The organism is Qaidamihabitans albus, from assembly GCF_016464705.1.
GTDB classification, from domain to species: domain Bacteria; phylum Actinomycetota; class Actinomycetes; order Mycobacteriales; family Pseudonocardiaceae; genus Qaidamihabitans; species Qaidamihabitans albus.
In genome coordinates, this window is the sequence record NZ_JAEHOB010000001.1 from 57,024 (window position 1) to 113,835 (window position 56,812).

52 protein-coding genes (2 of these 52 only partly in view) are annotated in these 56,812 nt (G+C 71.2%); 21 read left to right on the forward strand and 31 right to left on the reverse strand.

Features of this window, described 5'->3' with window-relative positions:
• On the reverse strand, positions 1-395 hold the beginning of the coding sequence (locus JAP66_RS00280) for an AI-2E family transporter (RefSeq protein ID WP_307849376.1). Its footprint begins 754 nt before the window's first position; 395 of the gene's 1,149 nt are visible here — the first part of the coding sequence; it begins with the start codon at positions 393-395; its stop codon lies beyond the left edge, outside the window.
• Between the two features lie 316 nt (positions 396-711).
• On the opposite strand from JAP66_RS00280, the gene JAP66_RS00285 reads away from it, so the two are divergent.
• Together JAP66_RS00285 and JAP66_RS00290 are read left to right on the forward strand one after the other, a co-directional pair.
• A complete protein-coding gene (locus JAP66_RS00285) occupies positions 712-1,812 on the forward strand; it encodes a hypothetical protein (protein WP_199428893.1) in 1,101 nt (366 codons plus the stop codon).
• 194 nt (positions 1,813-2,006) lie between these two features.
• A complete protein-coding gene (locus JAP66_RS00290; protein ID WP_199428894.1) occupies positions 2,007-5,186 on the forward strand; it encodes a beta strand repeat-containing protein in 3,180 nt (1,059 codons plus the stop codon).
• Between the two features lie 91 nt (positions 5,187-5,277).
• On the opposite strand, the gene JAP66_RS00295 is transcribed toward JAP66_RS00290, so the two are convergent.
• Positions 5,278-6,066: a dioxygenase family protein gene (locus JAP66_RS00295; protein ID WP_199428895.1), complete on the reverse strand. Its 789-nt coding sequence runs from the start codon at positions 6,064-6,066 to the stop codon at positions 5,278-5,280.
• Positions 6,067-6,137: 71 nt separating this feature from the next.
• Between JAP66_RS00295 and JAP66_RS00300 the strand changes: the two genes are divergently transcribed.
• Positions 6,138-6,509 carry a hypothetical protein gene (locus JAP66_RS00300; RefSeq protein ID WP_199428896.1) on the forward strand — a complete coding sequence of 124 codons (372 nt, stop codon included), beginning with the start codon at positions 6,138-6,140 and terminating at the stop codon, positions 6,507-6,509.
• A gap of 140 nt (positions 6,510-6,649) precedes the next feature.
• Here the strand turns inward: JAP66_RS00300 and JAP66_RS00305 are convergent, their stop codons facing one another.
• The 12 genes from JAP66_RS00305 to JAP66_RS00360 all read right to left on the reverse strand — a co-directional run bounded on the left by JAP66_RS00305 (position 6,650) and on the right by JAP66_RS00360 (position 17,455).
• Positions 6,650-7,270: a DUF3885 domain-containing protein gene (locus JAP66_RS00305; protein ID WP_199428897.1), complete on the reverse strand. Its 621-nt coding sequence runs from the start codon at positions 7,268-7,270 to the stop codon at positions 6,650-6,652.
• 51 nt (positions 7,271-7,321) lie between these two features.
• A complete protein-coding gene (gene dnaB / locus JAP66_RS00310) occupies positions 7,322-9,538 on the reverse strand; it encodes a replicative DNA helicase (RefSeq protein ID WP_504956228.1) in 2,217 nt (738 codons plus the stop codon).
• A gap of 545 nt (positions 9,539-10,083) precedes the next feature.
• Positions 10,084-10,869 carry an ESX secretion-associated protein EspG gene (locus tag JAP66_RS00315; RefSeq protein WP_199428899.1) on the reverse strand — a complete coding sequence of 262 codons (786 nt, stop codon included), beginning with the start codon at positions 10,867-10,869 and terminating at the stop codon, positions 10,084-10,086.
• Between the two features lie 40 nt (positions 10,870-10,909).
• A complete protein-coding gene (locus JAP66_RS00320) occupies positions 10,910-12,304 on the reverse strand; it encodes a PPE domain-containing protein (protein ID WP_199428906.1) in 1,395 nt (464 codons plus the stop codon).
• Between the two features lie 25 nt (positions 12,305-12,329).
• Positions 12,330-12,734: a hypothetical protein gene (locus tag JAP66_RS00325; RefSeq protein WP_235998641.1), complete on the reverse strand. Its 405-nt coding sequence runs from the start codon at positions 12,732-12,734 to the stop codon at positions 12,330-12,332.
• A gap of 199 nt (positions 12,735-12,933) precedes the next feature.
• A complete protein-coding gene (gene rplI / locus JAP66_RS00330; RefSeq protein WP_199428908.1) occupies positions 12,934-13,389 on the reverse strand; it encodes a 50S ribosomal protein L9 in 456 nt (151 codons plus the stop codon).
• A gap of 12 nt (positions 13,390-13,401) precedes the next feature.
• Positions 13,402-13,650: a 30S ribosomal protein S18 gene (gene rpsR, locus JAP66_RS00335; RefSeq protein WP_005168122.1), complete on the reverse strand. Its 249-nt coding sequence runs from the start codon at positions 13,648-13,650 to the stop codon at positions 13,402-13,404.
• Positions 13,651-13,700: 50 nt separating this feature from the next.
• A complete protein-coding gene (locus tag JAP66_RS00340; protein WP_199428911.1) occupies positions 13,701-14,201 on the reverse strand; it encodes a single-stranded DNA-binding protein in 501 nt (166 codons plus the stop codon).
• A 13-nt stretch (positions 14,202-14,214) separates the two neighbouring features.
• Entirely contained in the window at positions 14,215-14,535 is a 321-nt protein-coding gene (gene rpsF / locus JAP66_RS00345; protein WP_199428913.1) for a 30S ribosomal protein S6, read from the reverse strand.
• 162 nt (positions 14,536-14,697) lie between these two features.
• The gene (locus JAP66_RS00350) at positions 14,698-15,606 is read right to left on the reverse strand and encodes a hypothetical protein (protein WP_210769558.1); all 909 of its coding nucleotides are present in this window, start codon (positions 15,604-15,606) and stop codon (positions 14,698-14,700) included.
• Between the two features lie 96 nt (positions 15,607-15,702).
• On the reverse strand, positions 15,703-16,602 hold the full coding sequence (locus tag JAP66_RS00355; RefSeq protein ID WP_199428915.1) for a hypothetical protein: 900 nt from the start codon (positions 16,600-16,602) through the stop codon (positions 15,703-15,705).
• An 88-nt stretch (positions 16,603-16,690) separates the two neighbouring features.
• Positions 16,691-17,455: a prolipoprotein diacylglyceryl transferase gene (locus tag JAP66_RS00360; RefSeq protein ID WP_199428916.1), complete on the reverse strand. Its 765-nt coding sequence runs from the start codon at positions 17,453-17,455 to the stop codon at positions 16,691-16,693.
• A 154-nt stretch (positions 17,456-17,609) separates the two neighbouring features.
• On the opposite strand from JAP66_RS00360, the gene JAP66_RS00365 reads away from it, so the two are divergent.
• Both JAP66_RS00365 and JAP66_RS00370 read left to right on the forward strand, forming a co-directional pair.
• Positions 17,610-18,380: a deoxyribonuclease IV gene (locus tag JAP66_RS00365; protein ID WP_199428918.1), complete on the forward strand. Its 771-nt coding sequence runs from the start codon at positions 17,610-17,612 to the stop codon at positions 18,378-18,380.
• A 4-nt stretch (positions 18,381-18,384) separates the two neighbouring features.
• Complete coding sequence (locus tag JAP66_RS00370; protein WP_199428928.1) at positions 18,385-19,767, forward strand: glycosyltransferase family 87 protein; 1,383 nt, start codon at positions 18,385-18,387, stop codon at positions 19,765-19,767.
• Here JAP66_RS00370 and JAP66_RS00375 read toward each other — a convergent pair.
• The 3 genes from JAP66_RS00375 to JAP66_RS00385 form a co-directional block, all read right to left on the reverse strand.
• Positions 19,650-21,197, reverse strand: a complete 1,548-nt coding sequence (locus tag JAP66_RS00375; protein WP_199428936.1) for a glycosyltransferase family 87 protein — start codon at positions 21,195-21,197, stop codon at positions 19,650-19,652. The two genes, JAP66_RS00370 and JAP66_RS00375, sit on opposite strands and share 118 nt — an antisense overlap.
• Positions 21,198-21,283: 86 nt before the next feature.
• Positions 21,284-23,692, reverse strand: coding sequence for a transglycosylase domain-containing protein (locus JAP66_RS00380; RefSeq protein WP_235998677.1), 2,409 nt, complete (start codon positions 23,690-23,692; stop codon positions 21,284-21,286).
• 544 nt (positions 23,693-24,236) lie between these two features.
• The gene (locus JAP66_RS00385; RefSeq protein WP_199428940.1) at positions 24,237-24,635 is read right to left on the reverse strand and encodes a DUF5318 domain-containing protein; all 399 of its coding nucleotides are present in this window, start codon (positions 24,633-24,635) and stop codon (positions 24,237-24,239) included.
• A gap of 220 nt (positions 24,636-24,855) precedes the next feature.
• Here JAP66_RS00385 and JAP66_RS00390 point away from each other — a divergent pair, with 220 nt between their 5' ends.
• Both JAP66_RS00390 and JAP66_RS00395 read left to right on the forward strand, forming a co-directional pair.
• Complete coding sequence (locus JAP66_RS00390; protein WP_199428942.1) at positions 24,856-25,440, forward strand: PadR family transcriptional regulator; 585 nt, start codon at positions 24,856-24,858, stop codon at positions 25,438-25,440.
• A gap of 53 nt (positions 25,441-25,493) precedes the next feature.
• Complete coding sequence (locus JAP66_RS00395) at positions 25,494-26,621, forward strand: inositol-3-phosphate synthase (protein WP_199428944.1); 1,128 nt, start codon at positions 25,494-25,496, stop codon at positions 26,619-26,621.
• Positions 26,622-26,702: 81 nt separating this feature from the next.
• Here JAP66_RS00395 and JAP66_RS00400 read toward each other — a convergent pair whose 3' ends face one another.
• A complete protein-coding gene (locus JAP66_RS00400; protein WP_199428946.1) occupies positions 26,703-27,353 on the reverse strand; it encodes an HAD family hydrolase in 651 nt (216 codons plus the stop codon).
• Positions 27,354-27,556: 203 nt separating this feature from the next.
• Between JAP66_RS00400 and JAP66_RS00405 the strand changes: the two genes are divergently transcribed.
• Together JAP66_RS00405 and JAP66_RS00410 are read left to right on the forward strand one after the other, a co-directional pair.
• Entirely contained in the window at positions 27,557-29,647 is a 2,091-nt protein-coding gene (locus tag JAP66_RS00405) for a PhoX family protein (RefSeq protein ID WP_199428948.1), read from the forward strand.
• A gap of 88 nt (positions 29,648-29,735) precedes the next feature.
• Entirely contained in the window at positions 29,736-30,428 is a 693-nt protein-coding gene (locus tag JAP66_RS00410) for an SDR family oxidoreductase (RefSeq protein ID WP_199428950.1), read from the forward strand.
• An 81-nt stretch (positions 30,429-30,509) separates the two neighbouring features.
• Here JAP66_RS00410 and JAP66_RS00415 read toward each other — a convergent pair whose 3' ends face one another.
• Genes JAP66_RS00415 through JAP66_RS00425 form a run of 3 tightly spaced genes read right to left on the reverse strand, consistent with a single transcriptional unit; the run spans position 30,510 to position 34,223 of the window.
• A complete protein-coding gene (locus JAP66_RS00415) occupies positions 30,510-31,820 on the reverse strand; it encodes an amidohydrolase family protein (protein WP_199428959.1) in 1,311 nt (436 codons plus the stop codon).
• Positions 31,821-31,839: 19 nt separating this feature from the next.
• A complete protein-coding gene (locus JAP66_RS00420; protein ID WP_199428961.1) occupies positions 31,840-32,496 on the reverse strand; it encodes a response regulator in 657 nt (218 codons plus the stop codon).
• Complete coding sequence (locus JAP66_RS00425) at positions 32,493-34,223, reverse strand: sensor histidine kinase (protein WP_199428963.1); 1,731 nt, start codon at positions 34,221-34,223, stop codon at positions 32,493-32,495. Before JAP66_RS00425 ends, JAP66_RS00420 begins: the two co-directional genes overlap by 4 nt.
• 225 nt (positions 34,224-34,448) lie before the next feature.
• Between JAP66_RS00425 and JAP66_RS00430 the strand changes: the two genes are divergently transcribed.
• Both JAP66_RS00430 and JAP66_RS00435 read left to right on the forward strand, forming a co-directional pair.
• Positions 34,449-35,117 (forward strand): ABC transporter ATP-binding protein, encoded by a 669-nt coding sequence (locus JAP66_RS00430; protein ID WP_199429991.1) that lies wholly within the window; start codon positions 34,449-34,451, stop codon positions 35,115-35,117.
• Positions 35,114-37,354, forward strand: a complete 2,241-nt coding sequence (locus tag JAP66_RS00435; RefSeq protein ID WP_199428965.1) for an FtsX-like permease family protein — start codon at positions 35,114-35,116, stop codon at positions 37,352-37,354. Before JAP66_RS00430 ends, JAP66_RS00435 begins: the two co-directional genes overlap by 4 nt.
• Before the next feature lies 1 nt (position 37,355).
• Here JAP66_RS00435 and JAP66_RS00440 read toward each other — a convergent pair whose 3' ends face one another.
• The 7 genes from JAP66_RS00440 to JAP66_RS00470 all read right to left on the reverse strand — a co-directional run bounded on the left by JAP66_RS00440 (position 37,356) and on the right by JAP66_RS00470 (position 42,834).
• A complete protein-coding gene (locus tag JAP66_RS00440) occupies positions 37,356-37,814 on the reverse strand; it encodes a MarR family winged helix-turn-helix transcriptional regulator (RefSeq protein ID WP_307849377.1) in 459 nt (152 codons plus the stop codon).
• A gap of 18 nt (positions 37,815-37,832) precedes the next feature.
• Complete coding sequence (trmB, locus tag JAP66_RS00445) at positions 37,833-38,528, reverse strand: tRNA (guanosine(46)-N7)-methyltransferase TrmB (RefSeq protein WP_199428968.1); 696 nt, start codon at positions 38,526-38,528, stop codon at positions 37,833-37,835.
• A gap of 30 nt (positions 38,529-38,558) precedes the next feature.
• On the reverse strand, positions 38,559-39,053 hold the full coding sequence (locus tag JAP66_RS00450) for a hypothetical protein (RefSeq protein ID WP_199429992.1): 495 nt from the start codon (positions 39,051-39,053) through the stop codon (positions 38,559-38,561).
• Between the two features lie 216 nt (positions 39,054-39,269).
• Positions 39,270-40,019: a hypothetical protein gene (locus JAP66_RS00455; RefSeq protein WP_199428970.1), complete on the reverse strand. Its 750-nt coding sequence runs from the start codon at positions 40,017-40,019 to the stop codon at positions 39,270-39,272.
• Complete coding sequence (locus tag JAP66_RS00460; protein WP_199428977.1) at positions 40,016-40,924, reverse strand: ABC transporter ATP-binding protein; 909 nt, start codon at positions 40,922-40,924, stop codon at positions 40,016-40,018. Before JAP66_RS00460 ends, JAP66_RS00455 begins: the two co-directional genes overlap by 4 nt.
• A 165-nt stretch (positions 40,925-41,089) precedes the next feature.
• Positions 41,090-41,857, reverse strand: a complete 768-nt coding sequence (locus JAP66_RS00465; RefSeq protein ID WP_199428979.1) for a hypothetical protein — start codon at positions 41,855-41,857, stop codon at positions 41,090-41,092.
• A 35-nt stretch (positions 41,858-41,892) separates the two neighbouring features.
• Positions 41,893-42,834: an ABC transporter ATP-binding protein gene (locus JAP66_RS00470; RefSeq protein ID WP_199428981.1), complete on the reverse strand. Its 942-nt coding sequence runs from the start codon at positions 42,832-42,834 to the stop codon at positions 41,893-41,895.
• 250 nt (positions 42,835-43,084) lie between these two features.
• Here JAP66_RS00470 and JAP66_RS00475 point away from each other — a divergent pair, with 250 nt between their 5' ends.
• Positions 43,085-43,678, forward strand: a complete 594-nt coding sequence (locus tag JAP66_RS00475) for a TetR/AcrR family transcriptional regulator (RefSeq protein WP_199428983.1) — start codon at positions 43,085-43,087, stop codon at positions 43,676-43,678.
• Positions 43,675-44,607: an SDR family oxidoreductase gene (locus JAP66_RS00480; protein WP_199428992.1), complete on the forward strand. Its 933-nt coding sequence runs from the start codon at positions 43,675-43,677 to the stop codon at positions 44,605-44,607. The genes JAP66_RS00475 and JAP66_RS00480 overlap by 4 nt, the downstream gene beginning before the upstream one ends.
• A 139-nt stretch (positions 44,608-44,746) precedes the next feature.
• Here the strand turns inward: JAP66_RS00480 and JAP66_RS00485 are convergent, their stop codons facing one another.
• Entirely contained in the window at positions 44,747-45,403 is a 657-nt protein-coding gene (locus JAP66_RS00485) for a response regulator (RefSeq protein WP_199428994.1), read from the reverse strand.
• Positions 45,400-46,596, reverse strand: a complete 1,197-nt coding sequence (locus tag JAP66_RS00490) for a sensor histidine kinase (RefSeq protein ID WP_443706203.1) — start codon at positions 46,594-46,596, stop codon at positions 45,400-45,402. Before JAP66_RS00490 ends, JAP66_RS00485 begins: the two co-directional genes overlap by 4 nt.
• 138 nt (positions 46,597-46,734) lie before the next feature.
• Between JAP66_RS00490 and JAP66_RS00495 the strand changes: the two genes are divergently transcribed.
• The 8 genes from JAP66_RS00495 to JAP66_RS00530 all read left to right on the forward strand — a co-directional run bounded on the left by JAP66_RS00495 (position 46,735) and on the right by JAP66_RS00530 (position 56,429).
• Positions 46,735-48,318, forward strand: coding sequence for a dynamin family protein (locus JAP66_RS00495; protein ID WP_199428996.1), 1,584 nt, complete (start codon positions 46,735-46,737; stop codon positions 48,316-48,318).
• The gene (locus tag JAP66_RS00500) at positions 48,315-48,809 is read left to right on the forward strand and encodes a nucleotide exchange factor GrpE (RefSeq protein WP_372448921.1); all 495 of its coding nucleotides are present in this window, start codon (positions 48,315-48,317) and stop codon (positions 48,807-48,809) included. Before JAP66_RS00495 ends, JAP66_RS00500 begins: the two co-directional genes overlap by 4 nt.
• Positions 48,810-48,832: 23 nt before the next feature.
• Positions 48,833-50,686, forward strand: a complete 1,854-nt coding sequence (locus JAP66_RS00505) for a dynamin family protein (protein ID WP_199428998.1) — start codon at positions 48,833-48,835, stop codon at positions 50,684-50,686.
• Between the two features lie 133 nt (positions 50,687-50,819).
• Complete coding sequence (locus JAP66_RS00510) at positions 50,820-51,515, forward strand: DUF6802 family protein (protein ID WP_199429000.1); 696 nt, start codon at positions 50,820-50,822, stop codon at positions 51,513-51,515.
• Positions 51,516-51,836: 321 nt separating this feature from the next.
• A complete protein-coding gene (locus JAP66_RS00515; protein WP_199429002.1) occupies positions 51,837-53,660 on the forward strand; it encodes a phosphoenolpyruvate carboxykinase (GTP) in 1,824 nt (607 codons plus the stop codon).
• 74 nt (positions 53,661-53,734) lie between these two features.
• Positions 53,735-54,619 carry an LLM class F420-dependent oxidoreductase gene (locus JAP66_RS00520; protein WP_199429004.1) on the forward strand — a complete coding sequence of 295 codons (885 nt, stop codon included), beginning with the start codon at positions 53,735-53,737 and terminating at the stop codon, positions 54,617-54,619.
• A 2-nt stretch (positions 54,620-54,621) separates the two neighbouring features.
• Complete coding sequence (locus JAP66_RS00525; protein ID WP_199429006.1) at positions 54,622-55,224, forward strand: ABC transporter ATP-binding protein; 603 nt, start codon at positions 54,622-54,624, stop codon at positions 55,222-55,224.
• A complete protein-coding gene (locus JAP66_RS00530) occupies positions 55,221-56,429 on the forward strand; it encodes a DUF6297 family protein (protein WP_199429008.1) in 1,209 nt (402 codons plus the stop codon). The genes JAP66_RS00525 and JAP66_RS00530 overlap by 4 nt, the downstream gene beginning before the upstream one ends.
• A gap of 9 nt (positions 56,430-56,438) precedes the next feature.
• On the opposite strand, the gene JAP66_RS00535 is transcribed toward JAP66_RS00530, so the two are convergent.
• Positions 56,439-56,812 carry the 3' portion of a Uma2 family endonuclease gene (locus tag JAP66_RS00535; protein ID WP_199429010.1) on the reverse strand. It continues 190 nt past the right edge of the window, so only the last 374 of its 564 coding nucleotides appear in the window; its start codon lies beyond the right edge, outside the window; its stop codon occupies positions 56,439-56,441.

Here is a 56,812-nt window from a genome sequence, read left to right on the forward strand (position 1 = left end):
TTGATGAAGTCCTCGATCTGGGTCTGCCGCAGGTGCAGCGGACCGTTGATCAGCCAGTCCTCGATCTGGCTCAGGCTCTCGTTGATCTGCTGCTGCAGGGCGGGCAGCCCTTCGGTGAACTGGATGATGACGAAGGTCAGCAGGCCACCGACCGCGCCGAGGCCGCCGATCATGACCAGTCCGGTGGCGAGCGCGCGCGGCACACGGGCCCGCACCAATCGCTGTACCGCAGGCGCCAGGAGCGCGGCGAGCAACAACGCGATCGAAAGCGGGATCACGACCACCGACAGGTAGCCGATCATCCACACGATGACGTACAGCGCCGCGATCACCATGAGGAAGCGCCACGAGAGCGCCGCGCCGATGCGCAGGCCCCGGGGCACCGCTCCGGTCACGTCCTCATCTTCCGAGATAACCGGGATTCTCGACCGTTTCTCACTCACTTGCACACCTTATCGGTGCCTGCAGGCGGCAACGTGCCGAACGCGCGGGTAACCCGGACGGCAGTGCACCGATCACCTGTCGTTACAGCCGCCCACACTCTGTGTTCTTCACACGATCGTGCAGTCAAGTCGTGTTGAAGGTGCGTGCGGCCTCCCGAGTTTGCCAATCTCGGTGGCACACGAGCAGTACGTGCTTGGTTGAGCACGACGCGCAGTCATCCCCAGGCGCGACCGAATCACTCGAAACGAACGTACCGGCAGGAGATCTGTGGCCACCACGGCAGCGACGGAGCGGAGCGGCGCGGAACGCGCCCGCCGCTGGTGGTCGCGTGCTCTCGTGGTGGTCGGTGGCGCCCTGGCCGGTACCGCCGCCGCATGGGCGCTCGCCACCGCGACCGCCGCCGCGGCGCCCTCCTCCGGGCACGACACCTTCACGGGTCCTGCCGTCACCGCCGTGCAGCACGGCGAGAACGAGGGTGACCTGCTCGGCGAGACGACCGGCGTGGACGTCACCCCGGTCGCCGATGCGACCGTCGACGGGCTGGGCCGGGTCGTTTCCGGCGCGGCCGGCCTGACCGGTGACGTGAGTGCCGCCGTTCCGGCGACCGGGAACGGCGAGGGCACCGGAGGCACAGACACCGGAAAGGCCAAGGACGCCGGGGAGACCGAGGCCACCGAGGCCACCGAGGCCACCGCGCAGACCCACGGCACCGAGCCCGCCGAGGTCGACCGTGCGGTCACGCGCTTCTGCGACGAGGCGTTGCTGCGGCCCGCGCACAAGACGCTCGGCGCGGTCGAGCAGGCCGTGCGCAGCCCCCGGGACGCGAAGCAGATCATCGAACGCGGGCTCACCCCCTCGAAGCGGGTGCAGGACTTCGGCGAGAAGGTGTGGGACGCGTTCGCCCCCGGCGCCGAGGATCTCGTCGATCTTCCCGAGCTGCCCGCTCTCCCCGGTGCGGACGATTCCACGGGTCCGTTGCCCGGTGCGTTGCCGGACGCCGCGCCCGCCACCGGCGCCGCGCCGCAGACCGCGCCCGCCGCGATGCCGTCGGTCACGCAGAACGACGCGTTCGCGTTGAACGCGATGACCTCGCCCGATTCCCTCGCCGACGCCGCTGCCGACTCGCAGCGTTCCGGTGACGCGGGTAAGGATTCCACGCCGGTCTCTCCGGTGCGGCCGCTGGCTCCGCTCGCGATGCCGGCCCCCGCGGGCGGCACCGCCGGCGGTTTTCATGTCGACGGCCCGCTGTTCGGCGTTCCCGCCAACAGCCTGGCCGCTTCCTACGACGCCGTGCACGGTTCGATCCGTGCCGGTGTCCGGCACCTGCCGATCCAACCGGGTTCGCAGCCCGGCGTGACGCCCGACTGAATGTCGCCGCGGGGTCGCTGACGCCGCACCGCCGCGATTTCTCTTCGTCGGCTCGCGTCCGCTGAATCTCCCCGCGTTTCCTCCCGCGGTGCGCGCTCGCGCATCCGCAGCCCGCCGGGCTCCCGTGTGTCCCCGGACGGTGCGAAACCCCAAGAACCCCGTAAGGGAACCAAGGAAAAGGAGAACACCTCACTATGCAGACCTGGGCGAAGCGCGGAATCCAGACCGCGCTGGTCACCGGTGGTTTGCTGATGCTGGGTACCGGCATCGCTTCTGCCAACGAGAACGTGGACCCGGACGCTCCGGCCGGGCCGCTCGACCTCACTGCCAGCGTTCCGATCGACATCGCGGACAACGCCGTGGGCACCCCGGGGGGACAGGTGAACCTCCCCGGTTACCAGGGCGAGGTCAGCACGAAGCCGGTCACGGACGTGGTGAACAAGGCCGCCGCGCCGGTGAGCAAGGCCTCGACCCCGGCCGCGAAGGCCACCGCACCGGTCACCGAGCCGCTGAACAAGGCCGCCGGCATGGTCGGCCAGGCGGGCTCGACCATCAGCGGCGCCACCGGCCAGGCCACCCCGGCGCAGGAGCGTCAGGCGAGTGCTCCGTCGGTGGACGCGACGGACGACCCGTTCCAGGGCAACAAGGTCGTCGGCAACGTCGCGCTGCCGATCCAGATCACCGGTAACGCGGTGGGCGTCCTCGGCGACGCCGAGGTGGACTCGGACAACTCGCAGTCCTACGCGCACAACAGCGATGTGAGCACCAGCGGCGCGGGCGGCGGTCTTGCCGGCAACGTGGTGGCCCTCGACTGGGCGCTTCCGGTGCAGATCTCCGGTAACGCCGGTGGCCTGTTCGGCAGCGGCAAGACCTCGGGCAGCGCCGAGCAGAGCGCGGCGACCACGGGCGACATCGAGACCGACGGCACCAACGGCGGGCTCGCGGGCAACGTCGTCAGCCCGCAGTTCGCCACCCCGGTCCAGCTTTCGGGCAACGCGCTCGGCTGGTTCCTCGGCCACGCCGAGACGGACTTCGACGCTGAGAGCGAAGCCGAGTCCGGCGGCTACATCATCACCCACGGCGACAAGGGCGCCGGCGCCGGAAACGTGGTCGGCGCGCCGATCGCGCTGCCGGTGCGGGCCGCGAACAACGCCGCGGCGTGGGGCGGCGACGCCGACGCCAACGGCGCCTCCGAGGTGGAGGCCATCGCGGGCGGCACCACGCCGGGAATGAAGGACATCCCCGCGTTCATCCAGACCGACGGCGACGACTCGTTCCTCTCCGGCAACATCGCGCAGCCTCAGGGTGCGCTGCTCGGGTCGGTCACCGGCGTCGCGGGCGCCTGGATCGGCAACGCCGTCACCGGCGACTCCGACGAGCGGGCCGCTGCGGGCACCAGCTCCGAGGCCGAGATGCAGGCCGGTGGCTTCTCCAGCACCAGCGGCGAGAACGCGGGCGCCTCCGGCAACATCGCCGACCTGCCCGTCGCACTGCCCGTCGAGCTGTTCGGCATCGGTGGCACGTGGATCGGCAACGCGCACGCCAAGGGCCACGAGAACACCACCAGCGCCACCGCCGGCGAGGGCACCTACTCCAACGGTGACGGCTCGGTGCTCTCCGCCAACACCGTGACCGGTCAGGTCGCCTCCACCGTCGAGGCCTTCGGCATCGGCGGCTCCTGGATCGGCAACGCCTCGGGCACCGCGTCCGAGGAGAAGAACGTCCAGTCCGGTCAGTACAACGGCACGCGCGGCAACGACTCGGCCGGGTCGGGCAACCTGGTGCAGGTCCCGGTGGCCGGTCCCGTCGAGGTGTTCGGCGTCGGCGGCTCCTGGATCGGCCAGGGCTACGGCACCGCCGAGGAGACCAAGCGCGTCAAGGCCGGCGGCGGTGGCAACACCGACGACGACAACGGCTTCCTCGCCGCGAACCTGATCTCAACGCCGCTGTCCGCGCCCGCGCAGATCTTCGGCGTCGGCGGCACGTGGATCGGCAACGGCCACGGCGAGGCGACCGCCGACACCATCTCGGAGGCGGGCGGAGACGTCCACGCCAACGGCAAGAAGGGCACCGGTTCGGGCAACATCGGCTTCGTGCCGGTCTCCCTGCCCGCACAGGCGCACGGCATCGGCGGCTCCTGGATCGGCAACGGCAGCGGCACCAGCGAGAACCTGACCGACTCGCTCGCCGGCGGCGACGCCAGCACCACGGGTGAGGGCGGCTCGGTCGCCGGAAACGTCGTGCAGGTTCCGGCGGGCGCCGCGGCGACCCTGTTCGGCCTCGGCGCCAGCTGGGTCGGCACCGGTCACGGCGACGCCACCAACGACGTCGTTTCCGTCGCGGGCGGTGACACCGAGACCAACGGTGACGGCGGCTCCATCGCCGGGAACGTGCTGAGCGCACAGGGCCTGCCGATCGCGCAGGCCTTCGGCGACGCCGCGAGCCTCACCGCGGTGGCCACCGGCACCGGCTACAACACCACCGACGTGACCTCGGGCGGCGACATCGCCACCTCGGGTGAGGGTGGTGCGATCTCCGGCGACATCTTCGACGTTCCCGTCGCCGCGGTCGCGCAGGTCTTCGGTGTCGCGGCCTCGGTCGGCGGCGTGGCACACGCCGTCGCGGACAACAACACCGTCGGCACGGTCGGTGGCGACACCACCACCTCCGGGCCGATGGACGCGCTGTCCGGGCTGAACGAGCAGCACCCGCTGGGCGCTCTCGTGCAGGTCTACGACATCCCGCTGGGCCTGCTGGCGGTCGTGTCCTCCACGACCACCAACGTGACGGACATCTCGGTCGCCGGTGAGGAGCCGCAGATCAACCTGCCGATCACCGGGTCGGAGCTGCCCGCGACGGGGCTGCCCAGCCTGCGTGGCCTGCCCACCGCGTCGAGCCTGCCGTCGGCGTCGAGCCTGCCGAGCGCGTCGAGCCTGCCCACGGGCCTGCCGAGCGCGTCGAGCCTGCCCACGGGCCTGCCGAGCGTGTCGAGCCTGCCCCTCGGTGAGCGGTCCGCGGAGCGTGCCGACCTGCCGGGCACCCCGGAGCTGCCGGGTCTTCCCCAGGTGAACACGCTGCCGGTCGAGCTGCTTCCGGTCGACCTGCCGACGGGGCTGGCCACCGGCGAGCGTGCCGACGTGCCTGCCGTGCCCGGCGTGCCCGGCGTGCCGAGCCTGCCGGGGCTGTCCGCCCTGCCGGGTGCCGGTGACCTGGGTGCCGTTCCGGCGCTGCCCGCGCTGGACGCCGGTTCGCTGACCCCGCAGGCGGACCTGCCCGCGCTGCCGTCGCTCGACTCGACCCCGCTGGGCTCCGGCCCGATGGGTTCGTTCGCGGGCGTGCTCGACGGTGTCAGCGTGAACTCGCTCAACGTCTGATCGCACACTGATCTGACCGAGTAGCACACACGGGCCGGGCCCGGGAGCGAACGAGCTCCCGGGCCCGGCCTTCTCCGTGCCCGCGGCCGGATCAGCCGAGCTGCACGGAGCGCTTGGCGAGGCCGAACCAGTAGCCGTCGATCGCCGTGCGCGGCGGACCGCTGGCCTCGCCCGCGCCGAGGGAGACGAACAGCGGCGCGAAGTGCTCGATCCGCGGATGGGCCAGTCGCGCCGCGGGCGCCTTGCGCTCGAAGTCGAGCAGTGCGTCGATGTCTCCGCTGCCGAGCACCTGTTCTCCCCACAGGTCGAACTCGGCCGACCAGGCGGGCGGGGCTCCGGCGCTGTCGCCGACCGACTGCAGCACCTGCAGGTTGTGGGTGAAGAAACCGCTGCCGACGATCAGTACGCCCTCGTCGCGCAGCGGCGCCAGCCTGCGCCCGAGGGCGAACAGCTCACGGGGGTCGAGCGAGGGCATGGAGATCTGGAGCACCGGGATGTCGGCGTCCGGGAACATCTCCACGAGCGGTACGTAAGCGCCGTGGTCGAGGCCGCGATCGGGGGCGTCGCGCACCGGTGCCCGGCCGCCGCGCAGGAGCCCGCGCACGGTGGCGGCCAGCTCCGGTGCCCCGGGGGCCGGGTAGCGCACCTGGTAGTAGTGCTCGGGGAATCCCCAGAAGTCGTAGACCAGCGGCACGGTGGTGGTCGCGCCGATCGTCAGCGGTGCCTCCTCCCAGTGCGCGGAGACGACGAGGATCGCGGTCGGCCTGCGCAGCCCGGCCGACCACTCGGCGAGCTGGCGAGTCCAGGTCGGGTCGTCCGCGAGCGGTGGCGCGCCGTGGCTGAGGTAGAGCACCGGCATCCGGTCGGCGGTCGCGACCATCGCACCTCCAATTGAAGATTCAACTAGTATAGCCGACAGCCGCCGTCACCGCACGCGGCTTACCATGAGGCATGGTCGGGAACATCCTGATCTATCTCGCCGTGGTCATCGGGCCCACGGCGCTGTTCTGGCTCGCCTTCAGGGTGCCGCGACTCGTCGAGAACGCGCGCCGTCGCCGGGCCAGTGCGCCCGCCGGGCCGCCGGTCGAGCGTGTCGCCGCCGATCTGCGCCGGGTGCGCCGCTCGCTGGCCGGGCTCGCTCCGGACGCGCCCGTGGTTCGCCGCCGCGCCACCGGCCAGGCCTATGACGCGCTACTGATGCAGGCGTGCCAGGCGGTGGAGGTGCCGCACCGGCTGGACACCGTGCCCGACGGCATCGAACGCGAGCTGGAGCGGCTGCGGGTGGAGGAGGCGCTGCGCGGCGCGGGCCTCGCCATTCCGTGAGGGTCTCAACCTCAATGACATGTGCGCGCGGCGTTGTGCCTGGTCACCTCTCGTGAGTGCGCATGCGAGTTAGAACACTGCTACGCACTCACGACCGGTGGCCTGCGGCGTTGGTCGACGAGAGTGGCGTGCTGCGCGAGTCAGCGTTCGAACGGCAACCATGTGTAGTGGTCGGCGGCGAGACTGTCCCGTGCGCCGGTGTTGCTGGTGATCACTCTCGCGCCGCCGTCGAAAGGGTGGTAGAGCCAGCTCAGGGTACGGTCGGTGAGGATGACGCCGTCAGTGCCGTCGTTGGCCACCAGCGACAGGAGTTGGTCCAGCGCGGGATCGTTGACCGTGGTCCGGGCGACGAAGTGGTGCTGCCAGGCGTGGTAGCCCGGGTCGATGCCGAGATCGTCACTGCGCCAGTGCACGGCCTCAGGCATGACGCGGGCGACCAGCTCGTCGCGCGCCGTGGGCTCCGAGGTCGCTGACCACGAGCAGGTGATCGCGAGGAGCACGTCGTCGCCGGGGAGCGGGGTGTCATCGAGCAGCGCTTCGAGAAGCACATGGTGGCGGCGCAGGATCTCGGCGTGTTCGGTGTCCGTGCTGGCGTATCTTTTCGACTCCGGCAAGCTGTCGAACCTGACCGACTGCCGGCGGAACTGAGCGTGGAGTCGTCCTGCGACCGGTACGCATGTGCCCCAGAGCCTGCTCCACGCCCGACCCAGTGCGGAGATATTGACGCCGATGCCGTGTTGCGCGCTCGTGGGTGAGTTCATGCCTCCATAGTGTCCGATGCGTCGCCGATCCTGAGACTCTGCCGGAGCGCGCTACTCCTGGGCGAGGTCGGCGAAGCGGCTGTAGTGCAGCTGGTGGGCCACCGTGATCGTGCTGGTCGGCCCCGCGCGGTGCTTGGCGAGGATCAGGTCGGCCTCGCCCGCCCGGGGATCGTCGCGTTCCCACGCGTCCGGCCGGTTGATCAGCAGCACCATGTCGGCGTCCTGCTCCAGTGAACCGGACTCACGCAGGTCGGAAAGCATCGGGCGCTTGTCCGTGCGCTGCTCGGGACCACGGTTGAGCTGGCTGATCGCCACCACCGGCACCTCGATCTCCTTGGCGAGCAGCTTCAGCTGCCGGGAGAACTCGGACACCTCCTGCTGCCGGGACTCGACGCGCTTGCCCGAGGTCATCAGCTGCATGTAGTCGACGACCACGAGCTTGAGGTCGTTGCGCTGCTTGAGCCGCCGCGCCTTCGCGCGAATCTCCATCATGGTCAGGTTCGGCGAGTCGTCGATGAACAGCGGCGCCTCGCTGATCTCGCTCATCCGCCTGGCGAGCCGGGTCCAGTCGTCGTCGGACATCCGGCCACCACGCATGTCCGCGAGCCGGATCCGCGCCTCCGCCGACAGCATGCGCATGACGATCTCGGTGCGGCTCATCTCCAGCGAGAAGATGACGCTGGTCATGCCGTGCCGGATCGAGCACGAACGCGCGAAGTCCAGTCCCAGCGTCGAGTTGTGCGTCGGGATCATCGACCGCCCCGCCAGGTACAGGTGGTCGCGGGCGTCCACCTCGACACAGCGCACCGGCACGCTCGGCACCGGCCGCACCGCCACGATGTGCCGGTTCCGCGGCACGCCAGGGCGGCCCGCGAGGCGGTCCTTGTGTTCGAGGTGCTTGCGCTCCAGCCGGAAGAGCCGTTCGTGCGCGGTGAACTCGACCGCGCGGGCGTCGGTCGTCTCGCACCGGTGGCCGAGGCTCACGATCAGTTCGCGGACGTCCGCGGCCAGCCGGGGGCCGGTGACCGGGAGTCGCGCGGCGCCGGAGGCGGTGACCGTGCCCCCGGTGTCCAGCAGCCCGGCCAGCAGTGCCCGCCGCTGCTCGACGGAGCCGCGGAGGTACACGGCGGGGATGTGCCTGTCCGCCAGCACACCGAGGGCGGTCAGCGTGGCTCGCACGGCGCCGGGGTCCGGCGCCCCGAGGTCGTACGAGCCGTCGCCGTGTGGCCGGACGGTGAGCCCCGCCCCGGCTTCGAGACGGCACACGGTCTCCGGATCGGCGGTGCTGAGCCGCGGGCCCGCCGGGTCGCCGCCGCCCAGCCAGGCGCCGAGCGCGTACGGGTGCAGCGGCAGCCGCCGCTCGGGCAGCCGGAGCGCGCCCGTCGGCCGCACCGAGTGTTCGAGCGGCGCGCACGCGGCGATCTCCTCGGTGGTGCGGATTCCCTGGGCACCGGTCGAGGTGCCGGTGAGCCACTGGTGCAGTGCGTCCGCGACGATCACGGACCCGTCGGAGAACTCGACCCGGTAGCAGGGGCGGCCGTGCATGACCTCGGTGGCCGCGACGACGGTCGTGGGCCGCCCGTCCGCGCCGAGGAGTTCGTCGCCGGGGCCGACCTCGCCCATCGTGGTCCAGCCACGCGGCGTGGGCAGCGGGGTGTCCAGCGCCAGTGCCTTCCCGACACCTGGACGGGCGGCGACGATAACCATCTGGCCCGCGTGCAGGCCGTTCGTCACGTCGTCGAGGTCGAGAAAGCCGGTCGGGATGCCCTGAGCGGTGCCGCCGCGCGACGCGATCGCGTCGATCTCGTCCATGGTCGGCTGCAGCAGCTCTTCGAGGGCGACGTAGTCCTCGCTGGTGCGCCGCTCGGTGACGTCGTAGACGGCCGCCTGCGCGCGGTCGACGACCTCGTCGATGTTGCTGCCGTCGCCGCCGTCGGCGTTCGCGCCGTACCCGTACTGCACGATCCGCGTACCCGCCTCGACCAGCCTGCGCAGCACCGCCTTCTCGGCGACGATCTCGGCGTAGTAGCCGGCGTTGGCGGCCGTCGGCACGGTCGCGATCAGGGTGTGCAGGTACGGGGCGCCGCCCACCCGGTTGAGCTCGCCGCGGCGCTCCAGCTCTGCGGAGACGGTGATCGGGTCAGCCGGCTCCCCGCGGCCGTACAGATCGAGAACGCAGTCGTAGACCGCCTGGTGCGCGGGGCGGTAGAAGTCGCCGGGACGGAGCACCTCGACCACGTCGGCAATCGCGTCCTTCGAGAGCAGCATGCCGCCGAGCACGGATTGCTCGGCGGCCACGTCCTGTGGCGGCTGGCGATCGAACCCGCCTTGCTCGCCGGGGGCGAATGCGGGACTGCGGTCGTCGGTGATCGCCACCGGTGCAGGCACCTCCTCAAGACTGGGCAGTCGAACACCCGTTCGAATTATAGCGGATCCGGTCACGTTCGCCCGGGCTTTTCTTCCCGGCGTTTCGCCCGTCGGATGGGCACGCTAGATCGCTCGGAAGGAGCAGCGCAATTTGGCCTGGGGACCGCCCTGTGTACTACCTGTGGATGGCAGCGCCGAACGAATCACAAGCGGCGCAAACCCTGTGCACAACCTGGGGGTAAACACACGAGCGTACAAGAAAATCGCAGGTCAGAGGGTGTGGGCAACCTGTGGATAAGTTTGCGAAAACTCGTCCGGCGTGTCGGCCGGACACCCTCGCTCGGCGTGTCGCCTCCCCCGGCCGTCCGCCTGGTTGTGGGCTACCTGTGGATGGAAGCTACGGAGCGTCGAGTGTCCACCCGTTGGGCTGAACGGGTGGACACGACTCAGAAAACCGGTAGCCGACCCTGTGCGCTCCGTAACCGATCCGTGAGCAGTTGCGGCGTGCCGGGCGTGAACGCGATGAGCGGCTCGCCACTGCCCGGCAGCTCCTCGGTCAGCCAGCGCCCCTCGCTCGTGTCGATGTAGTTCACCGGGCGCTCGGCGCGCTGGCGGATGCCGCTGCGCCCGCGTGCGGCGACGTACAGACTGCCGCCGCCGAGCCGGGGCAGGCCGAGCAACCGCCGCAGCTCGTCGGCTTCGCGAGTCTCCGCGGAGGGCGCCGAACCGCGCAGCACCCCGGCGCCGTCGTCGGGGCGCCGCCCTCCGGTGACCTCGCTCTTCGGCACCCGCAACGGCTGCCCGCGGCCGGGCGCGAGCCGGGGGACCTGGGCCAGGAAGCCGTCCACCAGCTCGTCCGGGCGCAGCGAGGTCAGCACGACGCCCTCGTGCTCGGTGTTGCGCGCCAGCACGAACGCCTCGCCACCGGCGCTGCCCGCGAGCAGCGTGTAGTCAAGGGACCTGCCGTCGTACCCGCCGTTGATCCAGGCGTAGTACTCCAGGCTGGGCCGGGCGACCGCCTCGACGGTGGCCAGCAGGCCGCGATCGACGCCACCCCGGTCGAGCAGCCCGTACCGGGCGAGCTCGGCGTTCGCGCGCTCGTCCGCCCTGCGCCGCGCCTGCTCGCTCTCCCAGACGGGCGTGCCGGCGAGGACGGTGTGCGGTTCCGCGCCGTGCCTGCGGATCAGGTTGAGCAGGGTGCCGGTTGTCAACGTCGCCTGCTGGTCCAGCACCGTGGTGCTCCCTCTTGTCCTGTGTCGTCTGCCTTGCGCGCTACTCGCCGATCACCGGCGGCGCGGTCAGCTCGTCGCTGCCGAACAGCGAGTTCGGATCCTCCTCGACGAGGAACTTCGACTGGTGTTCCTCGTCGTCGGAGCCCTTGCCGCCGCCGCGGCCGGCTCCGCCCATGCCGCCCATCATGCCGCCGCCCATGCCACGGCCCGCGGCACCGGCCGCGCCCGCGGCGGCTCCGCCCATTCCGCCACCCCCGCGGGGTCCGGGCGCGGCCGCACCGGTGCCCGCACCGGGTGCCTGCGCACCCGCGCCCGGCCCGAAACCGGCCGCGCCGCCGGCGAACCCACCGGCACCGGACCCGCCACCGGCGGAGCCACCCGGACCGAAGCCACCGGCACCACCACCGGGAACGGAACCGCCACCGCCTCCGAAGTCGGCCGAGGGCACCCTGCTCGGAGTGAAGCCCGAGGTGTTGGTGCGTTCGTCCCATTCACCGGGCCGGAAGCCGCCACCAGGCATGTGGCCCGGGCGATTGCCGTCACCGTCGTCACGGCCGTCACCGCCCGGCAGGTTGCCCGGCGGCGGGAAGTCCACGTTGCCCGGACCGCTGGGCCCCCCTGGCGATCCGGGCCCGCCCGGCACCGTGCCGGGTGCGAGTGGGGTGTCGGGGCCGCCGGGCGTGCCGGGCCCACCAGGAACACCAGAAACACCAGGAACACTGCCTGGTGGATGGCCGCTGCCGCCGGGGCCGATGGGTGTGCTCGGCGTGCCCCCGCGGTCGTCGCCAGGACGCTCGTCCCCGTTGTCCCCCCGGTCACCGCCGTCGTCGACCTCGACATCGTCGATCTCCCGGTCCAGCGCGCTGTAGTTCGGCATGCCCTTGCCGTTGGCGCCGCTGGCCTGGAAGTACTCGTTGAACGCGTCGACGTTCGCCTGCGCCCTGGTGTTGTAGTCCTTGATCGCGCGGTCGGTGTCGGTCTCCCACGGCGTGATGTCGTTGAGAAAACTGCTCTTCGGGGGCTCCTGCGGAATGGGCTGCACCTTCGCGTGCACCGAGCCGAACGCGGCTGTCTGCTCGCCGAGGTAGCGGTCGCTGTCCTGCAGCTTCACGTGGGAGTCTTCCATCCAGGTCTTGAGCGGGTGCGCGCCGGACTTCGCGGCGTCCGCGCCGTCACCCTGCCAGGCGCGGTCCATCATCCGGTTCAGCTCGGCGATCTGGTCGACCCGCCGCTGGTACGCGGCCTTCAGCCGGCCGGCGGAGGCCTGGCCTTCGCTGAGCGAGCCGGGCCCCTCACCGGTCGTGATGCGTTCCCAGATCTGGTACGCGTCGATCCGCCGGTCGCCGCCCTCGGCGGCGTAGTCCCCGGCCTCGTCCTGGGTCGCGGCGCCGTAGGTCGCGGCAGCCGCGACGATCGGCAGCAGAAAGAAAGGCATCTCGATCAGACCCCCGGTGCGGTTCTCATGCGGGTTGCTCACCGGCCCGGGAGATCTCGGCCTGTGTCTCCGCCTCCCTGGTAGTGATGCTCTGCCTTGCCCGTTCCAGCGCCCGGATGTAGTCCTCGATGTAGGACTGCATCCGCTGGTTCGACTCGAGGAAGGCCAGGCCGGAAGGGTTGGCCGCATCGGCGAAGTCGCCGCTGGCGAACTCGCGGCCCGGTGGCCGGACATGGGCCATCCGCTCGGCGTCGCCCTGATCGCTCCTGAGGTCGTCGAGCAGGTCCTGCCAGCGCCGGATCACGTCGTCGAGCTGGTCCGCCTCGAAGACGAAGCCACTGCCTGCCGCCGGTGCCGGTGCACCCGCGGCAGCCGGGGCAGCCATCGAGACCAGCCGCCTCCCCATGGCGCCCGCCCCAGGATCGAGCATGCCCTCCGGTCCCCCTTCACGCTCGGTGAGAGTCCAAGTTTCGTCAGCACGCCGAGTGTTCGTCAAGCGCACGCGGCATCGTGCCCGAACAGTGCGACGCAGGCACAGACGGGAAGGTTCCGCCCAGAAACGACAAACGGCGGGGTTCCCTCCCCGATCGAAGAGGGAACCCCGCCGTCGGCCGGCGTGACCGGAGTGACTACTTCGCGGTGACCTCGACGTTCACGTCCGCCTTGACCTCGGGGTGCAGCCGGGCGCTCACCCGGTGCGTGCCCACCGTCTTGATGTGCTCGCGGAGCTCGATGGTCCGCTTGTCGAGCAGCGGGCCACCGGCGCCCTTGATCGCGTTCACGACGTCGGACGTGGTGACCGAACCGAACAGCTTCTTCGACCCCTTGGCGGCCTTCGCGGACAGCTCGACCGTGCCGAGTCCCTCCAGGGCCGACTTGATCTCCTTGGCGTGGTCGAGGTCGCGGATCTTGCGGGACTCCTGCGCCCTGCGAATGGTCCGGACGTTCTTCTCCGCGCCCTTGGTCGCCTCGATCGCGTAGCCACGCGGCAGCAGGTAGTTGCGCGCGTAGCCGTCACGGACCTCGACGATGTCGCCGGGGCCGCCGAGGTTCGCCACGTCGGTCGTCAGGATGATCTTCGCCATGATCAGACCTCCTTACCGAGCCGTCGACGTGTAGGGAAGCAGCGCCATCTCGCGGGAGTTCTTGACCGCGATGGCGATGTCGCGCTGGTGCTGGCTGCAGTTGCCGGTGACCCGGCGGGCACGGATCTTGCCGCGGTCGGAGATGTACTTACGAAGGAGGTTGGTGTCCTTGTAGTCGATGTTCTCCGGACGGCCCTTCTTCTCGGCCTTGCAGAACACGCAGACCTTCTTCTTGGGCTTACGAATGGGTGGCTTGGCCACGATCTACTCCTGGGGATTTCTGTGGTTGCTGTGCGGTTGCCGAGCGGCGGTCAGAAGGGCGGCTCTTCGGAGAAGCCGCCACCGCCGGTGCCGCTCGCGGCCGGGGCGGAGCCCCACGGGTCGTCGGCGGGCGCTCCCCCGCCCGCACCTCCGCCGAAGCCGCCGCCACCACCGCCGCCGCTGCCGCGGCTGACCTTGTTGACCTTGGCGGTGGCGTAGCGCAGCGAGGGGCCGATCTCATCGACCTCGAGCTCGACGACCGTGCGCTTCTCGCCCTCTTTCGTCTCGAACGAGCGCTGCCGGAGCCGGCCCTGTACGACGACCCTGGCCCCCCTGGTGAGCGACTCCGCGACGTTCTCGGCCGCCTGCCGCCAGATGTTGCAGCGCAGGAACAGCGCCTCGCCGTCCTTCCACTCGCCGGTCTGCCGGTCGAAGGTGCGCGGGGTGGACGCGACCGTGAAGTTCGCGACCGCCGCGCCGGACGGGGTGAACCGCAGTTCCGGGTCGGCCGTCAGGTTGCCGACGACCGTGATGACCGTCTCTCCAGCCATGTCTGCCTACCTCTCAGACCTTGGCGGCGGTCTTGGCGCCGCGGGGCAGCTCGCGCCGCACGACCTTGGTGCGCAGCACGGTCTCCTGCAGCGAGAGCTGCCGGTCGAGCTCCTTGACGGCGTCCGGGTCGGAGTTCAGGTCGAGCACCGCGTAGATGCCCTCCGCGTGCTTGCGGATCTCGTAGGCCAGCCTGCGGCGGCCCCAGACGTCGACCTTCTCCACGCTTCCGCCGGACGTGTGGATGACCTTGAGGAAGTTCTCCAGCGTCGGGGCGACCGTGCGCTCGTCCAATGTGGGATCGAGGATGACCATTACCTCGTAATGACGTGACACAACCACTCACCTCCTGTGGGCTCAGCGGTCACGGGCTCTCCGTGACAGGAGGGTTGCCCTGCGATTCTACGGGCGAGCCGGGGAGCCTCTCGGTGCGGGGTGGCCGGCCAACGCTCGTGAGTGCGCACACGAGTTAGAACTCGGGTACGCACTCACGAGGCACTAGGACACGCGGCGAAGGACCCAGGTCCGCACGAGTGCCGCGGTGACCCCGGCCAGCGCGACGACGGCGAGCAGCATCGGCAGCTGCACGTTGCCGGGTGCCTCACCGGCGGCCAGTGCGTCGGCGTTCCCGGCGTTGCGCACATCCGGCGACTCGCCCGCGGCCGGTCCCTCGGCGCCGAGGATGCCGAACTCGGGGGTCTGCCCCGGGGTGCCGCTCGGCGGCGGGTAGCGCAGGTCGGGCGGCACGGCGATGCCCGCGTTCGGCGGGGTCACCGACGGGATGCCGCTGTAGTCCCTCGGCGCCGCGTAGCCCGTACCGCTGCCCGTCGCGGGGATGCCGCCGCCCGGTTGCGCGGTGCCGGGGGTGCCGGGTGAGCTCGGGGCGGCGCCGGACGAGTCGGCGCGGCCGGCAGGCTGCTGGGTGGCCGGGGTGGTCGGCGCGACGTAGTTCGCGGCCCGGACGCTGAAGCCGCAGCTGCCGGCGATCTTGCGCTTGATGTTCGCCAGTGTCTTCTCGCGGTCCACCCCGAGGCCCCACGAACCCATCTCGCGCAGCTTGTCGGCCGCGACCGTGCCGATCGCCTCGCCCTTGACGGTGCCGGTGGCGGCGTCCGGCACCGTGCCGACCGGCAGCAGCCCCGCCTTCTCGATGTCGTTGGCGGCCCACTTGCCGATGGCGAGGGTGCCCGCCTCGTTGGCGCCCCGCCGGACGAGTTCCTTCAGGGACGAGCCGTGGACGGCCACCGTGTCGCCGATCTGGCCGGTGACCGGCGACGAGCAGCTGTCGGCCTGCAGGGTGGTCGCGCCGGCCGTGCCGCCGGTGACGAGGGAGAGCCCGGTGACCGCGGCCGCGATTGCCGTTGTCGTCAGCACCTTGCGGGTGGTCCGGGCGAGGGCGGTGGGCATGATCCGCACGGAAGCTGTCCTCCGGGATTGGCAGGGTGTCAACGAGACCTCGACGATGAGAACGAGCGGGGCACGCAGAGGATACGCCGCGGCGACCTACGCGGTTGCCTTCGCCTGCCGGAGTACCCAGGTCCGCACCAGCGCGGCCGTCACGCCGGACAGGGCGAGGACCGCGAGCAGCATCGGCAGGGTGGCCCCGGCGGCGTTGCCGCCGGAACCCGCGGGCAGGGCCTCGGCCCGGCCCGCGTTCTGCACGCCGCTCCGCTCGTCCGTGCCGTTCTCGCCGCTCTCGCCGAGGATGCCGAACTCCGGCGAGTAGCCGGGGATCTGCCCGCCGTAGCGCACGCCGGGTGACGGTGCGAACAGGCCGGCCGAGGCCATCGGGATGCCGCTGTAGTCGCGCATGGGGGCGAAGCCGGTGCCGAAGCTCGTCGGCAGGTAGGCGAAGCCGGGCAGCGCCGAGCCGCCGAGTACCGGGCTGTTCGGCGCGGGCATCCCGGCCCCGCGACCGCCGTCCGATCCGCGGCCGCTCGGTTCGGCGGCGGGTCCGGGCCCGGTGCCGGGCCCTGGCCTCGGCGCGGGCTCGCCGCCGGTTCCCGGGGACTGCGGTGCGGGCTCGTTCCCGCCGACCGCGCCGGCGACCTTGTTCGTGGTGTCGGTGACGCTCTTCGTCGTGCCCTCGACCACGTCGTTGACCGCGCCGGCCGCGGGCTTGCCGACGACGGGCACGGGCTCGACCACGGTGTCGACGACGTTCACGGTGATCTTGCAGACGCCGCTCAGCAGTCCGCCGACCAGCGACGTCAGCCCGTCGGTGACGGTGCGGAGGCCGAACGGGGTCTCGATCCGGTCGCCGGGCTTCGCGGTGACGGTGTCGCCGCACCTCGCCTGGATGGTCTCGGCGGAGGCGGTGCCGGGCGTGGCGAGGATCGCCGATCCGGCCAGCAGGAAGGCGGCCGCCCCGGTGGCGGCGGCCCTGCGTCCACGCCCCTGCATCGCTCGCCCTCCCGCACGTTCGCTCCGGAGTCTCCACAGAGATAACGACGCTAGAGGCGATCCGTGACGCCGGCCAGTCGAACGGACCTCAGGCGGCGGGCTGGCGGCGCCGCCACGTCCGCACCAGCGCGGCGAGGACGAGCGCAAGGGCGACGACGGCCAGCAGCACCGGCAGCCGCTCCGGCGTGTTGCCCGCCGGCATGGCCTCGACGGTGCCGGACTCGCCGCTGGCATCCGCGTCCTGGCCCGCGTCCGGCTGGCCGAGGTCGGGTGCCCGCGCGGGCGGCTCCGGCAACTCGGCCATCGCGCCGGGCGGCACGGTGAGCGGGTCGAGCGCGGTGAGCCCCCCGGCCTGGGCGAGTGTGCCGACCGGGCCGCCACTGCCGCCGGCCGGCGTGCCGCCCTCCGGAGCGCCGTTGCCCGCGGGTGGCTGCTCGGGCTCGCCCGGCGCGGGGGTGTCCGGGCCGGGCTCCCCCGGTTCTCCGGGGGCGGGGTCGTCAGGGGCGCCGGGTTCCGGTTCGGTCGGCTCCTCGCCGCCCGCCAGCAGGGCCTGCAGGGGCCGGGCGGCACCGTTGACCACGTTCTGCCCCGTGTCGCACAGTCGCTCGGCGGGCTCGGCTACCGGATCGACGCGGCTGACGCCGAGGCCGTCCACCGTGTCCTTAACCGGCAGCGCGACCAGCGAGTCCGACTGCGAGCCGAGGCCGACGTCCAGCGTCCCCGGTGCGTTCACGAGCGCGCCCGCATCCACTTCGAGCGGCTGCCCGGACTTCTCCGCCAGCGTCGCGCCACAGCTACCGTCCACCACGGGTTCGGCCGCGTGCGCGGGAAAGGCGAGTGTCAAGGACGCCATCAGCACGGCTCCGGCGACGCCGGCACGCGCGAAGTTCCGTCGAAACCCGGTCCCCATGTGAGTTCCCACCCTCTTGCCCTGTGTGACCACGGTTAAAACGCGGACGCGGTCACCGTACTCGATGCGACCCGTCGCGAATCGTTACCCTCATCGAATGCAGATCGGCGCGCACGTCCGCGATGACGACCCGTTGAGCGCGGCCCGCGAGCGCGGCGCCGATGCGGTGCAGTTCTTTCTCTCGGATCCGCAGGGCTGGAAGAAGCCGGAGCGGCATCCGCAGGCGGACGACTTCGGCCCGGCCGGAATCACCGTCTTCATCCACTCGCCCTATGTCGTCAACGTCGCCTCGCTGAACAACCGCATCCGCATCCCTTCCCGCAAGATCGTCCTGCAGCACGCCGAGGGCGCGGCGGAGGTCGGTGCGAAGGGGCTGATCGTGCACGGCGGTCACGTGCGCCGGGGCGAGGACCCGGCCGCGGGGCTCGCGAACTGGCGCAAGATGTTCGAGCGGCAGGCCGAGCAGGGCGGTTTCGGGGTGCCGCTGCTCGTGGAGAACACCGCGGGCGGCGACGGTGCGATGACCAGGGAGCTGGACATGCTGGCCCGGCTGTGGGACGAGATCGGCGAGTTCGATCCCGGTTTCTGCCTGGACACTTGCCACGCGTTCGCGGCGGGCTGGGACCTCGACGGCGTCGTGGACAAGGTCCGCGCGGTGACCGGCCGGATCGATCTGGTCCATCTCAACAACTCCCGCGACGAGTTCGGCTCGGGCCGCGACCGGCACGCCAACGTCGTCGGCGGACAGGGCACGATCGAGCCCGCCCTGCTCGCCGAGGTCGCCCGCGCGGCGGGTGCACCGGTCGTCGTCGAGACCCCGGCCGAGGGGCAGGCCGCGGACATCGAGTACCTGCGCGGCGTCCTGTAGCGGGATGGTGAACCGCGCCGGCCTCGCCGCGCTGGTGCTGCTGTGCGGCATCACGCTCGCGCTGGGTTTCGCCAACAAGGACCGCTGCACCGGCCCCGAGTTCGACGACTCCGGGCGGAGCACGCCTGGCTACTCCGAACGCAACTTCGCCGACGTCTGCTATTCCGACATCCAGTTCCTCTGGCTCGGCCGGGGCGTCGACGAGCATACGTTCCCGTACGTGCACGGCGCGCTGGAGGGCGAGCAGCTCGTCGGCGGCGCGCTCGAGTACCCGGTGCTGACCGGAATGCTGATCTGGGCGGGCGCGTACTTCGCCGAAACCGACGCCGACTTCCTGCTGTACTCGGCATTGCTGCTGGCGCCCTTCGGCCTGCTGACGGCGTGGCTGCTCGGCGCGCTCGCAGGCAGACGTGCGCTGTTGTGGGCGCTCGGCCCGCCGCTGGTGCTCTACGCCTTCCACAACTGGGACCTGCCCGTCGTGGCGTGCTCGGCGGGCGCCTTCTATCTCGTCCACCTGGGCCGGGGATTGCTGCGGGCGAGGGCGGGGTGGGCGGCGGTGCTGCTCGGTCTCGGCTTCGCGTTCAAGGTCTACCCGGCGATGTTCGTACTGCCGCTGGCGCTGTACGTGCTGACCGGCGGGCGTTCCGGTGAACACGGCCCCGATCCGCGCGGCGCGCTCCGGGTCGCCGGGATCGCCGCCGGTACCGCGGTGGCGGCGAACCTGCCGTTCGCCCTCGCCGGGTTCGAGGGCTGGTGGGCGTCGTTCGAGTTCCAGGGACAGCGCAACGCCGACGCGACGACCAACTCCGTCTGGTACTGGGGTGTCCGGCCGCTGTTCGAGGGTGACGACGCCGCATACGAGTCGTTCGTCGGCGTGGCGTCGCCGCTGCTGGTGCTCACCGCGTTCACACTTGCCTGCTGGCTGGGCTGGCGGCGCTACCGCGTCGAGGGCACCTACCCGCTGGTGCCGGTGTCCGCGGCGATGCTCTGCGGCTTCCTGCTGCTGCACAAGGTGCACTCGCCGCAGTACGCGCTGTGGCTCCTGCCCTTCTTCGTGCTGCTGCACCTGCGCTGGGGCTGGGTGCTCGCCTACCTCGTCGCCGACCTCGCCATCGGCATCGGCATCTTCCGCTGGTACGGCTCGCTCGACGACGGCGGCACGATCTACAGCGGCTTCGCCGCGCAGGCCGTGATGATCGGTGTGTGGGGCAGGGCGGCCCTGCTCGCCGGCCTGTTCGTGGCGAGCCTTTCGGCTCGGCCGGCGATCCGCTACGAGCGCGACACCGCCGGACGCCTGAGCACGACCGAATCGGGCGCACCGGCCAGCACGCCGCCCGCCGGGTCGTCGTCGCCCGCGCTGCGCACGAGGTCGGTGGAGGGCCGGTAGACCTCCCGCAGGACGAGGCCGCAGAGGACGAGGACGGCGAGGTCGCGGACCACGACGGTGCCGAGGAACCAGCCTTCCGGCAGGCCCTTGTTGTCCACGCCGAGGTAGTAAAACATCCGCGGTGCCCACACCAGTGCGTCGATCAGCATCCAGGTCAGCAGCAACCGCCAGCGGGGGATCGCCAGCACGGCCAGGGGCACCAGCCACAGCGAGTACTGCGGGCTCCACACCTTGTTGGTGAGCAGGAACGCCGCGACCACCAGGAAGCAGAGCTGAGCCACCCGCGGCCGCGTCGGCGCGGTCAGCGCGACGTACGCCACACCCGCGCAGCAGGCCAGGAACAGCGCACCGCTCACCGCGTTGAGCACGGTGGGCGTCTCACCGGCGGCGAGCGCGCCGTCGAAGCCCGGCCAGCCGGTGAAGTAGGAGATCACGTTGTACAGCGAGTCCGGGTCCATGCCGCGCTGGGTGTTGAGCCGGAAGAACTCCTCCCACCCCTGCCGCAGGAACAACGCGAACGGCAGGTTCACGGCTGCCCACACACCGGCGGTGACAAGTGCGGTGGTGCCCCACGCGCGCAACCTGCCCGCCCGCAGGCACAGCACAAGCAGCGGGCCGAGCAGGAACAGCGGATACAGCTTCACCGCCGCACCGAGGCCGAGCAGCAGTCCCGCCAGCGCCGGCCTGCGTCTGGACCAGGCGAGCAGGCCGCTCGCGGCGAGTGCGGCCGAGAGCGCGTCGAAGTTCGTGAACGCGTGCACCATGACGATCGGGGAGATCGCCACGAGCGCGGCGTCCCACACTCGCCTTCTGGCGGTTCTCGCCACCGCCCACACGGTGACCAGCCAGGCGAGTGCGAGCCAGAGCGCGGTGATGTTGAAGTAGATCGCCACGGGCAGCGCGCCGGGCAGCCAGCCCGCGGCGGCCGCGTCACTCCAGGCATGTGTCAGCTTCGCGTTCACCCACTGGAACAGTCCGGTGAGCACGGGGTACTCCATGTACCGCACCTGCTCGCCCGGAGTGCCCTGCTGCTCGACCCAGCTCGTGGCGTACGGGAACGTGTCCGCTCGGTCGAGCCGTTCGGCGCTGTAGAGCGGCACGATGTCCGAGTAGCACATCGCGACGTAGGGCCTGCCGGATCGCCAGTCCAGCTCCGCCTGCCCCTGATCGTTCACGTACTGCTGGATGCACGCGGCCTTGCCGAACCAGCCGAGCGTCAGTGCGAGGACGGCGAGCAGCAGGCACACCCGCAGGGGCGACCAGAACCAGTGCCTGCCGACGGCGGCGTGCTCGCCGAGCGGGCCGCCGACCGGACGGGTGGCCGCGGCCGCGACCGGCTCGGTCCAGCTCGGGATCACCCGCTGCGAGGCGTCCAGCGATTCGGTGTCGGCTGTCTCCGCGGTCGACGAAGAATGAGTATCGCTGGACACGGGCTGGATGTTACGGGGCGTGGACATGCCGCCGGGACCGGACCTGCGCGCTGGAGGGGCCCGGCGAAACCGCCGGGCCCCTCCAGCTACTCGCCTTCGTCCGGGTCGCGTCCCCAGCCTGAGCCGGGCAGGATCGGCCTGCTCGTCTCCGCCTCGTCCGTCTCCGTCTCGGTCTCGGTCTCCGTGGGCGTCTCGGTCTCGGTGGATGGCTCCGGCAGCGTCGTCGTCGGCTGCTCGGTCGTCGTGGTCGGCTGCTCCGGCGTGCTGGGTGGTGCCTCCGGCGTGGTCTGGGGCACCTCGGTCACCGGCGCCTTGCCGATGAGCTCGACCTCGTCGAACTCCTTGTTCGGCAAGCCTTCGTGGTAGCCGTCCATGAACTTCTGCCAGACCTCACCGGGCAGCCCGCTGCCGTAGATCCGGCCGCCTGCCGCGTTCCGGATCGGCTTGCCGACCCCGGTGCCGACCCAGGCCGCCGCAGAGATCTGCTTGGAGTAGCCGGCCATCCACGCCTGGGCGTTCTCGTTCACGTCCTCGCCGTCGGGATCGACGTACTGGTGCGTGCCGGTCTTGCCCGCGCAGTCGCGGCCGCCCGCGCAGTCGAGGTCCGAGTAGGACAGCACCGGCTCCAGTGTCTCCGTGACGTTGCCGGCGATCTGCTTGCTCTTCTCCGGATCGTCCTCCGCGAACGCGGGTTCGCCCTCGGTCGCCGCCGCGCCGGTCTCGTCGAACAGGATCTCGCCCTCGGACGTGGTCAGCTTGGCCACGAAGTGGGTCTCGTGGCGGATGCCCCCGGCCGCGAACGTGGCGTACGCGCCCGCCATGTCCGTCGGGGTCACCTCGACCGTGCCACCGCCGATCGCGATGTTGTTGTCGGCGTTGGCCATCGTCGGGCCACGGGGTCCCTTCTCGGGAATGCCCGCGTCGAGGGCCGCGTCCACGACGGGCTGGACGCCGAGGTCGTTGAACACCATGTCGTAGAACACGGTGTTGATGGACTTCTCCATCGCCTCGGCCACGGTGCACTGGCCGCAGTCCACGCCCTCGGAGTTGCGCACCTTGGTGCCGCCGAACTCCCGGGGTGAGCTGCCGTCGAAAACCTCGCCGATCCCCTTGCCGCGTTGCAGGAACGCGACGAGGTCGAACGGCTTGTACGCCGATCCGGGGTTGCGCTGCACGTTGCCCCAGTCGACCTCGTCGACCCCCGGTTCGTTGGGACCGCCGTAGTAGGCGCGTACCGCGCCGGTCTTCGGGTCGACCGCGACCAGCGCCTTGCGAAGATCGCCCGGTTCGCCCCGCATGACCTCCTCGACGGACTGCTGGGCGATGCGCTGGGCCTTCGGATCGATCGTCGTGTAGACCTTGTAGCCGCCGGACTGGACCTTCTCCTCCGGGTAACCCTTCGCGGCCAGCTCGGCCTTCACCCGCTGCTGGATGAACGCGTTCGGACCCGTGATGGTCTGCGGCTTGGACTGCTCGACCGGAATCGGCGTGGGGAACTCGGCGGCCCGCCGCTCGTCCTCGGTCATCCACTTGTTCTTGACCATCTGGTCCATCACGTAGTTCCAGCGCTGCTCGGCGACCTCCCGGTTCTCCGACCGTCCCGGCTGCTGGATCAGGCCGGCGAGCAGAGCGGCCTCGGAGGCGTTGAGCTCCTTGGCGGGCTTGGCGAAGAAGGCCTGTGCCGCCGTCTCGATCCCGTAGGCGCCGCGCCCGAAGTAGATCGTGTTCAGGTACGCCGTGATGATCTCGTCCTTGGACTGCTCGTTGTTCATCTTGAAGGACTTGACCAGCTCGGTGAACTTCCTGGTGTACGTGACCTCGTCGTTCTCCGTGGCCTTCTTGATGTACTGCTGGCTGATCGTCGAGCCACCGCCGACGCCGCCGGTGACCTGGTTCCACGCGGCGCGCATGATGCCGCTGATGTCGAAGCCCGAGTTCGTCTCGAAGGTCGCGTCCTCGGCGGCGTACACGGCGTGACGCACGGCCGGGGGGATGTCCTCGGGACCCAGGATGATCCGGTTGCCGCCGCTCGGCGGGATGTCCTTCCCCATCTCCGACTCGTCGGAGTAGTAGTAGGTCACCACCTTGTCCTGCTGGGCCGCGACCTCCTCCGGGGAGGGCACGTCGACCAGGAAGTACGTGATCGTGAAGGCCAGCGCGGGCAGCACGACGAACAGGCCGACGAGCGCGTAGGCCGTCCGCCGGATCCGCCGCCACCGGCGCTGCTTGCGTTCCGCGGGGGTCAGGGCGGCCTTGCCACCGTCGTCATCGTCGTCCAGCCCGGTCTCCTGGAACCGGTGCTCGTCCTCGGCCGACCACCGGTCGCCGTATTCGTCGTAGTCGCCGTAGCCGTCGTGATCGACATGCTGGGTGTAGTCGTCACCGTCCTGGCCGCCGCGGCTGTGGTAGCCGCCGTACCCACCGGTGCCGTTGTGTACGTGGTGGGTGATCAGCTCCGGCTCGCGGTCGTCCGGCCCGGAGACCGGCGTGACCATCCCGGTCGGCTGGTCCGCGCGGGGCCGGCGGGGTGGCTGCTGGGGTGGTGGCGGCTGCTGCCGTGGTGGTGGCGGCGGCCGGTAGCCGCCCTGCTGAGGCGGGGGGCCGGGAGGGCGGCCGCCGGGAGGTGGTGGTCCGGCCCGGTGCCCGGGTGGTGGTGGCAGCGGCCGGCCACCCTGGGCATGGCGCGCGGGACGCTCCGCGCCCGGCGGCGAGGGCCGGCGCGGGGCAGGCTGCTCCTCGTCCGTCGGCCACTGTGGCTGTTGCGGCTGTTGTGGCTGGGACGTGCCGGGCGTCCCCGAGGTCCTCGGGGGCCTGCCCGGCTGCGGTGGCCGGGGAGGTTCGTCCCCGGTCGGCCATTGCGGATCAGCGTCGCCGGTGGGCCATTGGCTGTGCCGGCCGCGTCCCGGGTCCTGCTCCGGCCAGCGGCGATTTCCGTGATCGTCGTTCACTTGAGAGCCTCCCAGATCGGCGCACGCATATCCGCCGTTCTGCGATCCGAGCCTATGCCCTGGGGAACCCTTCCCCTGCGGGTGCCTGCCCTCACTGACCCGCGGTCCTCCGTGAGCGTGGGTGCGGTGTACCGGTACCCAGGACGTACGACTGGACCAGGTGGTTCCAGGCGCACGAGCGGCAGACCTCCACCACATAGACGGTGAACTCGGTGAAGAGGTTGGCCATGCGCTCCAGTTCTTCCGGTGCGCGGGCGGAACCGGCCACGTGCTTGAGCTCGTCGCCGTAGACCCACGAGACCAGCGTGAGCGCCTCTTTCCGGCACAGGGGACAGGAGTTCTTGCTCGGCTGGCCGTGGAACTTCGCCGCCCTGAGCAGGTACGGAGTGGCGTCGCACACATCCAGGGTGCTGACCCGGCCGGAGTGGACCTCGGCGAGCAGCGCACGGCGCTGCAACGCGTAGTCGACGACCTGCCGCTGGTTTCGCACCTCAACAGACTACGTGCTGTCGGCGCGTTGACGATGCGCCGTTCTTCGCAAGCGCGCTCCGTGAGCGGGCCGACACAGCCAGGTCAGCCTGATTCGTTGGTTAGCTGCGCCACTTCGATGTATCGGTGCGATATAATTTGCCGGTAGGTTGGAGTTGGCATCGGGCGGGTAACCACAGCAACGTCTGCCGGCGCCGTTTGTTCCCGTGAGGAGGTGCGTCGTGTTGGAGTTCGCAGTCCTTGGGCTGCTGCACGAGGCACCGATGCACGGTTATGTGCTGCGTAAGCGGCTGCACGAGACGCTCGGCACGTTCCGCACGTTCTCCTACGGCTCGCTGTACCCGACGCTGCGCCGGCTGCTGCGCGCCGGGCTGATCGTCGAGGAACCCGCCGAGGCCGCTGTGGGCGAAACCACGGCGAACCCGGGCTGGAACCAGGCCCGCAGTGGCTGGGGGCGGCGCGGCAAGCGCGTCTACAAGCTCACGGCCGAGGGCAAGGAGCGCTTCGCCGAGCTACTCGCCGACGCAGGGCCACAGACGTGGGACGACGAGGGTTTCGGCGTGCACCTGGCGTTCTTCTCCAGGACACCGGCCGACGTGAGGATGCGAATCCTCGAAGGAAGGCGTCGCCGTGTCGAGGAACGCCGCGAAGGGCTCAGGGCAGCGCTGGCCAGGGCCGAGGAGAAGATCGATCGCTACACCCGTGAGCTGCACCGGCTTGGCCTGGAGACGAGCGAGCGGGAGGTGCGCTGGCTCAACGAGCTGATCGCACACGAACAGGCCGAGCAGCGCGGGCAGCAGGACTGAAGCCGCGGCTCGGCACGACCGACCACAGGAACACGAGTGAAGGAGAAACCGGCATGGGCGAGAACCGCGTTGCGGGGGTGGGCCCCCGCGAGGGAGCCGGCAACAGCACGGTGAAAGTGGCCATCGTCGGCGTCGGCAACTGCGCGGCTTCGCTGGTCCAGGGCGTCCACTACTACCGCGACGCCGACCCTGCCGCGCGCGTTCCCGGGCTGATGCACGTCCAGTTCGGCGGCTACCACATCCGCGACATCGAATTCGCCGCCGCGTTCGATGTGGACGCGAAGAAGGTGGGCCGTGACCTGTCGGAAGCGATCGTGGCCAGCGAGAACAACACGATAAAGATCGCCGACGTGCCGCCGCTGGGCGTTCCGGTGCAGCGCGGGCACACGCTGGACGGGCTCGGCCGCTTCTACCGCGAGACGATAGAGGAGTCCGACGAGTCGCCGGTCGACGTCACCGCAGCGCTGCGTGCGGCCGAGGTGGACGTACTGGTGTCCTACCTGCCGGTCGGCTCCACCGAGGCGGCCAGGTTCTACGCGCAGGCCGCGCTGGACGCCGGGGTCGGCTTCGTCAACGCCATGCCGGTGTTCATCGCCTCCGACCCGGAGTGGGCCGCCAAGTTCCAGCAGGCCGGGGTCCCGATCGTCGGTGACGACATCAAGTCCCAGGTCGGGGCGACCATAACGCACCGTGTCCTCGCACGGCTGTTCGAGGACAGGGGCGTCCAGCTCGACCGCACCATGCAGCTCAACGTGGGCGGCAACATGGACTTCAAGAACATGAAGGAGCTCGACCGGTTGGAGTCGAAGAAGATCTCCAAGACGCAGTCGGTGACCTCCCAGGTCGATCGGGACCTGGGCAAGGGCAACGTGCACGTCGGCCCTTCGGACTACGTCCAGTGGCTCGACGACCGCAAGTGGGCCTACGTCCGGCTGGAGGGCCGTGCTTTCGGTGACGTGCCGCTGAACCTCGAGTACAAGCTGGAGGTGTGGGACTCCCCCAACTCGGCGGGCATCATCATCGACGCGGTGCGGGCGGCGAAGATCGGCAAGGACCGCGGTGTCGGCGGCCCGCTGCTCTCGGCCTCCTCGTACTTCATGAAGTCCCCGCCGGAGCAGTACGACGACTCCACCGCACGCGACTCCGTGGAGAAGTTCATCGCGGGCGAAGTGGAGCGCTGACCCCACCTCGCCGCATCGATTGCCATGAACGACCCGTTACTGGCACTTTTCGCCAGTAACGGGTCGTTCATGGCAGTTCCGTCAGTGGGGGAGTTCGCGCAGGGTTCGGGGTAGCTCGGTGACGTCGGGGATCGTGACGGCGACTCGCGCCAGCACCTCCGGATCGGGTGGGAAGTGCGGGTTCGGCACGCCGACGACGGTCATCCCGGCCGCCAGCGCCGCCCGCAGGCCGTTGGTCGAGTCCTCCACCGCCACGCAAGCGGCCGGCCGCGCGCCGAGCCGCCCTGCCGCCTCGAGGTAGACGTCCGGCGCGGGCTTGCCCGCCCGCACCTGCTCGCTCGACACCGCCACCGGCACCAGATCCGCGGCACCGGTCGCCGCCAGGAACGCGTCGATCAGCACCGGTGGCGACGAGCTCGCGATCGCCACCGGGTACTCACCGGCCACCGTCCGCAGCGCCCCCGCGGCGCCGGGCAGCACCGGAGGCCCTTCGGCGTAGCGTGCCGCCATCCGCTCGATCACCACCTCCGCCGCCTTCTCCGGAGAAAGCCGCGCCCCCAGCTCCTCCACCAGGTAACGCGCCCATTCCGGGGTGCTCATGCCCTGCTGCGCACGGGTCGCCTCCGCGGTCCAGCGGCCCCCGTGCTCGGCGACCACCGACCTGCGTACCTCGTCCCACAGCTGTTCGGAGTCGACGAGCACGCCGTCGAGATCGAAAACCACCGCCTCCATGCCCGCAGCGTACGTGTGCGACAGGTGCGGACCATCGTGTTCGGCGCCCTGCCGCGTCTGGTGGCCGGTGCCCTGCTCGCCGTACGCTGCGGCATGCCGGGCCCGCACGGCGTTCGTCCCGCGTTAACTTGGAATACCTTGCGGGCTTGCTTTCGGCACATACGGTCACACTCGTTCCCCTGACTGAGTGACTTGGAGGCCCCGTGTCCGTCGCCCCGAGACGGCTCCTGCCGCTGTTGAGCTCCCACCGCACCGGCCGGTCCGCTGTCACCTGCGAGTACCGCTGCGGCAACGCGTGCGCACACCCCGCGCCGAACGAGTCCGACAACGCCTACTTCGGCGATGTCGTCAAAAGCGTGCTGTCGCGGCGTGGCGCGTTCAAGGCGGGTGCCGCGATGGCGGCGGCCGCGAGCGGGTTCGCCGCCCTCTCCGGTACGGCCTCCGCGACCGGAGCCGTACCGCCCGCCCTGGCCGGCCGGGACCGTGGGAACGGAGGCAGGCCCGTACCCGGCACCGACTTCGACCCGGTGGCGCCGAATACCGAGGACGCGGTGATCATCCCGGACGGTTACGCGCAGAACGTGGTCATCCGCTGGGGCGACCCGGTCCTGCCCGGCGCGCCCGCGTTCGACTTCGGCAACCAGAGCGCGGCGGCCCAGGCGAAGCAGTTCGGCTACAACAACGACTTCGTCGGTCTCATCCCGCAGGACGCGCTCGGCCTGCGCGGCCTCATGGTGGTCAACCACGAGTACACCAGTGAGCCCATGATGTTCCCCGCCGGCACCTACGACCAGGACAACCCGACCGAGGAGCAGGTGCGGATCGTCTGGGCGGCGCACGGGCTCTCCGTGGTACAGACCATCCGGCATCCGCGCGGCGGGCTCAAGGTCGTACCGAGCCGGTACAACCGCCGCATCACCATGGACACGCCGTTCGAGCTCCGTGGCCCCGCCGCGGGCTCCGACTACCTCAAGACCTCGGCGGACCCGGCCGGGCGCACCGTCCTCGGTACGCAGAACAACTGCGCGGGCGGCGTGACGCCGTGGGGCACGGTGCTCTCCGGTGAGGAGAACTTCAACCAGTACTTCGCCAACGCGGGCGGTGTCACCGACCCGGTCGAGGCGGAGCGCCTGCGCCGCTACGGGCTCTCCGGGGCGGCGAGCCGTCGCAAGTGGGAGCGGTTCGACCCGCGCTGGGACGTCGCACAGGAGCCGAACGAGCCGAACCGCTTCGGCTGGGTCGTCGAGATCGACCCGAACGACCCGCACTCGACGCCGGTCAAGCACACGGCGCTCGGCCGCTTCAAGCACGAGGGCGCCAACGTCAAGATCACCAGGGACGGGCGGGTCGCCGTGTACTCCGGTGACGACGAGCGCTTCGACTACATCTACAAGTTCGTCTCGAACGGCAGGTACAAGAAGGGCCGCAGCGCGCACGCCCGCAGGCACAACATGAGCCTGCTCGACGACGGCACGCTCTACGTGGCCCGGTTCAGCGGGGACAGCCCGGCCGGCGAGATCGACGGCAACGGTACGTTGCCCTCGGACGGCGAGTTCGACGGCACCGGCGAGTGGATCCCGCTCGCCAGCGGCGACAGGTCCTTCGTGGACGGTTTCACCGCCGAGGAGGTCTACATCTTCACGCGGCTGGCGGCCGACAAGGTCGACGCCACGAAGATGGACCGCCCTGAGGACATCGAGGCCAACCCTGTCAACGGCCGGATCTACGCGGCGCTGACCAACAACAGCGACCGGGGCGCCGCGGGCAAGGCGGGCGTCGACGAGGCCAACCCGCGCAACGGCAACCGCAACGGCCAGGTGCTGGAGTGGGAGGAGAGGCACGGGGACGCCGCCGCGACGCGGTTCTCCTGGCGCCTGCTGCTGGTCTGCGGTGACCCGGCTGCCGCCGACACCTACTTCGGCGGCTTCCCGAAGGACCAGGTCAGCCCGATCTCCTGCCCGGACAACGTCGCCTTCGACCGGCACGGCAACCTGTGGATCTCCACCGACGGCAACGCGCTCGGTTCCAACGACGGCCTGTTCTCGGTGCCGGTCCAGGGTCCGCGGCGGGGCCAGGTCAAACAGTTCCTCACGGTGCCGATCGGCGCGGAGGCCTGCGGACCGGTGGTGACCGACGACGTCGTGCTCGTCGCCGTGCAGCATCCCGGTGAGGGCGGCAGCCCGGCCGATCCGGAATCGAACTGGCCGGACGGCGGTGACTCGCAGCCCCGCCCTTCGATCGTGTCGGTGTGGCGGCAGGGCCGTGGCCGCAGCAGCCGGATCGGCGTCGACTGACGCCCCAGGTCAACGCTCGTGAGTGCGCACGCGAGTTAGAACTCGTGTGCGCACTCACGAGTCCTGGGCGGGCGCTACCGTGGACGGCATGGCTGATCAACCGCTCGCCCTCGTGACCGGAGCCTCGCGCGGGATCGGTGCCGCGACCGCCCGCGCGCTCGCTCCGACGCACCGGCTGCTGCTCGGCGGGCGCGACGAGGACGCCCTCGCCGCGCTGGCGGGTGAGCTGCCCGACGCGCGGCCGTGGCCGGTCGACCTCACCGACCCCGCCGCCGTGCGGGCAGCGACGGCGGAGATCGGTGAGCTCGACGTGCTGGTGCATTCCGCGGGGCTCGCGGAGCTCGGCACGGTCGAGGAGTCGGACGCCGGTGTGTGGCGGCGCAACTTCGAGGTCAACGTCGTGGCGGTGGTCGAACTCAGCCGGATGCTGCTGCCCGCACTGCGGGCCGCCTCCGGGCACGTGGTGCTGCTCAACTCGGGTCAGGGCCTGGCCGCCCGCGCGGGCTGGGGCGCCTACGCCGCCAGCAAGTTCGCGCTGCGCGCGTTCGCCGACGTGCTGCGTGCCGAGGAGGAGGCCAACGGCGTCCGCGTGACGTCGGTGTTCCCCGGCCGGACCGACACCGAGATGCAGCAGGCCGTGGTGGCGAGCGAGGGCGGCGACTACGCCCCGGACAAGTACCTGCGGCCCGATTCGGTGGCGGCCACGGTCCTGGCGGCGGTGTCGGCGAGTCCCGACGCCCACCTCACCGAGCTGACCATCCGCCCCCGCCCGGCGCGCTGACCGGCGCCGCTCCGCCCGGCCGTGTCCCCAATGTGGCACCGGGTGCGCTCAACGCAACCAACGCCGCATTGGGGCAGGCATTCAGCCGCGCAGCCGCCTGGCCGCACTGGCCACACCCGCCTGCGCGGCCGCGCGATCCACCTGGGTCGGCTCCCCCGCGGCGACCACCTGCTCCCCGGCCACCCACACGTCCCGCACCCGCCGCGACCCTGCGGCCCACACGAGGTTGGCCAGCAGCTGCTCGTCCGGCACGTCGAGGCCCGTGGCGAAGGCCGGATCGTCCAGGTCGATGTGCACGACGTCGGCCCACCGCCCCGCTTCGAGCGAGCCGATGTCGTCGCGGCCGAGTGCCTCGGCGCCGCCGCGCGTGGCCAGCAGCAGGGCGTCCGCCGCGGTCAGCGCGGTCGAGTCCCGTGTGGACAGGCGGGCCAGCATCGCGGCGAGCTGGACCTCCTCCCACAGGTCCAGGTCGTCGTTGCTGGCCGGTCCGTCCGTGCCGAGTCCCACCGGCACCCCCGCCGTCCGCAGCTCGGCGAGCCGCGCGATGCCGGAGGCCAACTTCGCGTTCGAGCCTGGGCAGTGCGCCAGGCCCGCGCCCCGCGCGGCGAGCAGGGCGATGTCCTCATCGGATAGGTGCACGCCGTGCGCGGCGATCAGCCTGCCGTCGAGCAGTCCGACCCGATCGAGCAGGCGCGGGACGGAGCCGTGCTCCGCGCGTTGCCGCTCGTCCTCGTCTGCGGCCTCCGCGACGTGGATCTGCACCAGCGCGCCCCGCGCCAGGGCCGATTTCGCGATCTGCTCCAGCGCCTCCGCGGGCAGCATGTACGCCGAGTGCGCGGCGTACGACAGCTCGATCCGGTCACCGGCGCCGAAGCGCAGGCCGTCGGCGTCGATCCACCGCTCGGTCTCGGTGATCATGGAGCGCCAGTCGAGGCCCGGCAGGTCGATGATCGGCCCGCCGAGCACCACGCGGGCGCCGGTGGCCAGCACGGCACCGGCGATCTGCTCCGCGTGGAAGTACATCTCGGCGCTGGTCGTGACGCCACGGGTGAGCATCTCCACCGAGCCAAGCAGCATCCCGGCCCGCACGTCCTCGGGCCGCAGCCTGGCCTCGGCCGGCCAGACCACCTCGCGCAGCCAGCGCAGCAGCGGCAGGTCGCCGCCCATTCCGCGCAGCAGCACCATCGGGCTGTGCGCGTGCGCGTTCACGAGTCCGGGCAGCAGCAGGCCCGGCAGGTCGGTCACCCGCGCGTTCCCGGCCGCCGGTGCGGCGCCGGCGGGCCCGCAGTAGGCAATCCGGCCAGCGTCGTCGATGTCGAGTACGCCGTCCCGCACGACCGAGCAGCGGGGGTCGGCGGGCAGGACGGCGGCGGCACGCAGACGTTGGATCATGCCGGTGATCCTAGCGACGTCACTCGTCGTCGAGGATGCCGTTTCGCCAGGCCCAGGCCGCGATCTCCACGCGGTTGCGGGCACCGATCTTGCTCTGCACGGACGCCAGGTGCGTCTTCACCGTCGACAGCGAGAGGTACAGTTCGGTGCCGATCTCGGTGTTCGTCAGCCCGCGCGCGGCCGCCCGCACGACGTCCAGCTCGCGCGCGGTCAGCGGCTCGGCGGGCTGCTCGATCTCCCGTGGTGGTGACTGCCCGGCGAAATGCCGCAGCAGCCGCACGGTGATCTGCGGCGACACCAGCGCGTCGCCCCGCTGTGCCGCGCGCACCGCCTCGATCAGCAGCCCGGGGCCCGCGTCCTTGAGCAGGAAACCGGACGCGCCGTTGCGCAGCGCCGTGTGCACGTACTCGTCGAGGTCGAACGTCGTCACCACGACCACCTTGAGCGGATCGGCCACGTCCGGCCCGGCGAGCTGCCTCGTCACAGCGAGACCGTCCATTCCAGGCATCCGGATGTCGAGCAGGCACACGTCGGGGCGCAGCTCCCGCGCCTTGCGCACCGCGTCGACGCCGTCCGCGACATCGGCGACGACCTCGATGTCGTCCTGTGCGGACAGGATCATGCGGAACCCGATTCGCACCATGTCCTGGTCGTCGGCGATCAGTACCCGGATCATTCAGCTCCCTCGCCCAGCGGCAACCACGCCTCGACCACCCAGCCACCTGCGGGCCCCGGCCCGGCCGAAAGCCGCCCGTGCAGGAGCTCCACCCGCTCGCGCATTCCGATCAGACCGTAGCCGCTCGATCCCCCGGCGGACGGTTCCGCACGCCCGTCGTCGCTGACCCGGATGTGCAGCTCGCCCGCGGTGACCCGCACCGAGACCAGCACCCTGGTCGCACCGTTCGCGTGCTTGCCGATGTTGGTCAGCGACTCCTGCACCAGCCGCAGTGCCGAGCGAGCGACCTCCTGCGGCAGGTCCGGTGGCAGGTCGAGGTCGGTCTCGGTGGGCACGCCGTGGTTGCCCGCCTCGACCAGCCTGCGCAGGTCGGCGGCCAGCTCGGTGGTGGCCTGCTCGCTCAGCTCGCTGCTGCCCGCCGGGGCGTCCCCGCGCATGCTGCGTACCAGCCGCCGCATGGCCGTCAGCGCCTCGCCGCCCGCGCGCTCGATCTGGCCGAGCGAGTCCGCCACCACCCTCGGGTCCTGCTCGGCGAGCATCCGCGCCGCCTGTGCCTGGACGACGATGCCGGTCACGTGGTGGGCCACGACGTCGTGCAGCTCCCGCGCCAGTGCCATGCGCTCGGCGGTCTGCGCCTCGCTGACCGCCGCCTCGACCGCCTGCGTGCGCTCGGAGTCCCGCGCCTTCAGGAACAGCCCGGTGGCCACCGCGACGCCGAGCAGCAGCAGCGTGGCGACGAACAACCCGCGCAGCGAGTCGGCGTCCCGGGTCGGCACGGCGCTGACGGCACCGGCGGCGACCACCACGGTGAGCACGGCGATCCCGCCCGCCGCCTGCGCCGGCCGCACCTGGCGAACGAGGAAGACGACCACCGCCACGCCCGCGACCACCTGGGTCAGCGGGAAGCCGCCGAGGCTGACATAGGGGTCCCGGACGTAGGTGAGGTTCAGCGCCAGCGAGCACAGGAACATGAGCCCGGCGAGGCCGAGCGCCGACTGCATCGGGTACCTGGCGGCGAGCAGTGCCGCGACCGCCGCACCCGCGGAGGTCGCCAGCACGAAGATCCCGATGAGCCCGGCCGACGCGGCGAAGTACGTGTCCAGGAACAGCGTGAGGGTGAGCACGCCCACCAGCGGCCACTGCGCGCTCAGCAACTTCGTCACGTCGTTGCGGGTGCGGGTCGGTACCGGCTTGCGCAGCTGAAGCGCGGCCACCACGGTGAGCGCCAGCAGCACAAACCCCGTCAGCAGCGGCTGGAACAGCGTCCTCGCGGTGATCATCGGTTCGCGGCCGGTCACGGCGATCAGGCCGGCGACGACGACCGTCAGCGTGGTGACGAAAGCCGGCCCGCCACGGACCGCGCGGACGCAGAAGAACACCAGTTCCAGCCCGGCGACGGTCTCGGCGAACGAGATGTTCGCCAGCAACGCGGTGTACGGGGTGGCCGGGGTGAGCCGGATCAGCACGCTGCTGGCCACGAGCACGCCCGCGCCCGCCCACGCGGCGGACACCGGCTGCCGCCGCGCCCACAGCGCACACGCCGAGAGCGCGAGGATGCCCGGCAACAACAGCAGGTCCGAGCCGGTCGCGCCGATGCCGTCGAAGCTCGCGGAAACGGTGATGGCGAGGTCGCAGAGCAGCGCGGCGAGCAGTACGACGCCGGGCAGGCCGAGCCACTGCAGCGCCGCGGCGGCCTGGCGCGAGGCGGCGTTCGGCGAATCCGGCACACCATGACCGTAGAGGATTGCGGACGGGCCGCACCTTGGCCGACGGGCCGCACTCCGATCGGCCGATCGGCCGATGGCACGCGGCCGGATCGTGGCCGTCCGTCCGAAGTGCCGCAACCCCGCCCCGCGCGAACCTCCCTGTCGAGATCATCGACACCCAGGGAGAACGCGGTGCAACCACAGACGACGGACCCGCACGGTCCACTGCGGACGGCCGGAACATCGGTGCTGTCCGGGCGCGGGCTGGTGAAGCGCTACGGCGCGCAGCACGCGCTGGCCGGAGTGGACATCGACATCCAGCCGGGCGAGGCGGTTGCCATCGTCGGCCCCTCCGGTTCGGGCAAGACGTCGCTGCTGCACGTGCTGGCGGGCATCCTGCGGGCCGACGCCGGCGAGATCCATCTCGCGGGCCAGCGGATCGACCAGCTCGGCGAGACCAGGCGCGCCGAGCTGCGGCGCACCGAGTTCGGCTTCGTCTTCCAGTCCGGCATGCTCGTCGCGGAGCTCAGCGCCGAGGAGAACACCGCGCTGCCGCTGCTGCTCGGCGGCTCGGCGCGCAAACCGGCGCTGACCGCGGCGCGGCGGTGGCTCGACCGGCTGGGCCTCGGGGGCAAGGAGGCGCGTAGGCCGGGCGAGCTGTCCGGTGGCGAGGCGCAGCGGGTGGCGATCGCGCGGGCACTCGCCCACGAGCCGAGGGTGATCTTCGCCGACGAGCCCACCGGCGCACTGGACACCCGCACCGGACGGGACACGATGAACGCGCTGCTGAACGCCGCGGCCGAGACCGGTGCGGCCGTGGTGATCGTGACCCACGACCGTGATCTCGCCGATTCGGTGCCCCGCACCGTCGCCATCCGCGACGGCCGGATCGACGCGGGAGGGGCCGCGGCATGAACAGCTTCCGGCTCGCGCTGCGGGTACTGCGCGCCGACCCGCGCACCCGGACGTCGGCGATCCTCACCGGTGTCGGCGTCGCGGTGGCGACGGGGCTGGTGCTGCTGCTGGTGAGCCTGCCGTTCGCCACCGAGGCGCGCGGCGAGCGGTCGTCGTGGCAGGGGCCGTCCTACCAGTCGGGGGAGGACGGCCCCGCCACGATCGCGCTGGCACAGAGCAGCGACTACACGAACGGGGAGAAGATCACCCGTGTTGATGTCGCCGCGCTGACCGATCCCTCGGCGGTGCGGCTGCCCGCCGGTGTTCCCGAGTTCCCGGCTCCTGGCGAGGCACTGGTGTCCCCGGCGCTCGCGCGGCTGATGGACGGGCTGCCCGCGTCGCAACTGGCGGACCGCTTCGGCGGGGACGTCGACGGCCTCCTCGGTGCCGACGCGCTCGCGTATCCGGGCCAGCTCGTCGCCCTGGTCGGCCACGAACCGGCGGACATGCCGGAGACGACGATGCCGCAGCAGGGGTTCAGCACCGCCGGTGCCGGGCAAGATCCGCTGCTGCAGTTCCTCGCCGGGGTGGGGGTCGTGGTGCTCCTGGTCCCGAGCCTGGTGCTGGTCGCGTCGTCGGCGCGGCTGACGGCCGCGCGCCGCGAACGCAGGCTCGCCGCGCTGCGGCTGGCCGGTGCGACGCCACGGCAGGTGGTCGGCATGGTGGCGGCCGAGACCACGATCGCCGCCGTCGCCGGTGCGCTGCTCGGCTTCGTGGCCAGCCCGGTGCTGCACGCGGCCGCGGCGCAGGTGCCGTGGGACGGCGGCACCTGGCAGCCCTCGGACTTCACGCTGGCACCGGCGATCTCGATACCGATCGTGGTCGCGCTGCCCGCGCTGGTGCTGCTCGCCGCCGTACTCGGCCTGCGCCGGGTGGTGTGGACGCCGCTCGGCGCCACCGGCTCCCACCAGCGCAAACCGTTGCACTGGTGGCGGTTGCTCGCCGTGCCCGTCGCCGGGCTGCTGTTCTTCGGCGCGATCACGGTGACCTCGGAGGGCGAGGGCGGCACGTTGCTGGTGCTCGGCGGGCTCGCCACCGTGATCGGCGCGGCCGTGCTGGCCGGGCCGTGGATCACCTCCGCGATCGGCGGCATCTTCCTGCGCGTGTGGCGCAGACCTGCCGCGCTGCTTGCCGGGCGGCGGCTGCGGGAGGACCCGAAGGGCGCCTACCGGGCCTCCGCGGGCGTGGTGCTGGCGGTGTTCACCGGGTCGATGGCGCTCACCCTCCTGCCGACCTTCGAGTCGCTGGCCGGATCGGCGTCCCCGTTTCAGGACTCGGTGCTCTACGTCTCGACCCGCGCCGATGCCGCCGAGCGGATGACCGAGCAGGTCAACCGGGAGCTGGCCAGGTACGGCCAGGACGAGCGGGCCGTCGCGATCGGCGAGGTGTTGCTGGTCGACCGGCAGGGCACCGCGGAGAGCGCCCTGGTGCTGGACTGCACCTCCGCGGGCCAGTTGCTGCGACTGGACATGGGTGGCGCCTGCGCGGGCACGCCCGGTGTCTACAACGACTACCCGATCGAGCTGGACCACGTCACCGTGACTGGCGCCGCGGACCCGCGGCAGCCGGGCGAACCGTTCGCCGCGGACACCCCGATGCGGCCGATCCGGACGACCTCGCCGGACGTCGTCGGCACGCCGATCATCGACCCGGCGGTGCTGCCTGCCGGGGTCGCACCGGAGACGGCGACGGTGGCGGTGCCGACCACACCGGCGAATCGCGAGGTGGTGCGGACCGCGCTGGCGGGTGCGGCGAACGGAGCGCAGGTGCAGAGCCGGGAGATGCGGCTGGCGGATCAGCAGACCCAGCTGTCCGACCTGCGCCGGGTGACCGTGATCGGGCTCGTGGCCGCCGCCGTGCTCGCCGGGTGCAGCGCGGCCATCGCGGCGGCCGGATCGGTGCTCGATCGGCGCCGGACGTTCGGCGCGCTGATCGCGGCGGGCACGCCGGTGCGGGTGCTCGCCAGGGCACTGCGGACCGAGGCCGCGATGCCCGCGCTGGTGGCGACGGTCGGGGCAGGCGTAGCCGGGGTGCTCGTCGGGATCGGCCTGTTCAGCCTGTTCGAACGGGGCGCGGTCGTGCTCAGCCCGTGGATCCTGGCGCCGGTGGCGCTGGGCGCGCTCGTCGCCGTGCTGGCGGCGTCGGTGTGCCGTCCCGCGCTGAACCGGGTGCGCGCCGAACCGCTCGCCGAGGAATAGGTCACGGCCTGCCGGTGCCGTGCGTGGTCAGGCGCTGCGTGCAGAGCCGCAGGGCCTGCCGCAGTGCCTCGACCTGCTCGGCGTCGAGGTCGGCGAGCATCTCGTTCTCGATCTCGTCGACCTCGTGGTCGAGCCTGCGCAGCTCGGCCTCGCCCTGTTCGGTGAGCCCGATGCCGAGCACCCGCCGGTTCGCCGGCGAGGGCGCCCTGGCGACGAGGCCGCGGCGTTCCAGGTTGGCGATGAGTTCCTGCATGGTCTGCGGGCTGACGAACGAGCGGCGGGCGAGCTGGGCCGACGACATGCCGGGCACCCCGCGCAGCGCGGTGAGCGCCGTGTACTGGGCCGTGGTCAGCCCGTGCGGCCGCACCGCCGCGTCCAGTCGCGCCCGTACCGCCAGTTCGAGCCGTTTGACGAGGTAGGCCGTCCGCACCAGGCCGTCCCCCGGCTGTTCCGCACTCACCGCCACACGCTAGCCGAATCACTCACGAACGAAGATGAGGTCGTGGCTGGTGCGGCCCTCCGCCTCGGCGCGCTGCTCGAACTTCGTCACCGGACGCCACTCCGGCCGCGGCGCCCAGCCGTCGAACCGGTTGCGCAGGGCGGGCTCGGCGGAGCACACGTCGAGCATCTGCTCGGCGTAGTCGGCCCAGTCGGTGGCCAGGTGCAGGGTGCCGCCGCGGGCGAGCCGGGAGGCAACCAGCGACACGAACTCCGGCTGGATCAGCCGCCGCTTGTGGTGCCGCTTCTTCGGCCACGGGTCGGGGAAGAAGATGCGCACGGCATTCAGCGACTCCGGCGCGACATGCTCGCCCAACAGCGTCACCGCATCGCCGCGGAGCAGTCGCAGGTTCTCCACGCCCAGCTTCTCGGCGCGCAGCAGCAACTGGCCGAGCCCGGCCTCGTAGACCTCGACGGCGACGTAGTTGACCTCGGGTGCCGCGGCGGCGAGCCGCGAGGTCGTCTCTCCCATGCCGGAGCCGATCTCCAGGACCACCGGTGCCGGCCTGCCGAACCACGCGTCGAAGTCGATCGGGCCGGGCTCGAGGTCGGACACCTCCCGGCCGATCGAGGGCCACAGCTGCTCCCACGCCCGCTGCTGGCCGACGGTCATCCGGCCGCCGCGCTTGACGTAGCTGACCACGCTGCGCAACCGGGGCTCCTGCTCGCTCTCCACGAGCCGCACCCTAGCCACGCGGGCGCCGGGTCAGCGCACCGCCTCGAACTCCCCCAGCCGCGCGCGGAGCCCGGCCAGCCCCGCCACCGCGATGGGCTCCGGCGTGCCGCGGCTGTGGGCGGGCAGCACGTCGATCCAGCCGGGATGCCGGTCGGTGTTGAGGATGGTGGTGGGGATGCGGTGACCGGTCCGGCCGCCCTCGGAGGGCATGAACTCCCAGTAACCGGACTCGCCGTCGGCGGCCCACGGCACGTACTCCCAGCCGGGCCGGGTACGCAGCAGCTTGTCGATCCGGTCCTCGATGCGGAAGCCGTCCTCCCGTGACGGCAGTCCGCCCGCGGCGACGGCGCGCAACCACCAGGGCGAGGGCACCGGGTCGCCGTTCACCCGCGCGGCCCGGTACAGGGCGAGCACCCGGGTCTCCGGCGCGCGGTGCACCCACGCCCGTCGCATCTCGGCCGGGCTGGTCGTGGACGTGGCCACCAAGGGAAGCTCGATCGCTCGTGACCATTCGAGTTCGACCATGGGCTCCAACCGCGGGGTCCGGTCCGAGCCGACGGTCAGCGAGTTGCCATCCGTGTCGATGTCGATTTCTGCCACCGCCAAGGGTCACCTCCAAAGGTTTCCTGACGGGCTAACCACAGTATTCCCTGGTCAGCGCCGCTCGTCAGGTCCAAGTGGGGGACCCCACAGCGGCTTAACGTGGCGTTGATCCGCACTGTGCGGTAGAAACCGCATCTTTCACGCGTCGCGGCGAACTGCTGTCCACACGCCCGCGGCGAGCAGGAGCAGGCAGATTCCCGCGAAGTATGCGCCGTAGCCGAGCGGTCCGAGCGGCAGCTCACCGAGACCGAGCGCGGGGCTGCCGACGTCGCTGCCGACGAACTGGCTCGCCGCGAAGAACGGCAGCCATACGTAGATGTCGTCGCCGATCGTAGGGATGAGCACCACCAGACCCTCGACCAGCTGGGTCCACACCAGCGCGACGGCCAGCCCGAGGGCCGTGTTCCGCAGCAGCAGCCCGATCCCCACGCCGAGCACCGCGGTCAGCAGGTAGACCGGACCCTGGCCGGCGACCGCGCGCCAGTCGGCGGCACCGTCCAGCGCCAGCTCGGCCCCCGGTTCGAGGAGCATCGCCAGGCCGAGGGATCCGAAGCCGACCGCGAGCCCCACCACCGCGGCCAGAATGCCGACCACGGTCGCCTTGGCCAGCAGCACCGGTGCGCGCGAGGGCACTGCCTGAAACGTCGTGCGGGCGGTGCCCCAGTGGTATTCCGTGGTGACCACCAGTACCCCGAGCACGAGCAGCACGGTGCGGCCGAACGTCGCGCCGGCCTGCGACGAGCCGACCGTCAGGGCGAAGTCGTCACCGGCGAACCCCACGAAGAGCGCGGCGAACCCGAGGGAGGCCACCACCGCGATGGCCGTGCACCACCAGGCGGCCTGCGTGGTGGCGAGTTTGATGCGTTCGACGGCGAGCAGCGTGATCATGCGCCTTGCCCGGCGTGGTACTCGACGGCCTCGCCGGTGAGCTGCATGAACGCCTGCTCCAGCGAGCCACGTTGCGGGCTCAGCTCGTGCAGCGTGGCTCCCGCGGCGAAGACCAGCTCGCCGACCTCGTTGCTGTCCATACCCGAGACGAGGATGGCGCCGTCCTCCTCCTCGAACGTCGCGCCGTAGCCGCGCAGCGCCTCGCGCACGGCGTCCAGCTGTGGGCTGCGCACCCGCACGGTCTGCTTGGTGGCGCGGTCGATGAACTCGTCGGTGGTGCCCTGGTAGATCAGCCTGCCCCGGCCGATGACCACCAGATCCTGTGCCGTCTGGGCCATTTCGGAGAGCAGGTGGCTGGAGACGAACACCGTGCGGCCCTCCTCCGCCAGCGTGTGCATCAACCGCCGGATCCAGTGGATGCCCTCGGGGTCGAGGCCGTTCACCGGCTCGTCGAACAACAGCACCTCGGGGTCGCCGAGCAGGGCCGAGGCGATGCCGAGGCGTTGCAGCATGCCGAGCGAGAAGCCACCGGCCTTCTTGTTCGCGACACTGGTGAGGCCGACCAGCGCCAGCATCTCGTCGACCCGCGGTTGCGGGATCTCGTTCGAACGGGCGATCCAGCGCAGGTGGTTGCGAGCGGAGCGGCCCGGGTGTCGCCAGGCCGCGTCCAGCAGTGCGCCGACGGTCCGAAGTGGATGATGCAGGCGCCGGTAGTGCTCACCCTTGATGCGCACGTCACCCGAGGTGGGCCTGTCCAGGCCGAGGATCATCCGCATCGTCGTGGACTTGCCCGCGCCGTTCGGGCCGAGGAAGCCCGTGACCCGGCCGGGGGTCACGTCGAACGAGAGTCCGTCGACCGCGAGCGTGTCGCCATACCGCTTGGTGAGCCCGTGCGCCTCGATCATCCCCTGATCGTGCCATCGCAAGAGCGTGCTCGCACGGACGGACCGGACGGACCGGACGCGGCAAGGCCCGGGCCGCCCCCGAATCGCGGCCCGGGCCTCTTCCCCGTACCCGGTCGGTGCCGATCCCCGAATCCGCCGGGCGTTTCCCTGTGGTGGCTCTGGTTGCTAGGCGTCCCGCCGTTTCGCCGTGGCGATCGCGACGGCCAGCAGCACGACCGCCGTGCCGGCGAAGTAGGCCAGTGCCCAGCCCGGGCTCAGCGGCGAGGTGGACAGCGGTGCTCCGGCGTCGGCCGCCCGGCCCGCGTTCGACGCGCCGTCGCCGGTCAGGAACTTGTTCGCGACGTTGAACGGCATCCACTTGTAGATGTCGTCACCGATGTTCGGGATCAGGCTCACCAGGTCCTCGACCGCCAGGGTGTAGATCAGCAGCAGCGAGATGGCGCCTGCGCTGTGCCGCACCAGGATGCCGACCGCGACGGCCATCACGGCGGCCAGCGCGTAGATCGGGCCGACCCCGGCCACGTTGATCCAGTCGGCGGTGCTGTTCAGCGCGAGGTCGAAGTCCGGTTGCAGCAGCACGGAAAGGCCCCAGCTCGCGAAGGCGACGATCTCGCCGATCACCAGGGCGAGCAGCGCGACCACCACCGTCTTCGCCACCAGCGCCGCGGTGCGGTTGGGAATCGCCTGGAAGGTGGTGCGGATGGTGCCGAATCGGTACTCGGTGGTCACGGCCAGCGCCGCGAGCACCATGACCACGGCCAGGCCGAAGAAGTACCCGAACTGCGTGGTGGCCACCGTGGCCGGGAACTGTTCGTTGGCGTTGCCGACGATGAGGGCGGTGAAGCCGACGGTCGTCGCGAGTGCCACCAGCGCGCACCACCACGGTGAACGCGTGCTGAACAGCTTGATGCGCTCGACTGCGAGCAGAGTCATTGTTCTCCCCGGTTCTGAAAGTCGGTACGTGTTCGTCAGCGGGCGGTGGGTTCGAGTACCTGGGCCACCTCGGCCTCGATGCCGGTGTGGTACTCGACCGAGTCTCCGGTGATCTGCATGAAGGCCTGTTCGAGCGAGCCCTGCTGCGGGCTCAGCTCGTGCAGCACGAGGCCGTTCTCCGCGGCGATCTCACCGATCTTGGCGCTGTCCATTCCGGAGACGATGAGCCCGTCCTCGGCGGCGGTGAGCTCGGCGCTGGCCTGCTCCAGCGCGTCGCGCAGCCGGTCGTTCTGCGGGCTGCGCACCTTGACCGTGTTCTCGCTGGCGCGGGCGACGAAGTCGGCCGTGCTGCTCTGCGAGATCAGCTTCCCCCTGCCGATCACGACGAGCTCGGTGGCGGTCAGTGCCATTTCGGACAGCAGGTGGCTGGAGACGAACACCGTGCGACCCTCGTCGGCGAGCCGGTGCATGAACTTGCGGATCCACAGGATGCCTTCGGGGTCCAGACCGTTGACCGGCTCGTCGAACAGCAGCACCTCCGGGTCGCCGAGCAGCGCGGCGGCGATGCCGAGGCGCTGCGACATCCCGAGTGAGAAGCCGCCGGCGCGCTTGCCCGCGACGCTGGTCAGGCCGACGATGTCGAGTACCTCGTCGACTCGCCGCTCCGCGATCTGGTTCGACTTCGCCATCCAGTTCAGGTGCGCCCTTGCGGAACGGTTGGGATGTACCCACTTCGCGTCGAGCAGCGCACCGACCGTCCGGAGTGGATGGTGCAGCTCGTGGTAGCGCTTGCCGTTGATCGTCACCCGGCCAGCGGTGGGATTGTCCAGACCGAGGATCATCCGCATCGTGGTGGATTTGCCCGCGCCGTTCGGGCCGAGGAATCCCGTGACCCGCCCGGCGGCGACGTCGAAGGACAGGTCGTCGACCGCGGTGGTCTTGCCGTACCGCTTGGTGAGGCCTCGTGCCTCGATCATCTTTCCCTCCTCGGTGCGGCTGTCGCCGCAGTGACGCGTGGTGACTGCCGTGGTTCCCATGGTCTCGTCAGGCAGGGGCCGCGCGCGTCATCCCGTGGACCGAACTTCTTCCCCGCCTGTGGTCGTAGCTTGGCTGATCAGGCGGCGCAGGGCGATCGGGAATGACCCTGACCCGGACCCTGAACTTGCGGCGGAACGAACTGCGGGGTCCGCGGTTGCCAGAATTAATGAACGGTGGTCCAATAACTAGATGGCCCGCCCGCGCAGCATCACCGACGAACGGCTCCTCGCCGCGGCCGCGACAGTGATCGGTCGTTGCGGCCCGGGTTTCACGCTGGCGCAGGTGGCCGGGGAGGCCGGTGTCGCGGTGGGCAGTGTCGCGCAGAGGTTCGGTTCCAAGCGCGGGCTGTTGTGTGCGCTGAGCAGGGCGGGCACCGAGGGGGCCGTCGGGCGGATACGGGAGGTCGCCCGTACCGCCGCGAGCCCGGCGACCGGGCTGCGGGACGCGCTCGTGGGCATCTACTCCGGACTGGGCAATGCCACCGATGCCACCGATGCCACGACGGTGGCCAACCACCTGGGTCAGCTCGGCGCCGATCTCGGCGATCCCGAGCTGCGCGGCCTGCTCGGCGAGCACTATGCGGCGCTGGAACGGGAGGTCGGCGCTCTGGTGCGCGCGCTCACCGGGCCGGGTTGGCGGGGGCCCGCGCCGGACCGGGCGGCGCGGCTGCTGCTCGCGCTGGCGAACGGGGCGGCGCTCGACTGGTCGGTCCGGCCACGTGGTGGGCTGGTCACCCGGTTGGAACAGGACATCGACGCGGTAGTGGGGAGCTGGCAGGAATGAGCGGGAAAGCGCCGGGCAAGGTCGCGGTCGTCACGGGCGCGACGCGGGGCTGCGGCCGGGCGATCGCGGTGGAGCTGGGCCGGCTGGGGGCGACCGTGTTCGTCACCGGGCGCACGACCCGGGAACGCCGCTCGCCCATCGGCAGGCCGGAGACCATCGAGGAGACGGCCGAGCTGGTCGCCGCGGCCGGCGGCCGGGGGATCCCGGTCCGCTGCGACTTCACCTCCGTGTCCGAGGTGGACGCACTGCGCGACCGGATCGAGTCCGAAGTGGATGGCAGACTGGACGTGCTGGTCGACGACGTGTGGGGTGGCGACCCGTTCGTCGACTTCGGCTCCGCCTACTGGGACTCGGACCTGGACCGGGCGCTGTCGGTGGTCCGCAACGGGGTGGAGACGCACCTGATCGCGCTGCACCGGTTGCTGCCGCTGCTCGTGCGCAGGCCAGGTGGTCTGGTCGTCGAGGTCACCGACGGGGACAACGACGACTACGTCGGCGCGGGCATCCCGTACTACCTGGTGAAGTCGGGCGTGCGGGCGCTCGGCAGGGCGCTCGGTGCCGAGCTGGCCGAGCATTCGTGTACCGGGCTGGCCGTGTCGCCCGGTTTCCTGCGCTCGGAGGCGATGCTGGAGCACTTCGGCGTCACCGAGGAGAACTGGCGCGACGCGGTGACCGATCCGGCGATCCCGGACGGGCCGGACTTCGCCGTGTCGGAGACGCCGTACTACCTGGCGCGCGGGGTGGCGGCACTGGCGACCGATCCGGATGTGGCCCGCCTCGCCGGGCGGACGCTGGCTTCGTGGACGCTGATGCACACCTACGGCCACACCGACCTCGACGGCAGCAGGCCGGACTTCGGCCGGTGGTTCCGCGAGGTGCATCAGGCCGGCCGCGACCCACGCACCGTCGACGCGACGGCGTACCGCTAGCGCACCGCCCGCGAGTCCCCCACTGGAGCCCGCGAGTTCTGCATCCATGCCCGCGAGTTCCCCGCTCGCGGCACCGTCCGCTCGCGGCGCTCGCGGCCCGAACGCGGAACTCGCGGGTCTGAACGGGGGACTCGCGAGGTCAGGAGGTGCCGGGGCGGGCGAGGCCGGTCTCGTAGGCGAGCACCACGGCCTGCACCCGGTCCCGCAGGTCCAGCTTCGCCAGTATCCGGCCGACGTGCGTCTTCACCGTCGCCTCGGAGAGGAACAGCCGCTCGGCGATCTCCGTGTTCGACAGCCCTTTCGCCACCAGCGCGAGCACCTCACGTTCCCGTTCGGTGAGCACGTCGAGCTCGGCCGCGTCGCGCAGCGGCACGCCGCCCGAGCCGACGAAGCGGTCCAGCAGCCTGCGCGTCACCGACGGCGACATCACCGCGTCCCCTTCGGCCACCGCACGCAGCGCCGACACCAGGTGGTCCGGCGGTGTGTCCTTGAGCAGGAAGCCGCTGGCCCCGCCCTGCAGCGCCGAGTAGACGTACTCGTCGAGGTCGAAGGTCGTCATCACCAGTACCCGCGACGTGCCCTCCCCCACGATCAGCTTCGTCGCCTCCACGCCGTCGAGCACCGGCATCCGGACGTCCATCAGCACCACGTCAGGGCGCAGCTCCCCGGCCAGCCGCACCGCGGCGGCGCCGTCGGCGGCCTCGCCGACCAGATCGATGTCGGGCTGCGCGCCGAGCACCATGCGGAACCCGACGCGCATGAGCTCCTGGTCGTCGACGACCACGACTCGGATCATGTCGTCAACCTAACGGGCAGTGAGGCCCGCACCCGCCAGCCGCCACCGAAGTCGGGGCCCGCGGTCAGCGTGCCGCCGAAGACGTTCGCGCGCTCGCGCATGCCGATCAGGCCGTTGCCGCCCGGCACGGGCCCGGATCCGTCGGTCGGGACCAGCGACCGTGCCCTGCCCGCGCCGTCGTCGCTCACCTCGACGTGCACCGTGTCGCCGGTTTCGGCGGTATCGGTGGCCCCTGACCGCCACACGCGCACGTGTGCCCGGGCGCCCTGCCCGGCGTGCTTCAGCGTGTTCGTGAGCGATTCCTGCACGATCCGGTACACCCCCAGCGAGACGCCGGCCGGGATGTCGGCGAGGTCGTCGCCGAGGTCGAGCTGCACCGGAAGCCCGGCCGTGCGCATCCGGTCGGCCAGCTCCGCAAGCGCCGCCGCGTTGGGCTGCGGCACCCTCGGCTCGATCCTGTTCTCCTCGTCGCGGAGCACCTCGAGCAGCCGCCGCAGCTCCGCCAGCGCGCCCCGGCCGGTCTCCGAGATCGTCCGCACGGCGCGCTCGGCGATCTCCGGGTTGGAGCGGATCGCGTACGATGCGCCGTCCGCCTGCACCACGATCACGCTCACCGCGTGCGCCACCACGTCGTGCAGCTCCCTGGCGATGCGGCCGCGCTCCTCGCCGACCGCGATCCGCGCGGCCTGGTCGCGCTCGGTCTCCAGCAGGTGCAGCCGTGCCTCCACCTCCGCGTGATAGGCGCGACGCGCACCGACGAACTCGCCCAGCAACCAGCACAGAGCCATCAGCAGCACGGTGACGACCGAGCTGACCAGCCAGTCCTCGCGGTTCTGAACGCCCAGCTGCACCACGCTGGCGGCCAGCATCAGCCCGAAGTAGAGCGCACCCTGGCGGCGCCCCACGTAGACGATCACGCTGTAGACGCTGATCCCGCTCGCGATGAGGCTGGACACGCCCAGCTCCAGCCCCGCGTGCACGCCGCCGACGACCAGCACCGCGTAGGCGACCGTGAGCGGGTACCGCCGCCGGAACACCAGCGGCAGCACCAGCGCGGCGTCGACCGGCAGCGCGACGAACCACGGCTTCGGTGGGACCTCCTCGGTGGCGTTGTTGATCGCGAAGAAGAGGATGTCGATGAGCAGCAGCAGTCCCGCGACGATGCTGTCGCCCACCATCGGATGGGCTCGCATCCACAGGCTGAACCGGCGCACCCGCTCACCGTAGGTCGCGGGGCCGTGCCCACGCGTCCACCTGCGGTCGCACATTCGGTGCGAGCACGGGATGAGCCGCATGGCACGATTCGGAGTCGAGACCTGAGAGGGGGCACGGTGACGGCAGCGGAGCAGGGGCGGCCCGCGGGGCCGCTCTCGGTTTCGGTCGCCAACCTGTGCCGCCGGCTGCAGCCGCAGGTCTCCGCGCGTACCGCGGCCGGGTTCGCCGAGGTGCTGCGCAGGCTCGGCGGCCCTCTGCAGGTCGCCGTCGCCGGCCGGATCAAGTCCGGCAAGTCCACGCTCGTCAACGCGCTGATCGGGCGGTGCGTGGCGCCCACGGACATCGGTGAGTGCACGCGGCTGGTCACCCGTTTCCAGTACGGCACCGTCGACCGGATCGAGGTCGTCTTCCACGACGGCCGCAAGCAGGTGCTGCCGTTCGCCCCGGACGGGATGATCCCGGCCGATCTCGGCGTGGACGTCGCCGAGGTCTCCCACCTCGAGGCGTACCTGACCAGCGCGGTACTCCAGGGCATGACCGTGATCGACACGCCAGGGCTCGGCTCGCTCGACGCGGCGTCGGTGTCCCGGACCGAGCAGCTGCTGGCCGGTGGTGACCGGGCCAAGGGCACGGAGGACACGGACGACACGGAAGGCTCGGACGAGCTGGACGACACCTCGCGCAGTGCCGTCGCCGGCGCGGAGGCCGTCCTCTATGTCGTCACCCAGGGCGTCCGCGCCGACGACCAGCAGGCGCTCGCGGCGTTCACCGCGGCTACCGCGAGCCGCGAGGCGGGCCCCGTCAACGCGATCGCTGTGCTCAACAAGGCCGACACGATCCCGCCCGAGTCGGTGGAGGGTGCGGACGGCGACGTCTGGAAGGCGGCCACCGTGCTCGCCGGAAAGCAGGCCGAGCTGCTGCGGCCACGGGTCGCGGACGTGCTGCCGATGATCGGCCTGCTCGCCGAGTCGGCCGAGTCCGGCCGCTTCACCTCGGCCGACGCGGACGTGCTGCGCCAGGTGGCCGCACTGGAGGACGAGGCTCTGGAGATGATGCTCATCTCGGCCGACATGTTCACCAGCTGGGAGTGCGACGTGCCGGCGGGGGTGCGGCTACGCCTGCTGGAGAAGCTCGACCTGTACGGGATCCGGTGCGCGACCGAGGCGATCCGCGCCGAGCCGGGCATCACCGCGGGCGCTCTGCGCCGGACCCTGCTGGACTCCTCCGGCCTCGCCGCGGTGCGGGGCAGGCTGAACACGGTGTTCGCCGCCCGCGCGGACGGCATCAAGGCGGCCGCCGCGCTCGCGTCGGTCACCGCGCTGGCCCACGCCTCGGGTGACCAGGCCGAACGTCAGCGCGTACACGACGCCATCGAGGTGCTGCTCGCGAAGCCGGAGGCGCACCAGCTACGGCTGCTGGAGGCGCTCACACTCGTCGCCTCCGGCGCGGTGGACATGCCCGAGGACCTCGCCGACGAGGTACTTCGGGTGGGCAGCAACGCCGATATCGCGGCCCAGCTCGGCAAGCCCGGCGGTGCGCGGGCCGACCTGGCGGTGTACGCGCTGGAACGGGCAGGCTGGTGGCGCTCGTTCGCCTCCTTCGGGGCCACGCCCGCGCAGAGCCGGGTGGCGCACGTGGTGCACCGCGCGTACTTCCTCATCTGGCAGCAGCTCCGGGACCCGACGGGAGGCCGACGTTGAGCGTGTGGTTTCGCAAGGGCAGGCAGGACACCGAGGACATCCAGGCCACCCAGGGCACCCAGGGCACGGACGAACCGACCGGCCAGATTCCGGCCGAGATGATCGCGGACGCCGATCGGGGAACCGAGCCGGAGTGTGCCGCGTCGGAACCGGATGTGGAGCCCGTAGGACTTGCCGCAGGCGGCCGGATCGAGCACGACCAGGCGCTCGCCGACCGCCAGGCGCTCATCCAGCTGTGTCTGTACGCGCTCGACCGGGCGCGCAGTGGTGGCGTGGCCGAACGTCTCGAACAGGGCCTCGCGGGGATCGGCGTGCGCGCCCTGCGGCCGGACGGGCAGCGGTTCGATCCGGCCCAGCACGAGGCGGGCGGTGCCGTGCCGACCGCCGACGCCGGGCTGGAGGGGACCATCGCCGAAACCGAGGTGGTGGGTTTCGCCGACCACGACCGGCTGCTGCGTGCCCCGGTGGTGACCGTCTACACCCGCCGTTAGGGGCCCGCGATACTGTCCGGGCCGTGACCACGGCTTCCCCGCTCGGCAAGCCCGCGCTGCCCGCCCAGGTCAGGCAGGCCCGCGAAGCTCTGTTGGCCCTGTTGCGCAACCTCGACCCGCAGGCCGCGAAATGGGTCGAGGACCAGCGCCGCGCCCGGAGCAAGAAGCCGACGGTCGTCGTGGTCGGCGAGACCAACCGCGGCAAGAGCTCGCTGGTCAACGCCCTGCTCGCCGCACCGGGGCTGTCCCCGGTCGACGCCGACGTCGCCACCGCGACCTACCTCGTGTTCGACCACTCGCCGGAATGGCTCGCGCAGGCGTGCTACCCGGGCCAGCTCGCTCCGGTGGGCTTTCCGCTCGACGAGCTCGTCCGCTGGGTATCGGCGTCGCACGAGCTGCCCGAGGGCCAGCTCCCGCCGCGGCACGTCGAGGTCTCCGGCCCCGTCCCGCTGCTCGAACGGGTCTCGGTGGTGGACACGCCGGGGGTCGGCGGCCTGGACTCGGTACACGGCGAGCTCGCCATCGAGGCGTCCGCCAACGCCACCGCACTGCTGTTCGTCGTCGACGCGTCGGCCCCTTTCACGGCCAGTGAGCTGGACTTCCTGCACCGCATGTCAGACCGGGTCGAGACCGTGCTCTTCGCCCTCTCCAAGGCCGACCAGTTCCGTGGCTGGCGGGAGGTGCTCGAGGCCGACCGCGAGCTGCTGGCCGAGCACGCCCCCCGGTTCGCCGACGCGACGTTCCACCCGGTATCGGCGCGCATGTTCGAGCTGGCGGACCGCGCGCCGAACGAGCAGGCGGCCGGAATGCTCCGGGAGAAGTCCGGGGTGGCCGAGTTGCAGGGTGCCCTGCAGGAGATGCTGCTCGGCCGTTCGGTGATGCTCGGCGAGGCGAACACCCTACGTGCGCTCTCCAGTGCGCTCGGTGAGCAGCACGCCAGGCTCAATGCGGAGCGCAGGGCGCTCTCCGCGGGCGAGGCAGAGGCCGAGAAGCTGCGGGAGCGGCGCGACGAGCTCGCCGCCGAGCGCCGGTCCTCCACTCGCGGCTGGCAGCTGAAGCTGCGCGGCGAGGTACAGCGGACCCGCGTGGAGATCGGGCACGAGGCCAGTCGGCAGATGCGCGACGCCCAGTCGCACTTCCGGCAGCTGATCGACGCGGCCAAGCGCGAGGAGCTCGCCGCGCTGCCGCAGCAGGTCGACATCGCCCTCCAGACGATCTCGCAGCGGGTGTCGGCGATGCTGGCGCAGCGGCTCAACCAGGTCACCGACGTGGCGCTGTCCGAGCTGTTCTCGGCCGAGGAGCTCGACATCATCCGTGCCCAGTTCGCCCGTGCGGGCGGGCCACCCGTGGTGCTGCGGCCTCCCGACAAGCGGCCGCCGACGGCCGAGGACAAGCTCCTGGTGTTCATGGGCGTGTCCGGCGGGGCGGGCGCCGCCAAGCTGGCCGCGGCCCCGCTGGCCGGCTTCGTGCTGTTCAACCCGGTGGTGCTGCCCGCGACGATCGTGATCGGCCTCGGCGCAGGCTGGTGGATGGCCCGCACCCGCAGGCACGCCGCCGACAAGCAGCACACCAAGCAGTGGCTCGTCGAGTCGATCGCCGACGCCCGATCGACACTGGACCAGCTGGTGGCCGAGCAGCTCATCGAGGCCGAGCAGCAGCTTTCGCTCGCCCTCGACGACGCGCTGAGCAGGCGGATCGAGGCGATCGAGGCCGAGCTGAAGGAAGTCGACAAGACGATCAAGATGGGCGCGCAGGAGCGGGCGAAGCAGCTCTCCCTGGTGACCAAGCAGGTCAAGGAGGTCGCCGAGGGCCGGGAGCGGGCGGAGAGCTTCCTGCTGCGGATTCGCACGCTGCGTGACCGGCCGCGGGACGGATGAGCAAGGCGGCGCGGAGCGCCTCGTCCGGGAGTGGTGGCCGGGTGACGGGTGGGATGGTGCCGGGAACCGAACCGGAATACCGTGAGTCCTACTAGCCGAGAAGTCGATGAGCCTGACCAGAGGGGGAGTTCCCGTGTGGGTCGACGAGAGTGGTGGAACGGACACCGCTGAGACCACTGGCGCCTCGGACGAGATGACCGTCACCGTCGAGGGTGAGGAGTACTCCGCCGACGTCAACTTCGACATCGACGACGACGGTGTCGAGGACACGGCGGTCATCGAGCACGCCGACGGCAGCGGCCAGGCATTCGTCGACAACGACGGCGACGGCGCGGCCGACGAGTACATCCAGCTCGACGCGGAGGGCAACGTCCTCGCGCACGCCGAGTACGACGAGGCGAGCGGGGACTGGGTCTCGGTCGAACCGGGCGGCACGGGCACCGAGAGCCCCGGCACCGAGACCGGCGCGGGCGGCACGATCACGGCGGACATGCCGAACGGGGAGGTGGAGGTCGGGCCCGCCACCGTGGACACCAACGAGGACGGGGTGAACGACACCGCCGTCGTCGAGGACGCGGACGGCAACACCATCGCCTTCACCGACGTCAACGGTGACGGCGACGCCGACGTCGCGGTCATCATCGACTCGAACGGCGACTCGACCGTGTACGAGCACACCGGTGACGGCGAATGGACCGAGGCCGACGATGCGGGCGCCGGGACGGGGGACGCAGGCGGCAGCGATCGCCTCTGGGGTGGCGGCCAGGAGCCCGTCGAGGGCGTCGCCAAGATCGACTCCGCGACCGGGCAGTGGATCAGCCAGAACTGACCCGGACAGCGCACAAACCCATATCGGACAATACGGCGAAGGCCCGACACAGATCTGTGCCGGGCCTTCGCCGTGCTGTGCGGGAAAGTCTTTCGTGCTGGCGCGATTCAGCGGCATCTGAATCGATTCCCTTATCGTTCTTGTGAGAGAACCGACAGGTCAGGGCTCGGTTCCCGAGGTGTCGCCCCGCTACTCTCAGGGAATCCCCAAACGTCCACACCGCATGGCGGTGTGTTCCAGCCATTCGGTCGCCGGCAACGAAGCCCGCACCCGGACAACGAGGTTCGGTGTGGGCTTTTGTCGTCGAAGTCAGGAGTAGAGATGACTGCAGTAGCCATCCCCGGTCTGGACAAGGCGCCCACGAGCCACAGCGGCGTGCTGTCCTGGGTACGGGAGGTCGCTGAGCTGACCAACCCGGACCGAGTGGTGTGGGTGGACGGCTCCGACGAAGAGGCCGAACGGATCAACGCGGAACTCGTGGCGGCGGGCACCTTCGTGCCGCTGAAGGCCAAGCCCAACTCCTACTGGGCGGCGTCCGACCCGAGCGACGTGGCGCGAGTTGAGGAGCGCACCTTCATCTGTTCCGAGCGGGAGTCCGACGCCGGGCCCACCAACAACTGGATGCACCCGGACCAGATGAAGGCCACCATGACCGAGCTCTACCGGGGCTGCATGCGTGGTCGCACGATGTACGTCATCCCGTTCTGCATGGGCCCGCTCGGCGACGACAACCCGAAGCTCGGCATCGAGATCACCGACTTCGCCTACGTCGTCGCCTCGATGCGGGTGATGACCCGGATGGGCAAGAAGGCGCTGGACAAGTTCGTGAAGGAGGACGGCACCGAACGTGAGTTCGTGCCCGCCCTGCACTCGGTCGGCGCGCCGCTGGAGCCGGGCCAGCAGGACGTGCCGTGGCCCTGCAACGACACGAAGTACATCACCCACTTCCCGGAGTCGCGCACGATCTGGAGCTACGGTTCCGGCTACGGCGGCAACTCCCTGCTCGGCAAGAAGTGCTACTCGCTGCGTATCGCCTCGGTGATGGCGCGCGACGAGGGCTGGCTCGCCGAGCACATGCTGATCCTCAAGCTGATCTCGCCGGAGAACAAGGCCTACTACGTCGCGGCGGCGTTCCCGAGCGCCTGCGGCAAGACCAACCTGGCGATGCTGCAGCCGACCATCCCCGGTTGGCGGGTCGAGACGCTCGGTGACGACATCGCGTGGATGCGCTTCGGCAAGGACGGCCGCCTGTACGCCGTCAACCCCGAGGCCGGCTTCTTCGGTGTCGCGCCGGGCACCAACTGGAAGACCAACCCGACCGCCATGCAGACCATCGAGAAGGGCAACTCGGTGTTCACCAACGTCGCCCTGACCGACGACGGTGACGTGTGGTGGGAAGGCATGGAGAACAAGCCGGCGCACGCGACGTCCTGGAAGAAGCAGGACTGGACGCCGGACTCGGAGGAGCCCGCCGCGCACCCGAACTCGCGGTACTGCACGCCGATGTCGCAGTGCCCGATCCTCGCGCCGGAGTGGGACGACCCGAACGGCGTGCCGATCTCCGCCATCCTCTTCGGTGGTCGCCGGGCGACCACGGTGCCACTGGTGAACGAGGCCCGCGACTGGCAGCACGGCGTCTTCATGGGCGCCACCATGTCGTCGGAGAAGACCGCCGCGGCGGCGGGCAAGGTCGGCGAGGTGCGGCGCGACCCGATGGCGATGCTGCCGTTCCTCGGCTACCACGCCGCCGACTACTTCAGGCACTGGCTCGAGGTCGGCAAGGGTGCGGACGAAACCAAGCTGCCCCGGATCTACTACGTCAACTGGTTCCGCCGGGGCGACGACAAGCGTTTCCTGTGGCCGGGCTTCGGCGAGAACTCGCGCGTGCTGAAGTGGATCGTCGGGCGGATCGAGGGCACCGCCTCGGCCGCCGAGACCCCGGTCGGCCTCGTGCCGAAGGCGGAGGACCTCGACACCGACGGGCTCGCCGAGCCACTCGAGGACATCCAGGCCTCCCTGGACGTCGATCCCGAGGAGTGGCGCCACGAGATCCCGATGATCGAGGAGTGGTTCGCCAAGATCGGCGACAAGGTTCCCGCCAGCCTGCATGACGAGCTGGAGGCGCTCAAGCAGCGCCTCGGCTGAGTTCCCGTTCGTGGTGCGGGCCGCCTTCGGCAAAATGGAGGGTGGCCCGCACCACGTTTCGGTAGGGTCGGGCCGTGAGCACCGGCAGCCAGCGCTCCTTCCGCTTCGGCGTGAACATGATGGTCCCGACCGACCGGGCCGGCTGGGTCGGGAACTGCCGCAAGGCCGAGGACCTCGGCTACGACGTCGTCGCCGTCGCCGATCACCTCGGTATGCCTGCACCGTTCCCGGCGCTCGTACTCGCCGCCGAGGTGACCGAGCGCGTCCGGCTGTGCACGTTCGTGCTCAACGCCGCCTTCTACAACCCCGCGCTGCTCGCCCGTGATGTGGCCGGCACCGACCAGTTCACCGGCGGACGGCTCGAACTCGGGCTCGGCGCCGGCTACGTGAAGGCCGAGTTCGATGCCGCCGGCCTGCCCTTCGACAGCGCGCGCCGACGGATCGACCACCTCGGCCACACCGTCGCGGAGCTGCGCAGGCTGTTCGGCCAGGACGACCCGAGACCGGTGCAGCGACCGGGCCCGCCGCTGCTGATCGGCGGCAACGGCGACCGGGTGCTGAGGCTGGCGGCGCGGGAGGCGGACATCGCCGGGTTCACCGGCGCGCGGTTCACCGCCGACGGCACGTCCGGATCGCTGGCCGGGGCCGAGGATGTCGCCGAGCGGGTCGAGTTCGTCCGCACCGCCGCCGGTGACCGCGCGGACGACATCGAGCTCAACGTGCTCGTGCAGAAGGTACTGATCACCGACGACCGCGCCGCCGCGCTGCGGCAGTTCCAGCATTACGAACCGGAGCTGACCGTCGAGGAGCTCGGTGAGCTGCCCACACTCCTGGTGGGCACCGCCGCGGAGATCGCCGACCAGCTCCGCGCGCACCGCAAGCGGTTCGGCTTCAGCTACATCACCGTGCTCGAACCCGATCTCGAACCGTTCGCCGAGGTGATGGAGCTGCTGCGCTGACCGTGCTCACCGTCGACGGCCTTGGCGTGCGCGCGGGTGAGCAATGGCTGTTCCGGGGAGTCGACCTGCGCCTCGCCGCGGGCGAGTGCCTCGTAGTGACCGGGCCGAACGGCAGTGGTAAGTCGACTCTGCTGCGCTGCCTGTACGGCATGCAGGAAGGCGCCGAGGGGCGGGTCGCCGTCTGCGGCCGGGTACCGGACGAGCGCGACCGGGACTTCCGCCGCCGGGTATCGGTGCTGCTCGACGACTCCGACTTCTTCGCCGAGCTCACCCCGGTGCAGCACCTGGAGCTGCTCGCAGGCTCGTTCGGCACTGAGTTCGGCACCGGCGACCTGCTCGCCGACGCCGGGCTCACCGAGCGGGCGACCGTTCCAGCCGGCCGGCTCTCCGCCGGGCAGCGGCGCAGGTTACTGCTGCTCGGTGCCACCGCCAGGCCGTTCGACGTCCTGCTGCTCGACGAGCCGGAACGGGCGCTCGACGTGGCGGGCAAGGAATGGTTGACCGGCCTCGCCGCCAGGGCCACCGGGTCGGGCGCCGCGGTGGTGCTGGCGACCCACCATCCGGCACTGCTGAGCTCCGCGGACCACGTGCTGGACCTGGCGTGACGGCCGCCCTTCGGCTGCCGGGTGAGTCCCGTCTCCGCCGGGTCCTTTCCGGTGACTGGCCCACGTTCGTGGCGTTTTTCGCGGTGGGCCTGCTCGTCTCGGCCTTCTTCCGGCTGGCCTGGTGGCGGGACGTCCTGCTGACCGGCCCGGTCGGGTCGCCCGCGGTGGTGCTCGGCCTGTTCGCCGTCTGCTGCGCTCTCGGCTGGCGGTCGCTGTTGCGGCGCACGTTCCTCTGGGCCGATCCCGCGACGCTGACCTGGGCCGACTTCGGCAACGCCGACCGGGTGCGGGCGGTCAGCGGGCGGTTGTGGATCGCATGGGCCACTCGCCTGCTGGCGCTCGGCTACCTCGGAGCCTTCCTCGCAGCGCTGTACGAGGTTCCCGGCTGGGTGTGGCCGGCCGGGGGCGGGGTCCTGCTCGCCGGTGCGGTCCCGGCCTTCGTTCTGGCCGCGGGTGCGGGAGCGTCGTCCCCGGTGCGGCTGCCCGTCGCCGTCCGGGCGGGGCGGCAGGAGCTCGTCGAGGGCTGGGCGGAGCGAGTCGTGCGAACCGTGTCCCTGACCTTCCTCGACCCGCTCATGATGTTGCCGTCGGCGCGGCCCGCGGTGACCGGCTCGCTGCGACGGCGGTCGCTCCCTCGGCTGGCGGCCGCCGGGATCGTGGGCCGCACCCGGTACCTCGGCTCCGCGGTGCTCCTCGCGCTCGCCGCGGCCGCCGCGCACGTGGCGCTGCCGGGCATACCGGACGCGGTGCTTGCCGGGCTGGGTGGCTTCGCCGCGCTGCTGCCGTTCGGCGGTGGGCTCGGTGAGCTCTGGCGCTCGGCCGGCCTCCGCCGCTGGGTCGACGCCCCGGACCGGACGCTGCGCGCATGGCACGGCGCCGCGCTGGCGGCACTCGCACTCGGCTGGGGGCTGTTGCTGCTGGCCGGGACGGCCCTGCTGGACGCCCCGTTGACCGGGACGGCGTGGCTGGTGCTGCCGCTGGTGGCGGCGGTCGTGGTGCGCACGGTCACGCGGCCACCGCTGGACTACGGCGATCTCGGGATGACGGACACGCCGTTCGGGCAGGCCCCGGTGCGGCTGATCGCCCAGCTCGTCCGGGGACCCGATCTCGGGATCGCCGGGGTGTGGCTGCTGTCGGTGTCGCCGCTGGGGTGGTTCACCGTGCTCACGACGTTCGCGCTGGTCGCGTGGTGCGTGCTGCGCTGAGGTCCCTGCCTACCGGCGGGTGGCCAGCGTCGCCGGGTCGATCTTCAGCTCGACCGGTGCCGTCACCGTGAACGGCTCTTCGGAGTCCGCGATGATCTCGTACTCGCCGTCGATCAGCTGGTACGCGGTGACGGTGAGCGGAGAATCCAGATCGATCAGCCAGTAGTGCTCGATCCCGGCCTCCGCGTACTCGGCGAACTTCGTCACCTGGTCGGTGCGCTTGGTCCCCGGTGAGATGATCTCAACGGCGAGTACGACGTCGGTGGCATCGAGCCGCGCGGGGTTCGCCTCCACCACACGGGTGTGTGTGACCACCACATCCGGAGCGCGGACTGTGGCCGGATGGGCGGCCTCCACCACGATCTCCGTGTCCTGGACAGCTT

What these genes read in the sequence shown, in the direction of transcription:
- JAP66_RS00480 (WP_199428992.1), top strand. Translation starts at nt 43,675, where the DNA reads ATGAGCGGGAAAGCGCCGGGCAAGGTCGCGGTCGTCACGGGCGCGACG.
- JAP66_RS00350 (WP_210769558.1), bottom strand. Translation starts at nt 15,606, where the DNA reads ATGCCCACCGCCCTCGCCCGGACCACCCGCAAGGTGCTGACGACAACG.
- JAP66_RS00395 (WP_199428944.1), top strand. Translation starts at nt 25,494, where the DNA reads ATGGGCGAGAACCGCGTTGCGGGGGTGGGCCCCCGCGAGGGAGCCGGC.
- JAP66_RS00455 (WP_199428970.1), bottom strand. Translation starts at nt 40,019, where the DNA reads ATGATCACGCTGCTCGCCGTCGAACGCATCAAACTCGCCACCACGCAG.
- JAP66_RS00475 (WP_199428983.1), top strand. Translation starts at nt 43,085, where the DNA reads ATGGCCCGCCCGCGCAGCATCACCGACGAACGGCTCCTCGCCGCGGCC.
- dnaB (WP_504956228.1), bottom strand. Translation starts at nt 9,538, where the DNA reads ATGCTGCTCTCGAAGGACGCGATTGCCGACGTGGTCGAGGTGCTCCGT.
- JAP66_RS00305 (WP_199428897.1), bottom strand. Translation starts at nt 7,270, where the DNA reads ATGAACTCACCCACGAGCGCGCAACACGGCATCGGCGTCAATATCTCC.
- JAP66_RS00370 (WP_199428928.1), top strand. Translation starts at nt 18,385, where the DNA reads ATGGTGAACCGCGCCGGCCTCGCCGCGCTGGTGCTGCTGTGCGGCATC.
- JAP66_RS00325 (WP_235998641.1), bottom strand. Translation starts at nt 12,734, where the DNA reads ATGCTCGATCCTGGGGCGGGCGCCATGGGGAGGCGGCTGGTCTCGATG.
- JAP66_RS00355 (WP_199428915.1), bottom strand. Translation starts at nt 16,602, where the DNA reads ATGCAGGGGCGTGGACGCAGGGCCGCCGCCACCGGGGCGGCCGCCTTC.
- JAP66_RS00380 (WP_235998677.1), bottom strand. Translation starts at nt 23,692, where the DNA reads ATGGTCACGCCGGTCTCCGGGCCGGACGACCGCGAGCCGGAGCTGATC.
- JAP66_RS00460 (WP_199428977.1), bottom strand. Translation starts at nt 40,924, where the DNA reads ATGATCGAGGCGCACGGGCTCACCAAGCGGTATGGCGACACGCTCGCG.
- JAP66_RS00465 (WP_199428979.1), bottom strand. Translation starts at nt 41,857, where the DNA reads ATGACTCTGCTCGCAGTCGAGCGCATCAAGCTGTTCAGCACGCGTTCA.
- JAP66_RS00365 (WP_199428918.1), top strand. Translation starts at nt 17,610, where the DNA reads ATGCAGATCGGCGCGCACGTCCGCGATGACGACCCGTTGAGCGCGGCC.
- JAP66_RS00340 (WP_199428911.1), bottom strand. Translation starts at nt 14,201, where the DNA reads ATGGCTGGAGAGACGGTCATCACGGTCGTCGGCAACCTGACGGCCGAC.
- JAP66_RS00290 (WP_199428894.1), top strand. Translation starts at nt 2,007, where the DNA reads ATGCAGACCTGGGCGAAGCGCGGAATCCAGACCGCGCTGGTCACCGGT.
- JAP66_RS00300 (WP_199428896.1), top strand. Translation starts at nt 6,138, where the DNA reads ATGGTCGGGAACATCCTGATCTATCTCGCCGTGGTCATCGGGCCCACG.
- JAP66_RS00295 (WP_199428895.1), bottom strand. Translation starts at nt 6,066, where the DNA reads ATGGTCGCGACCGCCGACCGGATGCCGGTGCTCTACCTCAGCCACGGC.
- rplI (WP_199428908.1), bottom strand. Translation starts at nt 13,389, where the DNA reads ATGGCGAAGATCATCCTGACGACCGACGTGGCGAACCTCGGCGGCCCC.
- JAP66_RS00320 (WP_199428906.1), bottom strand. Translation starts at nt 12,304, where the DNA reads ATGCCTTTCTTTCTGCTGCCGATCGTCGCGGCTGCCGCGACCTACGGC.
- JAP66_RS00435 (WP_199428965.1), top strand. Translation starts at nt 35,114, where the DNA reads ATGAACAGCTTCCGGCTCGCGCTGCGGGTACTGCGCGCCGACCCGCGC.
- JAP66_RS00400 (WP_199428946.1), bottom strand. Translation starts at nt 27,353, where the DNA reads ATGGAGGCGGTGGTTTTCGATCTCGACGGCGTGCTCGTCGACTCCGAA.
- JAP66_RS00515 (WP_199429002.1), top strand. Translation starts at nt 51,837, where the DNA reads ATGACTGCAGTAGCCATCCCCGGTCTGGACAAGGCGCCCACGAGCCAC.
- JAP66_RS00415 (WP_199428959.1), bottom strand. Translation starts at nt 31,820, where the DNA reads ATGATCCAACGTCTGCGTGCCGCCGCCGTCCTGCCCGCCGACCCCCGC.
- JAP66_RS00410 (WP_199428950.1), top strand. Translation starts at nt 29,736, where the DNA reads ATGGCTGATCAACCGCTCGCCCTCGTGACCGGAGCCTCGCGCGGGATC.
- JAP66_RS00360 (WP_199428916.1), bottom strand. Translation starts at nt 17,455, where the DNA reads ATGGCGTCCTTGACACTCGCCTTTCCCGCGCACGCGGCCGAACCCGTG.
- JAP66_RS00470 (WP_199428981.1), bottom strand. Translation starts at nt 42,834, where the DNA reads ATGATCGAGGCACGAGGCCTCACCAAGCGGTACGGCAAGACCACCGCG.
- JAP66_RS00420 (WP_199428961.1), bottom strand. Translation starts at nt 32,496, where the DNA reads ATGATCCGGGTACTGATCGCCGACGACCAGGACATGGTGCGAATCGGG.
- JAP66_RS00485 (WP_199428994.1), bottom strand. Translation starts at nt 45,403, where the DNA reads ATGATCCGAGTCGTGGTCGTCGACGACCAGGAGCTCATGCGCGTCGGG.
- JAP66_RS00490 (WP_443706203.1), bottom strand. Translation starts at nt 46,596, where the DNA reads ATGCGAGCCCATCCGATGGTGGGCGACAGCATCGTCGCGGGACTGCTG.
- JAP66_RS00450 (WP_199429992.1), bottom strand. Translation starts at nt 39,053, where the DNA reads ATGGTCGAACTCGAATGGTCACGAGCGATCGAGCTTCCCTTGGTGGCC.